General features: G+C 64.4%; 60 protein-coding genes and 1 pseudogene (2 of these 61 cut by a window edge). 39 read left to right on the top strand and 22 right to left on the bottom strand.

What is annotated here, in order from left to right:
* Both ACRCUN_RS10910 and ACRCUN_RS10905 read right to left on the bottom strand, forming a co-directional pair.
* On the bottom strand, window positions 1-359 hold the 5' portion of the coding sequence (locus ACRCUN_RS10910; protein ID WP_462141635.1) for an SRPBCC domain-containing protein. The gene continues 157 nt to the left of window position 1, outside the view; the window shows 359 of its 516 coding nt (coding positions 1-359); its start codon is at window positions 357-359; the stop codon falls past the left edge of the window.
* Entirely contained in the window at window positions 356-697 is a 342-nt protein-coding gene (locus ACRCUN_RS10905; protein ID WP_462141634.1) for an ArsR/SmtB family transcription factor, read from the bottom strand. The genes ACRCUN_RS10910 and ACRCUN_RS10905 overlap by 4 nt, the downstream gene beginning before the upstream one ends.
* A 638-nt stretch (window positions 698-1,335) precedes the next feature.
* On the opposite strand from ACRCUN_RS10905, the gene ACRCUN_RS10900 reads away from it, so the two are divergent.
* Window positions 1,336-1,899 (top strand): hypothetical protein, encoded by a 564-nt coding sequence (locus ACRCUN_RS10900; RefSeq protein ID WP_462141633.1) that lies wholly within the window; start codon window positions 1,336-1,338, stop codon window positions 1,897-1,899.
* Between the two features lie 230 nt (window positions 1,900-2,129).
* On the opposite strand, the pseudogene ACRCUN_RS10895 reads toward ACRCUN_RS10900, so the two are convergent.
* Window positions 2,130-2,384: pseudogene (locus ACRCUN_RS10895) on the bottom strand (DUF222 domain-containing protein); the annotation flags it as partial.
* Between the two features lie 231 nt (window positions 2,385-2,615).
* Between ACRCUN_RS10895 and ACRCUN_RS10890 the strand changes: the two are divergent.
* Entirely contained in the window at window positions 2,616-3,221 is a 606-nt protein-coding gene (locus ACRCUN_RS10890; RefSeq protein ID WP_462141632.1) for an LGFP repeat-containing protein, read from the top strand.
* Between the two features lie 26 nt (window positions 3,222-3,247).
* Here the strand turns inward: ACRCUN_RS10890 and ACRCUN_RS10885 are convergent, their stop codons facing one another.
* Window positions 3,248-3,979 carry an alpha/beta fold hydrolase gene (locus tag ACRCUN_RS10885; RefSeq protein WP_462141631.1) on the bottom strand — a complete coding sequence of 244 codons (732 nt, stop codon included), beginning with the start codon at window positions 3,977-3,979 and terminating at the stop codon, window positions 3,248-3,250.
* Between the two features lie 89 nt (window positions 3,980-4,068).
* Here ACRCUN_RS10885 and ACRCUN_RS10880 point away from each other — a divergent pair, with 89 nt between their 5' ends.
* Together ACRCUN_RS10880 and ACRCUN_RS10875 are read left to right on the top strand one after the other, a co-directional pair.
* Window positions 4,069-4,983, top strand: coding sequence for a redoxin domain-containing protein (locus ACRCUN_RS10880; RefSeq protein WP_462141630.1), 915 nt, complete (start codon window positions 4,069-4,071; stop codon window positions 4,981-4,983).
* A gap of 75 nt (window positions 4,984-5,058) precedes the next feature.
* A complete protein-coding gene (locus ACRCUN_RS10875; protein WP_462141629.1) occupies window positions 5,059-5,190 on the top strand; it encodes a hypothetical protein in 132 nt (43 codons plus the stop codon).
* Window positions 5,191-5,677: 487 nt separating this feature from the next.
* Here ACRCUN_RS10875 and ACRCUN_RS10870 read toward each other — a convergent pair whose 3' ends face one another.
* The gene (locus tag ACRCUN_RS10870) at window positions 5,678-6,532 is read right to left on the bottom strand and encodes an alpha/beta hydrolase (RefSeq protein WP_462141628.1); all 855 of its coding nucleotides are present in this window, start codon (window positions 6,530-6,532) and stop codon (window positions 5,678-5,680) included.
* 87 nt (window positions 6,533-6,619) lie between these two features.
* Between ACRCUN_RS10870 and ACRCUN_RS10865 the strand changes: the two genes are divergently transcribed.
* A complete protein-coding gene (locus ACRCUN_RS10865; protein WP_462141627.1) occupies window positions 6,620-7,189 on the top strand; it encodes a TetR/AcrR family transcriptional regulator in 570 nt (189 codons plus the stop codon).
* Between the two features lie 54 nt (window positions 7,190-7,243).
* On the opposite strand, the gene ACRCUN_RS10860 is transcribed toward ACRCUN_RS10865, so the two are convergent.
* The 3 genes from ACRCUN_RS10860 to ACRCUN_RS10850 form a co-directional block, all read right to left on the bottom strand.
* Entirely contained in the window at window positions 7,244-8,929 is a 1,686-nt protein-coding gene (locus ACRCUN_RS10860; RefSeq protein ID WP_462141626.1) for a GMC family oxidoreductase, read from the bottom strand.
* A 117-nt stretch (window positions 8,930-9,046) separates the two neighbouring features.
* Window positions 9,047-9,856 (bottom strand): LLM class F420-dependent oxidoreductase, encoded by an 810-nt coding sequence (locus tag ACRCUN_RS10855; protein WP_462141625.1) that lies wholly within the window; start codon window positions 9,854-9,856, stop codon window positions 9,047-9,049.
* Window positions 9,857-9,975: 119 nt separating this feature from the next.
* Window positions 9,976-10,437 (bottom strand): hypothetical protein, encoded by a 462-nt coding sequence (locus ACRCUN_RS10850; protein WP_462141624.1) that lies wholly within the window; start codon window positions 10,435-10,437, stop codon window positions 9,976-9,978.
* 123 nt (window positions 10,438-10,560) lie between these two features.
* On the opposite strand from ACRCUN_RS10850, the gene ACRCUN_RS10845 reads away from it, so the two are divergent.
* A complete protein-coding gene (locus ACRCUN_RS10845; protein WP_462141623.1) occupies window positions 10,561-11,205 on the top strand; it encodes a TetR/AcrR family transcriptional regulator in 645 nt (214 codons plus the stop codon).
* A gap of 143 nt (window positions 11,206-11,348) precedes the next feature.
* Here the strand turns inward: ACRCUN_RS10845 and ACRCUN_RS10840 are convergent, their stop codons facing one another.
* Window positions 11,349-11,645, bottom strand: a complete 297-nt coding sequence (locus ACRCUN_RS10840; protein ID WP_462141622.1) for a hypothetical protein — start codon at window positions 11,643-11,645, stop codon at window positions 11,349-11,351.
* Between the two features lie 42 nt (window positions 11,646-11,687).
* Between ACRCUN_RS10840 and ACRCUN_RS10835 the strand changes: the two genes are divergently transcribed.
* The gene (locus ACRCUN_RS10835) at window positions 11,688-12,002 is read left to right on the top strand and encodes a hypothetical protein (protein ID WP_462141621.1); all 315 of its coding nucleotides are present in this window, start codon (window positions 11,688-11,690) and stop codon (window positions 12,000-12,002) included.
* 268 nt (window positions 12,003-12,270) lie between these two features.
* Entirely contained in the window at window positions 12,271-12,429 is a 159-nt protein-coding gene (locus ACRCUN_RS10830; protein WP_462141620.1) for a hypothetical protein, read from the top strand.
* A gap of 189 nt (window positions 12,430-12,618) precedes the next feature.
* Here ACRCUN_RS10830 and ACRCUN_RS10825 read toward each other — a convergent pair whose 3' ends face one another.
* Window positions 12,619-13,107 carry a DoxX family protein gene (locus ACRCUN_RS10825; protein ID WP_462141619.1) on the bottom strand — a complete coding sequence of 163 codons (489 nt, stop codon included), beginning with the start codon at window positions 13,105-13,107 and terminating at the stop codon, window positions 12,619-12,621.
* A gap of 80 nt (window positions 13,108-13,187) precedes the next feature.
* On the opposite strand from ACRCUN_RS10825, the gene ACRCUN_RS10820 reads away from it, so the two are divergent.
* The 8 genes from ACRCUN_RS10820 (at window position 13,188) to ACRCUN_RS10785 (ending at window position 20,361) form a co-directional block, all read left to right on the top strand.
* A complete protein-coding gene (locus ACRCUN_RS10820) occupies window positions 13,188-13,670 on the top strand; it encodes a MarR family winged helix-turn-helix transcriptional regulator (protein ID WP_462141618.1) in 483 nt (160 codons plus the stop codon).
* Window positions 13,671-14,780: 1,110 nt separating this feature from the next.
* Entirely contained in the window at window positions 14,781-15,254 is a 474-nt protein-coding gene (locus tag ACRCUN_RS10815; protein WP_462141617.1) for an SRPBCC family protein, read from the top strand.
* A gap of 147 nt (window positions 15,255-15,401) precedes the next feature.
* Window positions 15,402-16,124, top strand: coding sequence for a cutinase family protein (locus ACRCUN_RS10810; RefSeq protein ID WP_462141616.1), 723 nt, complete (start codon window positions 15,402-15,404; stop codon window positions 16,122-16,124).
* Between the two features lie 297 nt (window positions 16,125-16,421).
* Window positions 16,422-17,357, top strand: coding sequence for an AraC family transcriptional regulator (locus ACRCUN_RS10805; protein ID WP_462141615.1), 936 nt, complete (start codon window positions 16,422-16,424; stop codon window positions 17,355-17,357).
* A gap of 365 nt (window positions 17,358-17,722) precedes the next feature.
* Window positions 17,723-17,866 (top strand): hypothetical protein, encoded by a 144-nt coding sequence (locus ACRCUN_RS10800; RefSeq protein WP_462141614.1) that lies wholly within the window; start codon window positions 17,723-17,725, stop codon window positions 17,864-17,866.
* Window positions 17,867-17,944: 78 nt separating this feature from the next.
* A complete protein-coding gene (locus ACRCUN_RS10795) occupies window positions 17,945-18,376 on the top strand; it encodes a Clp protease N-terminal domain-containing protein (RefSeq protein WP_462141613.1) in 432 nt (143 codons plus the stop codon).
* A 195-nt stretch (window positions 18,377-18,571) separates the two neighbouring features.
* Complete coding sequence (locus ACRCUN_RS10790) at window positions 18,572-19,297, top strand: bestrophin-like domain (protein WP_462141612.1); 726 nt, start codon at window positions 18,572-18,574, stop codon at window positions 19,295-19,297.
* A 20-nt stretch (window positions 19,298-19,317) separates the two neighbouring features.
* Complete coding sequence (locus ACRCUN_RS10785) at window positions 19,318-20,361, top strand: Gfo/Idh/MocA family protein (protein WP_462141611.1); 1,044 nt, start codon at window positions 19,318-19,320, stop codon at window positions 20,359-20,361.
* 18 nt (window positions 20,362-20,379) lie between these two features.
* Here the strand turns inward: ACRCUN_RS10785 and ACRCUN_RS10780 are convergent, their stop codons facing one another.
* Complete coding sequence (locus ACRCUN_RS10780) at window positions 20,380-20,958, bottom strand: ATPase (protein WP_462141610.1); 579 nt, start codon at window positions 20,956-20,958, stop codon at window positions 20,380-20,382.
* A 34-nt stretch (window positions 20,959-20,992) separates the two neighbouring features.
* Window positions 20,993-21,379, bottom strand: a complete 387-nt coding sequence (locus ACRCUN_RS10775; protein WP_462141609.1) for a TA system antitoxin ParD family protein — start codon at window positions 21,377-21,379, stop codon at window positions 20,993-20,995.
* A 129-nt stretch (window positions 21,380-21,508) separates the two neighbouring features.
* On the opposite strand from ACRCUN_RS10775, the gene ACRCUN_RS10770 reads away from it, so the two are divergent.
* Window positions 21,509-22,441 (top strand): NAD(P)/FAD-dependent oxidoreductase, encoded by a 933-nt coding sequence (locus ACRCUN_RS10770; RefSeq protein ID WP_462141608.1) that lies wholly within the window; start codon window positions 21,509-21,511, stop codon window positions 22,439-22,441.
* A 9-nt stretch (window positions 22,442-22,450) separates the two neighbouring features.
* Here ACRCUN_RS10770 and ACRCUN_RS10765 read toward each other — a convergent pair whose 3' ends face one another.
* Both ACRCUN_RS10765 and ACRCUN_RS10760 read right to left on the bottom strand, forming a co-directional pair.
* Window positions 22,451-23,359 carry an alpha/beta fold hydrolase gene (locus ACRCUN_RS10765; RefSeq protein ID WP_462141607.1) on the bottom strand — a complete coding sequence of 303 codons (909 nt, stop codon included), beginning with the start codon at window positions 23,357-23,359 and terminating at the stop codon, window positions 22,451-22,453.
* 86 nt (window positions 23,360-23,445) lie between these two features.
* Entirely contained in the window at window positions 23,446-24,804 is a 1,359-nt protein-coding gene (locus ACRCUN_RS10760; RefSeq protein WP_462141606.1) for an aldehyde dehydrogenase family protein, read from the bottom strand.
* A gap of 92 nt (window positions 24,805-24,896) precedes the next feature.
* On the opposite strand from ACRCUN_RS10760, the gene ACRCUN_RS10755 reads away from it, so the two are divergent.
* The 5 genes from ACRCUN_RS10755 (at window position 24,897) to ACRCUN_RS10735 (ending at window position 30,470) form a co-directional block, all read left to right on the top strand.
* Entirely contained in the window at window positions 24,897-25,811 is a 915-nt protein-coding gene (locus ACRCUN_RS10755) for a DMT family transporter (protein WP_462141605.1), read from the top strand.
* Between the two features lie 46 nt (window positions 25,812-25,857).
* Window positions 25,858-26,199: a hypothetical protein gene (locus ACRCUN_RS10750; RefSeq protein ID WP_462141604.1), complete on the top strand. Its 342-nt coding sequence runs from the start codon at window positions 25,858-25,860 to the stop codon at window positions 26,197-26,199.
* 49 nt (window positions 26,200-26,248) lie between these two features.
* On the top strand, window positions 26,249-27,232 hold the full coding sequence (locus ACRCUN_RS10745) for a TIGR03885 family FMN-dependent LLM class oxidoreductase (RefSeq protein WP_462141603.1): 984 nt from the start codon (window positions 26,249-26,251) through the stop codon (window positions 27,230-27,232).
* Window positions 27,229-28,908 carry an alpha-amylase family protein gene (locus tag ACRCUN_RS10740; protein WP_462141602.1) on the top strand — a complete coding sequence of 560 codons (1,680 nt, stop codon included), beginning with the start codon at window positions 27,229-27,231 and terminating at the stop codon, window positions 28,906-28,908. Before ACRCUN_RS10745 ends, ACRCUN_RS10740 begins: the two co-directional genes overlap by 4 nt.
* A 104-nt stretch (window positions 28,909-29,012) precedes the next feature.
* Entirely contained in the window at window positions 29,013-30,470 is a 1,458-nt protein-coding gene (locus tag ACRCUN_RS10735) for an FAD-binding oxidoreductase (RefSeq protein ID WP_462141601.1), read from the top strand.
* Here ACRCUN_RS10735 and ACRCUN_RS10730 read toward each other — a convergent pair.
* Window positions 30,455-31,279 carry a DUF1206 domain-containing protein gene (locus tag ACRCUN_RS10730; RefSeq protein WP_462141600.1) on the bottom strand — a complete coding sequence of 275 codons (825 nt, stop codon included), beginning with the start codon at window positions 31,277-31,279 and terminating at the stop codon, window positions 30,455-30,457. The two genes, ACRCUN_RS10735 and ACRCUN_RS10730, sit on opposite strands and share 16 nt — an antisense overlap.
* Window positions 31,280-31,486: 207 nt before the next feature.
* Here ACRCUN_RS10730 and ACRCUN_RS10725 point away from each other — a divergent pair, with 207 nt between their 5' ends.
* A complete protein-coding gene (locus ACRCUN_RS10725) occupies window positions 31,487-32,413 on the top strand; it encodes an acyl-ACP desaturase (protein WP_462141599.1) in 927 nt (308 codons plus the stop codon).
* Window positions 32,414-32,456: 43 nt separating this feature from the next.
* On the opposite strand, the gene ACRCUN_RS10720 is transcribed toward ACRCUN_RS10725, so the two are convergent.
* Entirely contained in the window at window positions 32,457-32,792 is a 336-nt protein-coding gene (locus ACRCUN_RS10720; RefSeq protein WP_462141598.1) for a DUF6766 family protein, read from the bottom strand.
* A gap of 135 nt (window positions 32,793-32,927) precedes the next feature.
* Here ACRCUN_RS10720 and ACRCUN_RS10715 point away from each other — a divergent pair, with 135 nt between their 5' ends.
* The 3 genes from ACRCUN_RS10715 (at window position 32,928) to ACRCUN_RS10705 (ending at window position 36,942) form a co-directional block, all read left to right on the top strand.
* Window positions 32,928-34,205 (top strand): hypothetical protein, encoded by a 1,278-nt coding sequence (locus tag ACRCUN_RS10715; protein WP_462141704.1) that lies wholly within the window; start codon window positions 32,928-32,930, stop codon window positions 34,203-34,205.
* An 80-nt stretch (window positions 34,206-34,285) separates the two neighbouring features.
* The gene (locus ACRCUN_RS10710; protein ID WP_462141597.1) at window positions 34,286-35,890 is read left to right on the top strand and encodes an SLC13 family permease; all 1,605 of its coding nucleotides are present in this window, start codon (window positions 34,286-34,288) and stop codon (window positions 35,888-35,890) included.
* Entirely contained in the window at window positions 35,890-36,942 is a 1,053-nt protein-coding gene (locus ACRCUN_RS10705; RefSeq protein ID WP_462141596.1) for a tartrate dehydrogenase, read from the top strand. Before ACRCUN_RS10710 ends, ACRCUN_RS10705 begins: the two co-directional genes overlap by 1 nt.
* Before the next feature lie 3 nt (window positions 36,943-36,945).
* Here the strand turns inward: ACRCUN_RS10705 and ACRCUN_RS10700 are convergent, their stop codons facing one another.
* The 3 genes from ACRCUN_RS10700 to ACRCUN_RS10690 all read right to left on the bottom strand — a co-directional run bounded on the left by ACRCUN_RS10700 (window position 36,946) and on the right by ACRCUN_RS10690 (window position 39,898).
* A complete protein-coding gene (locus ACRCUN_RS10700; protein WP_462141595.1) occupies window positions 36,946-37,854 on the bottom strand; it encodes an alpha/beta fold hydrolase in 909 nt (302 codons plus the stop codon).
* Window positions 37,855-38,031: 177 nt separating this feature from the next.
* Window positions 38,032-38,865, bottom strand: coding sequence for an ESX-1 system-associated protein (locus ACRCUN_RS10695; RefSeq protein WP_462141594.1), 834 nt, complete (start codon window positions 38,863-38,865; stop codon window positions 38,032-38,034).
* Between the two features lie 253 nt (window positions 38,866-39,118).
* Complete coding sequence (locus ACRCUN_RS10690; RefSeq protein WP_462141593.1) at window positions 39,119-39,898, bottom strand: ESX secretion-associated protein EspG; 780 nt, start codon at window positions 39,896-39,898, stop codon at window positions 39,119-39,121.
* Between the two features lie 124 nt (window positions 39,899-40,022).
* On the opposite strand from ACRCUN_RS10690, the gene ACRCUN_RS10685 reads away from it, so the two are divergent.
* The 6 genes from ACRCUN_RS10685 to ACRCUN_RS10660 all read left to right on the top strand — a co-directional run bounded on the left by ACRCUN_RS10685 (window position 40,023) and on the right by ACRCUN_RS10660 (window position 44,433).
* Entirely contained in the window at window positions 40,023-40,346 is a 324-nt protein-coding gene (locus tag ACRCUN_RS10685) for a hypothetical protein (protein ID WP_462141592.1), read from the top strand.
* A gap of 27 nt (window positions 40,347-40,373) precedes the next feature.
* The gene (locus ACRCUN_RS10680) at window positions 40,374-41,699 is read left to right on the top strand and encodes a hypothetical protein (protein WP_462141591.1); all 1,326 of its coding nucleotides are present in this window, start codon (window positions 40,374-40,376) and stop codon (window positions 41,697-41,699) included.
* Window positions 41,696-42,244, top strand: a complete 549-nt coding sequence (locus ACRCUN_RS10675; RefSeq protein ID WP_462141590.1) for a hypothetical protein — start codon at window positions 41,696-41,698, stop codon at window positions 42,242-42,244. The genes ACRCUN_RS10680 and ACRCUN_RS10675 overlap by 4 nt, the downstream gene beginning before the upstream one ends.
* Before the next feature lie 162 nt (window positions 42,245-42,406).
* Complete coding sequence (locus ACRCUN_RS10670) at window positions 42,407-42,730, top strand: hypothetical protein (RefSeq protein WP_462141589.1); 324 nt, start codon at window positions 42,407-42,409, stop codon at window positions 42,728-42,730.
* A 129-nt stretch (window positions 42,731-42,859) separates the two neighbouring features.
* Window positions 42,860-43,711 carry an alpha/beta fold hydrolase gene (locus ACRCUN_RS10665; protein ID WP_462141588.1) on the top strand — a complete coding sequence of 284 codons (852 nt, stop codon included), beginning with the start codon at window positions 42,860-42,862 and terminating at the stop codon, window positions 43,709-43,711.
* Between the two features lie 17 nt (window positions 43,712-43,728).
* Entirely contained in the window at window positions 43,729-44,433 is a 705-nt protein-coding gene (locus tag ACRCUN_RS10660) for a class I SAM-dependent methyltransferase (protein ID WP_462141587.1), read from the top strand.
* 118 nt (window positions 44,434-44,551) lie between these two features.
* Here ACRCUN_RS10660 and ACRCUN_RS10655 read toward each other — a convergent pair whose 3' ends face one another.
* Window positions 44,552-45,943, bottom strand: a complete 1,392-nt coding sequence (locus ACRCUN_RS10655; RefSeq protein ID WP_462141586.1) for a purine-cytosine permease family protein — start codon at window positions 45,941-45,943, stop codon at window positions 44,552-44,554.
* 139 nt (window positions 45,944-46,082) lie between these two features.
* Here ACRCUN_RS10655 and ACRCUN_RS10650 point away from each other — a divergent pair, with 139 nt between their 5' ends.
* From ACRCUN_RS10650 to ACRCUN_RS10630, 5 genes are all read left to right on the top strand, one after another.
* Window positions 46,083-47,558 carry an MFS transporter gene (locus tag ACRCUN_RS10650; RefSeq protein WP_462141585.1) on the top strand — a complete coding sequence of 492 codons (1,476 nt, stop codon included), beginning with the start codon at window positions 46,083-46,085 and terminating at the stop codon, window positions 47,556-47,558.
* Window positions 47,559-47,898: 340 nt separating this feature from the next.
* The gene (locus ACRCUN_RS10645; RefSeq protein WP_462141703.1) at window positions 47,899-49,017 is read left to right on the top strand and encodes an ABC transporter ATP-binding protein; all 1,119 of its coding nucleotides are present in this window, start codon (window positions 47,899-47,901) and stop codon (window positions 49,015-49,017) included.
* A gap of 64 nt (window positions 49,018-49,081) precedes the next feature.
* A complete protein-coding gene (locus tag ACRCUN_RS10640; RefSeq protein WP_462141584.1) occupies window positions 49,082-50,275 on the top strand; it encodes a polyamine ABC transporter substrate-binding protein in 1,194 nt (397 codons plus the stop codon).
* Window positions 50,276-50,279: 4 nt separating this feature from the next.
* On the top strand, window positions 50,280-51,155 hold the full coding sequence (locus ACRCUN_RS10635; RefSeq protein ID WP_462141583.1) for an ABC transporter permease: 876 nt from the start codon (window positions 50,280-50,282) through the stop codon (window positions 51,153-51,155).
* On the top strand, window positions 51,152-52,000 hold the full coding sequence (locus ACRCUN_RS10630) for an ABC transporter permease (protein ID WP_462141582.1): 849 nt from the start codon (window positions 51,152-51,154) through the stop codon (window positions 51,998-52,000). Before ACRCUN_RS10635 ends, ACRCUN_RS10630 begins: the two co-directional genes overlap by 4 nt.
* Before the next feature lie 70 nt (window positions 52,001-52,070).
* On the opposite strand, the gene ACRCUN_RS10625 is transcribed toward ACRCUN_RS10630, so the two are convergent.
* Window positions 52,071-52,427, bottom strand: coding sequence for a nitroreductase/quinone reductase family protein (locus tag ACRCUN_RS10625; RefSeq protein WP_462141581.1), 357 nt, complete (start codon window positions 52,425-52,427; stop codon window positions 52,071-52,073).
* Window positions 52,428-52,447: 20 nt separating this feature from the next.
* Window positions 52,448-53,314, bottom strand: coding sequence for an EamA family transporter (locus ACRCUN_RS10620; protein WP_462141580.1), 867 nt, complete (start codon window positions 53,312-53,314; stop codon window positions 52,448-52,450).
* Between the two features lie 237 nt (window positions 53,315-53,551).
* Between ACRCUN_RS10620 and ACRCUN_RS10615 the strand changes: the two genes are divergently transcribed.
* Window positions 53,552-54,529: an NAD(P)H-dependent flavin oxidoreductase gene (locus tag ACRCUN_RS10615; protein ID WP_462141579.1), complete on the top strand. Its 978-nt coding sequence runs from the start codon at window positions 53,552-53,554 to the stop codon at window positions 54,527-54,529.
* A gap of 30 nt (window positions 54,530-54,559) precedes the next feature.
* Window positions 54,560-55,020, top strand: partial view of an MFS transporter gene (locus ACRCUN_RS10610; RefSeq protein WP_462141578.1) — the 5' portion only. 922 nt of this gene lie beyond the right edge of the window; only the first 461 of its 1,383 coding nucleotides appear in the window; it begins with the start codon at window positions 54,560-54,562; its stop codon lies beyond the right edge, outside the window.

Genomic DNA, 55,020 nt, shown 5'->3' with positions numbered 1-55,020 from the left:
ACGACGCGGTAGTCAGTGCCACTCGGATGGTCGTACATGGTGATTTCGGCCGTCATCGAGATGGGCGCGGGATTCGCGGGGCGCCATTCGCTGTCAACGGCGTTGGTGAACACCAAGCGCTCGAATTCGTCGACCAGTAAGAAGCACGCATCCAAGTGCGGCACAAAATCCAAGCCGTCATCGCTCATCTGCGTCACGAACGCGCCACCGGGACGAACATCCAAACGGTCGACGCGGCACATCGTCGGCGCGGGTATCCACCACTGCGCCAAGCTGTCTGGGTTGGTCCAGGCTTCCCACACCGCCTTGCGGGGTGCGCGAATGATTCGTTCGACACTGAGGTCGAGTTCAGGGTTCATGTCGTGTCCTTTTGGTTGGGGCGGGTGACGAACTGCTCGAGCCGGTCGGTGCGTTCCTCCCAAATGCGCCGCTGTTGCGCCAGCCAGTCATCGACGACCGCTAGTCGTTTCCGGTCGAGAGTGCAGGTGCGTACGCGGCCGGCTTTCGCCGTGTGGATCAGCCCGGTCGACTCGAGCATCCGCACGTGCTTCATGAACGAGGGGAGTGTCATCGTGGCCTCACGGGCAAGATCTCCAACGCTGGCCGGTCCACGCCCGAGTTGGTGAATGACGGCCCGCCGGGTCGGGTCCGCCAGAGCCAGGAAGACCTCGTCGAGTCCGGCCAAATACTGTGCCACGAGGCTAAGTATTCCTCGCCGTAATAGTTAGCGCAAGGGCTAAGTATTGTCTGGTCGAGCGCGCGGCGAGGCCTCGATGTGCCGACCGACGGATGCAGACCGGGTGCGTCTGGTCCTGCGTGCATAAACGAACGCTCTCAGCAAATGCTCAGCTGGTGATGGATTACGCAGGGACACGCCGCTCGTTACGTCCCCCGCCCTGGCGTTTTGCTAGATCCTCGATGTTCTAATACAGTTCTCCGCTAACTATGACTGCCCAGTAGTGCCAGGCAAAGTGACATAAATCACTTCAAAGCAAACGGGGTGGTTGTAGCGGCGAGCGTGATGCGTCAGCCGCGGGCTGACTGCTGTGTCACCGCAACCACAGCATGCAGCAAACTTCGGCTGGTACAGATTCGTCGGCTCGGCGCGTTCAAGCGCCACCCGGCGAACCAGTACGCAGTCCAACCGGCTTCTCAGCGCCGAGAGGCGGGATTCCAGGGGGGCCGGTCCGACGCGGATCCACAAGTTCAAACCCCACAGAAGAGAGCTAAACCATGCCGAGATTCGGCCGGCCGACCGGGACGTTCGGAGACCAGAAACAAATAAAGAACGCCATCGCCACCGTCCTAATCGTTACTGGCCTCGGCGGTGCCGCTGTGCTTGTTCCGCCGATGAAGGGCAATCCAGCGGTCGCAATCCAGCAACCGTCGGCGGGCGACGCCGAAACCGGCACTCCCGCGGAGGTCCCGCACCCACCGGTGGCCGTGACCAAAGACTCCGGCCCGCAAGACATCGTCAGAGCCATCGTGGCCCAGGGCAAGGCGGCCGGGTTGAGCGAAGCCCAGATCAAGACCGTCATCGCGACCGCGAAAATCGAGTCCAGTTTCCGGCCCGCCGCGTCCGGTGGTGTGCAGGCCTATGGCGGGCCGGGGACCGCGGCGGATGAGGTCATCGGACTGTTCCAGGAGAAAGCCAGTTTCGGAACCGTCGCCGAACGCCAAGACCCCAACAAGGCGATCGCCCGGTTCATCGTCCGATTTACTGAGGCGTTCAAGAAATACGGCATCACGAGCGACACTGTGCTCGCGGCCACGCTCGCGCAAAACCCGCAACTGCTTAAACACCACGGCGGCGTCGGAACTCACTACTACAACACCGTCAAGGGTGCGATGAGCGCGGCGGCAGACTTGTACAGCCAGGCCGTCGGCACCGCGCTCTAACTGGCGACCAATCGCCCAGGGCAGCAAGCAGGCTCATCAAACCCGCTGCTGATGGCCGACTTAATTGGTCGACGGTGGTGGTTGTGGTTGGAACCGTTGGTACCACCACCAGTCGGCGCGTTCGCCGGTGGGCCCAGGGCAGGGTGGTACTGCGGGTGGGGGTGTGGTTGGGCTACTGAGCCGCCGTTTAGAGGTTGGCCGGTGTGGTCGGTGACGGTGAGTTGGTGGGCGAGCCGACGCGCGACCGCCATCATCGTGTCGGCGTTGCGGGGTGTGGTTCCGGTCTTCCAGGCCACCAATACCAACGTCGACCGTGCCCCAGTGGCACCCCACAACTCGTCACGCTCGATCTCGGCCACGATCTCCACCAGGAGCCCATCGATCGCATTGCGCTGACCACACAACTGCGCGACTTCGCCGAACAACACCTCCAGTCGGTCAACAGGACGCGCCTCAGCCGTGAAAGACGCTGGCTCCGAGGAGATGACCCGATTGTCGCAGCGGGGTACGACAAGTTCGGACGCTCGCGTCGTGGAGAACTCCGCGGATGGGCGGAAACGTCTGGGACGCAGGCCAAAAGCGGTGGCCGACAGGTCTGGCAGGAGGCGGAGAGGACTGCGATCGCCTGCGGTACCCGAGTGGTTCGGTTATAGTCCCGGCCGGGCGAGATTCAGACGTAACTTGACTCACACCGCAGGACGACGCAAAGGAAACTGATGAGGACGATCGAATACCGCCGCACGGCAGTCGTCGGCCTGGCCGCCGTTGCATTGATGACCGTCGGCTGCAGCAATGGCCAGAGCATCGACTCGTCTCAGTCACCTCAGGTCGGGTTGATCGCCACCTCCACTGAAGCTCCGGCGCCGCCCAACGAAGTGAAGCTCATCGGGGAGAGAGACGTCGAGGTCACGCTGACCGGCCCGATCGCCGCCAAGTACTCGTCGGCAACCGAGAGCCAGAAGGCGGCTCTCGGCAAGCCACTTACGGGAGACTTCAACGCAGGAGCACGCGAGAGCGGCGTCTTGTTCCAGCAGTTCCAGGGCGGCGTGATCACTGCCAAGAGCGGCGAGGTGGGTACGCCTGCATACATCACTTGGGGAAAGATTCGGGAGGCCTGGAATATCCCACGGGACCCGGACGGCGTGCCTGCGGTCACCGGGGAGAACGGTTCGGTGGGTCCGCTTGGCGCACCGACCAGCGACGAGAATGCCGTCGGCGATCTGCTCGTGGAGACCTTCGATCACGGCCAGGTCGCGTACAACACGAAGACCGGCGCGGTCGAGGTGACGATCAACGGCAAGGTCGTACCGTCCGGGCTGTAGACGCCGTTGCGGATTCGAGCTTCTGGTTACCCACCCATGCCGTGCTCGAGCACGAAGTCACGGATGCGCGCGTTCACTTCGTCAGCGGCCTCAGCGGGCAGCGAGTGAGACGCATCAGGCCACAGATGGTGTCGCCAGGCTGGTAGGACCGATCGCATCCGCGCGATTGCCCTGTCAGAGTCATGAATACTGTTGCCCGCCAATAGAACTTGGACCGGGATGTGCACGGATCGCAATAGGCGATCGGGCGCGAAAAGCAGCGGAGCGGTTCGACGAGGCGGTCCGAACGTAGCGAATCCGGCGAGAAAGAGCCGAGTCAGCGTATCGATGGAACTGCCTGGCGTTGGGTGTCCCGTCACCCATGCCGCTGCACGCTCAGCCCCTATGGAACGCGGGCGCGTCAGGAGCATCGCGAGACTTCCCCAGAACCGAGGGAAGAGTCGTACCACCGTATTCGCGGGATCGATGAGGGTAAGCGTTCTCAGTCGGCTCGGCGTCGTCGCTGCGGTATGGGCGGCGAGCCAACCGCCGTACGAATGTCCCACCAGATGCACGTCCCGGAGGTTCAGGTTCTGCAGAACCGCGTCAATGCTGCGTGCGCAATCTTCGGGTCTGGTCATGGCTTTCGTTTGGGCGCTCACTCCGGGCTGGCCCAGCATGTCCAGCGTGTAGACGGTGAAATCTCCTGTTAAACCGGCGACTTGCGCCCACCACATGGCTGAGGTCAAAAAGAATCCGTGTATCAGGACGACGGGCACACCTCAACGGGCAGGCGGGGCGCTTGTGGTAACCGGCCGAGTTCTCCGAGTCGTGTGTCGCGCAGAGCTCCCCGCGTTAGTCTTTGCCGATGATCACGGGCGAGAGGGCGCCTGACTTCACTCTGTGTGACCACACGGGTTGGCCTCGGTCGCTCTCCGCGCTCCTCGCCGAGGGACCTGTGGTGCTCTTCTTCTTCCCGCTGGCGTCTTCACCGATCTGCACCGCCCAGGCCTGTCATTTTCGAGACCTGAGCAACGAATTCGCCGAGGTGGGCGCGCAGAGGGTGGGTATCAGCACCGACACCGTCGACAAACAGGCCCACTTCGCCCAGCAGCGTTCGTTCGATTACCCGCTGCTCTCGGATGCGGACGGCGTTGTGTGCGAGCTGTTCGGGATACGGCGAGGCCGGCTCGCCAAGTTGCGTAGACCCGCCGTGGCGGCTGGAAAGTCCCGGCGTGGCCGGCACGCTCGGCGCCGCGGATTGCTGTCCCGGCTGCTGCCGGTCAGACGGACCACATTCGTGATTGATACCGACCGCACCGTACTCAAGGTCGTCTCCAGCGAACTGCGCGCATCGGTACATGCCGACGAGGCCTTAAGGTTTTTGAGGAACCGCAAGCCGCCGCGTAGCTCGCCAGATGTCCCGGACAACGCCGACGAATCGACTTCGCTCCGGGCCAACGCACTGACAGCCGACCGAATCGACTCCAGTGCGGAACTGGCCCTCGAGGCCCCGGTGGAAGCGTTGAATGTCACCGGTAAGCCGCGGCGATGGCCGAAAAACGATGTGCGGGAACAGATTCTGATGTGGTGCGCACGCGGTACCACAGTCGCAGAGATCGCCGCTCGCCTGTCGTTGCCGCTCGGTGCGACGCGCTATCTCGTCGACGACTTGGTGACACAGGGTTACTTGCGTGTGCATGCTTCCCTTGGTGACTCGATGACAATCGACGAACGACGTGAACTGATAGCGAGGACATTGCGTGGCCTACGAGCCCTCTGACATGTAGGTCGGGCAGCCTTCAAGGAAACCGGCGGAGGTTTCCACTACTTCTGTGCTGGGCGTGCAGTAGCGAGGATGGTCCGCGCGAAGCAAAGCCTCGTCGAGCATCGGCACATGGCCAACGTCGGGTCGCTCGGCAGGGTTGATTCGCTGTCGCAGGCGATCGTCGTGGTGGGCCCCGCGCCCGATCTGGCTCTGGCACAGTAGGAACATGGTGGTCCCGGGTGCGGTGCACGAGTGGCGGGTTCCGTTGGTAGGCAAGGTTCCAGATGAAGTGCCAGGCGAATGGGTCGCAGCGTTAGCAGCGGTCACACGTGATCTTCGGTGTCGGCGACAGGGGAGAGCCGTCACCCTTGATGGGGTCGAATGGGTGCTGAGCCGGTTCCCAAACCACTCAGTGGCGATCGGAATGACGGCGTTGACCGATGGCGCAGACCTTGGCTCGTTTTCAGTGAGTCGAGGTTTCGCACTAGAGACGACTCCCGCGCAGGCCATGGTATGGGTGGCGTCGGTGGTGCAGGACGAACTGGCTGGTTATGAGTTCGTGCAGTGGCCCTCGGACGGCTGGCGGTTGCTTACCCCTGACCTCAGGGCCGAGAAAGCTGTTTGGGTGGACCGCGTTGGCCGTATGGTGTCGCCGATCGGTGCATTGTGCGACGGATCTGAAATGCGTGGAGATCGGCGACCTCCGCGCTTACATAGGACGGCAGCTCCTGAGATAACTGAGGAACGAGGCCTGTAGGCCAGTGAGGTGCGTTTCGTGCAGGATCTCGCTTGTGACCGGTTCGCCCCGTGAGATGAGGCGATGAAGGACCGTGGCCGTGTTCTTCGCGAGGTTTTGGTAGACGGCCAAGCCCCCGAGAAGCTCACGGTCGTTGAAGGTCACGTGAAGCTTGGCGGCACGCCGGCTGCCATCCATCTCGTCGAGCTGGGCGAAGATCTGACTGTCTTCTGCGACGACGCCGGGGCTGCCGGCTCCGATGCTCTCGAAGAGGGTGGCGCCGGTGAGCCATGCGTACAGGGTGAAAAGTCCGCCGTAGGAGTATCCGAAAAGGCCGTGACCGCTTGTGGCCGTGCCATAGTCATGTTCGATCCGCGGGTGCAGTTCCGCGGTAAGGAAACTCAGGAATACATCGGCGTGGGTGTCGCGTAGTTCGGCGAGGTAGGCATCGGCTTCCGCGCGTGTCCTCGCGCCCGCTTGCACTCCCATCTCCACGGCATCGACGAGCTCCTTGGCGATAGGTTCCCCGGGGGGCACGAAATCTCTATTGCGCAGCCGATCCCAGTGCGGTGCTTCCTCGCCCGCGTAGCCGACGCTCACTTGGATGTAGGGCTGGATTCGTTCCATGGGGTCCATCTGGGTGACGATGAGCGGAGCCGTCAGGCCCACCGCCCAATTGCCGTCGAGCACATACACGACAGGCGCTTTCGCCGCAGCGCGGTTGTAGCCCGGTGGCGTGGTAACCCAGATGCCGTAGTCATGCCCGCCGCTGGAACGCACCTCGAAATAGTCGGTGTCGGCAAGACAGCCTTGCCACATAGAGCTCATTGGAAGTCCTTCACACTCGGCCGGCGCGGCACGGCGCCCCTTGACTTATCCATTGGATAAGTCTTATCCAATGGATAAACTGTGGGAATGATCCTGTCAAGCGCGGAACGGAGGGGCGACGCACGCGACCGTCTTCTGACACGGCTTCTCGACGCGTTCGGGGACGACCTTCCCTCGCCGGAGCTGTCGTTGCGCGAGGTCGCCGCCCGGGCCGAGACCAGCCACGCCCTACTGCGGTACCACTTCGGGTCACTCTCTGGCGTCTTGGCGGCCATGCTCACGGTGCAGCGATCTCGTGACAACGAGACGCTTTTGAAGACCGCACAGAAGGGCACCTTTGACGATCTTGTGGTGGCTATCTGGCGGACCTATACCCGCCCGGAGCAGCTGTCGCGCGTCCGCGGCTTCTTTCACGTCGTAGGGCTCGCCGCGTGCAGCCCAGGGGAGTTTCGTGAATTCATCGACTCGCTCGACGACCTGACCACGATGCTGGCCTCGCTCGCGGAACGCGAAGGGCGCGACACCAAGGAATCGTTGAGCATGGCCACCGTCGCCATTGCCGCGATTCGTGGCCTGCTCTTGCAAGAGGTTCTGACTCCTGAAGCCCATTCGGAGGATGCGGTCGCCCTGATCCTGCGCATGATCAAAGGCCCATGAGGACGGAAGCACCTGAAAGGCGTTGAGCCGACGCCTAAGTCGGCTGGAAACGACTTATCCCAGGATCGCTCGCGCTGCGCGCTCAGCGATGAGCATGACCGGCGCATTGGTGTTGCCGGACGTGATGGAGGGCATCACCGAAGCATCGGCTACTCGAAGGCCGGCGACGCCGTACACGCGGCAGTCCGTGTCGACCACGGTGCTGGCCGACCGCGGAAGACCTTGTGCGTCAAAGGCTCCCATGGCGCAGGTGCCCACCGGGTGGAAGATTGTTGTTCCGAGTTCAGCAGCGGCCTGCTGCAGGTCTTCGTCGCTCGTCAGTTGCGGGCCCGGCAGCAACTCTTGCGGGCCATAGGGGGCCAGCGCCGGCGCCGCCATGATCTGCCGGGTCATCCGGAGACCGCGCACCGCGATTTGACGATCGGCGTCACTGGACAGGTAGTTGCAGGAGATCTTCGGGTAGCTCAGCGGATCGGCACTGGCCATGCGTACGTTGCCGCGCGAGCTGGGTCGCAAATTGCAGACCGAGGGAGTGATGGCCCCGAAGGGATGCAGCGGGTCGCCGAACTTGGGCAGGGACAACGGCTGCACATGCCACTCCAAATCGGGGCTGGCCAGTGCCGGGTCGCTTTTCGCGAAAGCCCCCAGCGTGGAGGGCGGCATGGTCATCGGGCCCGATCGCAGCGTCAGGTATTGAAGTCCCATGCCGCCACGAGTGATCCAATTCCGGTACAGCGTGTTGACGGTCCGGGCGCCCTGGACGCGGTAGACCGTTCGCAGCTGCAGATGGTCCTGGAGATTTTCACCCACTCCCGGCAGATCGACGGTCACCGGCACTTGATGTCGGGTGAGCAACTCGGCCGGGCCCAGACCCGAGACCTGCATGAGATGCGGCGAGCCAATCGCTCCGGCGCTCAGTACCACCTCCCGGCGGGCTTGAACCTCGATGATTTGGCCGTCTTTGAGAAGCCGCACGCCGGTGGCCCGGCGCTGAGCCGTGGTCCAGGCACCGCGACGCTGATGGTCGTGGACCTGGTTGTCCATCAGCAGCCCCACGGCCTGGGTCTGGGTGTAGACGGTGAGATTGGGTCGGTGGGCAATGGGATGCAGGAAAGCATCGGCCATCGACCAGCGACGGCCACGCCGTTGGTTGACATGAAAGTAGGCGCTGCCGGCGTTGTCGCCCCGGTTGAACTCGTCGATCGGGGCAATGCCCACCTGGGCAGCGGCGGCCTGCCACGCGTCCAAGATCTTCCAACGCACCCGCGGCCGCTCGACGCGGATCTCGCCACCGGCGCCGTGCCAGTCGTCGGCTCCGCCGAAGTAGTCCTCTAACTCTTTGTAGATTGTCAGCGTTTCGCCGGGGGAGTCCGGGCCACCCCAGAGCCATCGCTCGTCACCGGTGGCCTGTGCCCACAGCTCGTAATCGCTTGCCTGTCCGCGCATGTGGATCATGGCGTTGATCGATGAGCAGCCGCCGATCACCCGTCCCCGCGCGTAGATAATGCTGCGCCCGGCGAGACCTGGATCGGGCTCAGTCGTGAAGCACCAGTCGGTGCGGGGATTGGCAATGGTGTACAGATAGCCCACCGGCACCTTGATCCAGAACCAGTTGTCTTTTCCGCCGGCCTCAATCAGGAGAACCCGGTGGTCAGGGTTGGCGCTGAGCCGATTGGCGAGCAGGCAGCCCGCACTGCCTGCTCCCACGATGATGAAGTCGAATTCGGCGGCGGGGCTCATTCCGAGATCGTTCCTCCATGGCGTCGGGTGCGACACCTAGTGTGCGTGATGGGGTATTCGATTACTGCGTAATCGGTCCCGTGTCAGCACCAGGAGGAGTGGCGGGTGCCTAGTCCGTCACCCGTTGTCTCGCCATGTAAGCACCTGCTTGAGGGACGTGAGGTCGTATCCGTTGTCAGAGGTGAGCTCGGTCTGGAACAACGTGACGCCGGCTTCGCGAAAGGCATCGGCGCTTTCGGCGTTCTCCCACAACGTCGAGCGTTCGATATCGGCCCCGTTGCGGCCGAACGTCGCTGCCAGCTCGTCGACGCGTTCGCTCGACTTTCGGAACGCGTCGAGGTCTTGGAACGCGTGCCAGATGTCGGCGTGTCGGGCAACGGCGGGCAGCGAGCGCTTGGGCCCCGTGCCGCCGATGAGGATCGGCAGCTTGCGCACGGGCGGCGGGATAAGTGCAGCCAGCCGGTTCTCGATGCGGATCAGGCTCTCGTCGAACAAATCGAAGCGGGAGCTGAAGGTGCCGAATTCGTAACCGTAGGTGGTGTAGTCCTTTTCGTACCAACCTGCGCCGAGGCCCAGGATGAGCCGGCCGCCGCTGATGTGATCGACGGTGCGCGCCATGTCGGCGAGGAGGTCCGGGTTGCGGTAACCGACGCCGGTGACCAGCAGCCCGATCTCGGCATGCGAGGTGATCTCACCCCACGACGCGAGTGCGGTCCAGCCCTCGAAGTTGGCAACGTCGGGCTGCTCGTCGAACAGGACGGGCTTGCCGTCGACGATGGCGTCCATCGCCGGGCGGTGGAAATGGTCGTAACCGAAGATCACGTCAACGCCGAGGTCATCGGCGGCCAGGACGGCGTCGCGCCACGTGCGGTAATCGGGCGCTCCGCCGGGCTGGATCTGCACGGCGACGCGAACGGGACGGGTCATGAGTGCTCCTGTGTCGGAGGAAGGGGCGACTCTTGACCCAAGTTCTCTGGGTGCGGGTTTATTCCGGACGCGCACGTCGACCCGATCGCTCCGCTGTCAGGATCGCTGAAGTCGTAAAGCTACTGGAGCTGCGGTGAAGTGGTGAGCGTGTCTTCACAGCGCCGCTGCCGGCGACGTCGGCAGGCGACCGCAGCCACACCCACAAATCCGACCGATGTCGCGAAGTTGGCTACGACGGCCGCGGTTCGGAAGGTGGTACGGGATTCGAGTTCGGGTTTGAAGGCGAGGGGCAGGAAGGCGCTGGGGCTGGACCAGGCGCCGATAGCAAGCGAGATGGCAACCAAACGAGGTGCCCCGGGGACCGCCAGACCGCAGGCGACGGTGTACGCCCCCTGCATCATCAGCTCGAGATGCCATTGACGAATGCGATCCGGTGACTGGACGCCCAGTGATCGCATCTTCTCGGGCGCCGCCTTGGCGGCCCCGTAAATCCACCCGGTGAGCACCCCGACCGCCAATTCGACAAGGCCGTTGACGACAAGCGGCGACGGCGCGGACCTGAGCTCCGACGGTCCTTTCACGAGCGCCCCCCAAATCTGAGTGCACTCGCACTCAGAAATCGCACACTACGGCGAGGGCCGATTGATGTCAATGATGATCGAACGAAAGTGCTTCGCTCGCTCTGGCTGGCAGACTGATTCAGCATGTCCGACGCCTCGAATGCTGCTCGCAATCGCCCTTACGGCGGGGTTGCGAATGACGCACGCGTGGCGGAACGTCGTCAGCGACTGTTGGAAGTAGGTCTGGACATCCTGGGTGGCCGACTGGGTGCCGAGGGCTTGACGCTGCGCACGATCTGCGGGCGGGCATCGCTGGCGCAACGCTATTTCTACGAAAGCTTCAGCGACAAGGACGATTTCGCCGCGGCCGTGTACGACTGGGCGTTGGCGAACTTGGTCGGCACCGTACACGCGGCACTTCAATCAAGCACGTATGCAGATGGTGCACGTACTGGTATGACGGCGCTGGTCCAAGCCTTGGCGGCAGACTCCAGAATTGGCCACCTCTTGTTCAGCCCGAACCAGACGAACCCTGTGGTCGTTGTGAAGCGCTTCGAATCGACGGCCGTCTTCGTCTCGCTGTTCAGTGCCCGGGTGAGTCGCCAGTTCCGCCCCGAGGGTGACGACCACCCGCCCTTGGCCGCACACTTCCTCGTGGGCGGTGTCGCGCAATGCCTTGCGGCATGGTTGAACGGCGACGTCAGTGTCTCGCAGGCGAAGGTGATCGATGAGATCGTGCAAATGCTCGCCATGCACGGAGTCGACGTGGAGCCGGCGGTCCAGGGCTGAAGCGGATCAGATAACGCAAAGGGTCAGAACGAGCGGAGCTTCTCAGAATTGGCGCAATGCTCAAAGCGCCATGGATCGACTCATCAGCGTGCGCCAGTAGCTAGTCTCCAAGGCCTGGCGGGGAGTGGAAATGGTTGCGGTAGCTAGCCGTAGCTGCCGCTTCCCAGAATTGCGATGCCCAAAGCGCCTCCAAGCTCAAGCCGCTCTCCAACAACAGGGGGCACCAGCGGATCCTGGGAGGCGTACAGCAGCATCAGCGGTATCGGAAAGGGCTGCTGCTGCATCCTGCGTTGTTCGAGCACGGCGATGAATTCCGCGAAGTGCCGCGGTTGCATGACATCACGGAGGTAACCGATGAAAGCGCTGGGACGATCTACAACAACTTCGGATCGAAGGCCGGCCTGCATGCTGCAGTGATCGAACGCGCGCTGGATATCCATTGGCAGTTCACCGACCTGGCGTTCGCCCCAGGGTCAGATCCAGTGGAGCAGATGTACGCCGCGGCCGAACAGTACCTACAGTTCTACCTTCAATACCCGGAATACTTCCGCATGCTGGCCTACCCGGCCGATCCAGGCCGATGGCGATATCGCAGCGCATCGCCCAGGAGATCGACGAACAGAACAGCCGCGTCGTGGAGTAGGGCGACGTGGAACGGCATCATCCGTCTCGCCTGGCGGCCCGACGAATTGCGCTGTAGCGAAGCCGAATTGCGCGATCTGTTCCGCGCCGCCACCGATGTCATCGCCAACGGCTTACTCCGTACGCCTCCCGACGAAGAGACGGCATCGACGTAGATTGCGCGGCCACCGGCATCTTGACCTGCAGGCACCGCCCTGCCAGGGCGGTGAATGCGTCCGCGGTAACGGCGTCGACCACGCCGGCATCTTTTCATGATCTTTGCGCCATCGGCGGCGTGTTCAGGCCAGCGACGCAGCACGGGCACGGCCGCTTCCGGGTCAAGCTCCACGAGACGGGTGCGCTCCGTTGTGCCGTTCACTGACGGCGGTCCAGGGGTCCACTCGCCACGACGACAACTCGCGGTGCACCGCGTAGCCATGCGCCGTGGTCGTCAAGGTCGGCGGCCAGTTCGTCCATACGGTGGGCCCGCCGGTAGGTACCAATTCTGATCAGCCTGCCAAGGAGCTGTTCGACGACTTTGTGGCACTGGCGAAATCGGGCAGGCGGCTCATAATGGATGATTTGCTCATTGGCCGCCGCTAGATCAACGGGACGACGAAGCAACTCCAATGTCCATCAGTTACGTTGCCTTGACGCCGATTTCATCGAGACTGGACATCAACAAGAGTTCGCTTTCATTGCGATCGGCCTCGCGATATGGGAACCGCCATCTCGAATGAGGAGGAGCGAATCATGTGGTCTCATAGGCGTTGGCGGACTTGAGCCAGCGTGTTAGACGACTTTACTTGGCGTGGTGTGCATTTCCCCTCCTCTCCACCCGGCGAAACGTGTCGCAAGGAGTGCGTCCAGGCTGAAACGCCCCGGTCCCAGAAGTAGCAGGGCCGCCGAAGCGATCCCCATGATGAACGCGAATCCTGAACCGCTGCCATCCTGATTCAGCACCAGGGGCTCGCCCCAGTGTACGAAGATCAAGGCTCCGACCATGATGAACGTCAGACACGCAGCCCACACACGTGTGAGGAAGCCGACCACTAACAGCGCACCGCCGATGAGCTGGACGAGCGCCGTGAACGGTGCCGACACGGCGGCCAGCGGAATGCCGGCGTCGCGATAATTGGCGACATTGGCCGTGATCCCGGCGCCGAAGACGTCGCCATAACCGTGAGCCAGGAACACGACACCCGCGCCCGCGCGTAACACCAACAGGCTCGCATCGTTCACAGCTGGCTTGCTGGCGGAGAGTAATTGCGTGACAGTCACCTGAGTGCTCCAATCCTGCATCTAGTGGATAGCCACAACAGTAGCAGGCCGCCACTATATGTGCGGGCTAAGATTGCGAGATGCCACATTCTCGTCCTCCCTCGCTCACTGCACTCCCGTCGTACCTGGCGTCGTACGTCGCGGGTTATGGACGACGACATCTCGAGGAGGAGCTTGCCTCCCGCAACCTCAAGTTGGCGCACAACGCGGTGCTGACCGCGTTGGTCGATTTCGGGCCGGCCGCTCAACAGGATCTCGCCGAGAGTTTGCGGATTGACAAGAGTCACTTGGTTAAACACATTGACCTGCTTGAGGCTCGCGGGTGGTTACGCCGCGAATCAGATCCCGAGGACCGGCGCCGTCACCGTATTAATCTGACGGCGAGTGGACGCCGGCAGGCCCGCGACTTGCTACGAGTCGCGCAGCAATCTCAACGCGACTTTCTGAAATGTTTGGATCCTGCCGAGCAGGCGACGCTGGTCGACTTGCTGACTCGGGTGCTCAATGACAACGATGCGCGCGCATACTCTGGCCGAGAGCAACCGGCCCGAGGGAATCCCTAGGCAGGTTGCGGCGATCGTCGTTCGCGATGCGCCGATCGTCGCGGCGTCGACGGCAAGCACGAATAGTGTTGTCTGCCCGCTTGTCATGGATGGCGGACGTGCAGCGCGGTCGCAATTCCTGCAACCAGATTTGTCATGGGGTGGCACGAGCTCATCGTTGCTTGCGGGAGCGCCGGGGGAAGTATTCGATTCCCGCATTCGCCGCCATGGGTCTGCGCGCGGTCAGGGTAGTAAACCGCGTGGGAGTGCTTAAGTTGACATAATGTAGGTTATCGGCAAAGGTTGTTGCCCTGCTGCATTTCGTACGCCGACGTAGTCGCGGATGTCGTCGCCTTTGCCTCGGCCTGAAGGCGCCTAAAAGCACGCCCCGCTAAACCGTCACTCGTATACCGCGCCGAAGCGTCGCGCCGACGGTAGGTGATCCTCGGGTCTCTCGTGCAACCCGACGCCATTTCGGACGCAGTACGCCGGATGGTTAGCCGTCGCTTCGGCTTGACCTTCGACCCTGGCCATCTACAAGCCGCCAGCGCTAAACCGTCACAGTGACGATTCACCTTGCTGCCCACGGGGATGCGACTATAGCTGCGATGCAGCCGCTTTCGGCCACAGTCAACTGTGACGAGATTCCAAGCGGGCCGGTCGGCCGCATCGGACCATCCGTGTGATGCCGCGCTTCTAGATGTCGGGGTGTCATTGGTTCACCTTCCATCCGGTAACCCATATGTTGAGCCTCCCGTGGTTGTATCCCCCGCGCGCAAACCGCTCTGCTATCGAAGTCGCTAGCCTCGACACTATTGTCACTGTGACGAAAACTGCTGCGCTGCCTGGCATCTCGGGGCGTCGCGTAACGAAAATTCTGCGATGTATGAGATCGGCCCTCCGCAAGTTTCGACCACTCGTTGCGTTAATTCAGAACCCGTTAGGTGAAGCAATGCGGGCTCGATTGGCGCCCTAAGATGTGCGGCCGACGTGGGCCATCCGTTCCCCGTAGACGACGTCTTGCTTGGGAAAAGTCTGGGCGGGATCGATGTAGTCGGACAGCATGGCCAAACGACCGTGCGGATGCGTATCCCACGTAGCCCGGAGAGCCGTTCGTCTAATCTGTGCGACATGCCGCCGCCCTTGGACCTAGAGCAGTCACGTGCGATACCGATCGGGCGGGATGCGGCATTCAACGGCACGCTTGACATGCAACTACCGGTGGTATGCCGGCGTAGATACGGAATCCTCCCGCCGATCAGCCGTGTGACGGGCCAGGAAGGCAAATGGGGCGCCGTCGGACAGACCCGCACCCTCGCCTTCCGCGGTGGCGGAAGTCTTCGCGAAACGCTCACCGCCGTCGACCGACCGCGGTCGTGGAGCTACACCCTCTCGGACTTCGCCGGCCCGCTCGCAGCGCTGCTGTCGCAAATTGAGGGTGAGTTCATGTTCTCGCCCGCTGGCACAGGAACTCGGATTACCTGGCGGTACATTGTGCATGTGCGCTCCAGCCTTGCCGGACCAGTGCGCCCACTAATCGCGTGGTCCTGGCGTGGCTATGCCCGCCAAACGCTGGAGGAACTCTCCGATTTGCTCGTTGTCTGATACGGGCCTCCGCCCGGACTTGTAATCCGCTGCGCCACAATCATTGTCACGTCCTTCACCCGAAGTTGGATCGACAGCGCCTAGTGTTACGCCTCGGGGGCACGGGTCGTTCGGCGCCGTGCAAGGCCGTGGTTTGGGGAGGCGTGAATGGGCAGTGGCCTGTTGAACCGGTGGCGCTCCTGGGGTGCGATTGTCATAACGTTGGCGGGTTTGTGGACCGGCATGCCCGCCGCGACGGCAGAGCCGTGTCCCGACATCGGCGTGGCGTTCGCCAGAGGCACCGGCGAGTGGCCTGGCGTCGGAAACGTCGGACAGAGTTTCGTCGACAATTTGCGGTCGCAGGCCGTCCCGCGCACCGTCGGCGTATACGGCGTGAACTATCCGGCCAGCAGCAATTTCGCCAATAGTCTTGAATTCGAACTCAACGTCGCCGACGGCGTCCGGGATCTCGCCAACCATGTACGGGGCGTACTGTCTGTGTGCCCGAATACCAGGATGGTTCTCGGTGGGTACTCACAAGGGGCCGCCGTCACGGCGCTCACCACATCGGGTGTCGTACCCCAAGGCGTGCCTCCCGCGGCAGCGCCCGTGCCGATCGCGCCCGATCTCGCCGATCATGTCGATGCCGTCGTACTGTTCGGAAAGCCTTCGGGTCAAGCGCAGATCAAGTACGGCGTACCGGCCATCGATGTCGGTCCGCTGTATGCCGGCAAGTCGTTGGTGCTCTGCGCCCCCGGCGACACCGTGTGCAGTGGCGATGGTGCAAACGGGTCGAGCATCGCCCACGGCCAATACGGCATGAACGGAATGGCAGCTCAAGCGGCGGCGTTTGTCGTCGGCCGGCTCGCGCCACCTGCACCGGTTCTCTGACGGTCCTCCTGGGCTGAGTTACCCTGTTCGTATTCGGACTGCGGTAATTCGTCACCGCGACTAATAATGCTCGGGCGCAATGCCTTTCGTGCAACGTCGGGTTATCGACGATGGCAGGCATGTCTCGGTTGCCTCGGAAGTAGGCTGTGTCCGTATACGGCGCGTCGCCGTATGTACTACGCATGCGGCATTCCTCGGCGTGCGCTACATTTACCCCGGCGTTAGGGGGCACCGCTGCTCGTTCGCCCTGATTCGCGCAGAGCACGCAGGGAGATGCGCAGACTAGGTGGAGGTCTTATGCCACTTGCCGAATCGTATGTAGTGGAAAAACACGACACCACTGCCTTGGCGAAGGGTGACGCGACGGAGTTCTGGGCGGAGAATGTCGCTCGCCACCACGGCACCATGCGGTTTCGGTTTGCCGATGCGACCACGTTCCACGGCGGCTTCGCTCAACAGCGAGCCAGAACGCACCTCCTGGTCGACTTCTGGTCCGAGGGCATGGGCTACTCGCGCCGTGCCGCTGACGTCCGCAGAGACAGCGACGAGAGTTTGCGATTATTCGTGCCGATCGCTGGCACGACTCTCCTGACCCAGGACGGGGTCACTGCTGCGGTTGAACCGAAATTCGCCGGGGTGGTGACGAAGGCGCGCGCGTTCGACATCGCACACAGCCAGCGGGTGCGGACATGGCTGATGACGCTACCCCCCAACGTCGTACCTATGAACGCGTGCACTGGGCCTGCGTTGTTTGACGTATCCCAAGGCCTCGGGTCGGTGGTCGGCAACATGATCGCCGAACTCGGAGCTCAGCGCGAGGCATTGGATGGGAGTACATTTTCCGCTGCCTGCGACACGCTCACCGAGCTTCTCCCCCTGTGCGTGCGCCCGGGTCCCGAATTGCCCAGCACCCTGGCAACCGTGGACGCCGCAGCGCGCGAATACGTCCGCCGCCACGCTGCGGACCCCGAACTGACCCCGGCAGGGATCGCGCGGGCGTTGGGCTGGTCTTTGCGGCAGGTCCAGCTCGCTCTGCATGAGACCGGCACGTCGCCCGCGGCGCTGCTGCGCGATGAGCGACTCGACCTTGCGCGCTCGCTGCTTCGCACCGCGCCGCGCCAGCGCACTGTAGCCGACATTGCTCACTCCAGTGGCTTCCGTTCGCTAAGCGCATTCCAGGCAGGTTTCCGAGCGCGGTTCGGGATGACACCGCAGGACGCCCGAGGTTCATAGGCGGGTTTAGCCGCCTCACTCGATCGGGAGCAGGCCGCGGCGATGGCCCAGCTTTCCCCGCTGCTGTCCACATTCGACCACCCCGACAACCCGGGCAAGGCGATCTTCGAAGCAGCGGCTCATCAGCTTCGCCCGCACCGTCATCACAGAACAATCCGAACCAGTTCCCGGATCAGCGGGTGCGTTTCTTGTCACCGTACTGTTCGAACAGTCCGACGACGGCGCAGGTAGTCGACCTGAGGTGCTCCGTGGCGACCTGCGCCGGCTCCTGCTGGCGTCGCTGCCCGGCGGCACCGTGTCGTGGGGTTGCAAGCTCGCCGGCGTGCGCACGCTTCGCAGAGGTCGCCACGAATTGACGTTCGCAGATGGGCGCACCGTCACCACCGGTCTGTTGGTCGGCGCCGACGGCGCTTGGTCGCGGGTTCGCCGACTGGTTTCCGCCCGCGAGACTCTGGATCTGTGCCTCGGTGCGGGCGCCCTACGGGCTCGTCGACTACTTCACCGGCTGAATCGCGCGAAGTCCGATCAAAACGTGCTATCGCAGGCGATATCAGTCCATCAGGCGCAGAATGTGCGACGCTTGCCGCATGTTCGAGCGTTTCACCAATAGCGCGCGGCTGGCAGTCATCGGCGCCCAGAGCGAAGCTCGGTCGCTCAATCACGCCTGGATCGGGACTGAGCACATTCTGCTAGGCGTGATGGGTCGGGGCCGGGACGACTCTGTCGCTCAACTGCTCGACGCTGCGGGACTTGAGATCGACGCGGTGCGTGAACGGGTCAAGCAGATATTCGGCGTCGGCGATGAGGAGCCGCCGGGCCACATCCCATTTACCGGCCAAGCCAAGGAAGGGCTCGAGTCGTCGTTACGGGAGTCGATGCAGCTCGGCCACCCTCACATCGGGCCTGACCATATGTTGCTCGGCATATTGCTTGTCAGCGACGGCGGAGCGACGGAAGTCTTGACTCAACTAGGCGCCGACGTCGACGGACTGGTGCAAGAGATCCGGCGGCCGAAGTAGGGCGCTGCATCCGTTCACGATCGGGGCTGGCGGCTCCGCTTGCGGCGATGAGATCCATCGCGGCGCCGAAAGTCCTTACCTGGGAACACGCAATGCGCCGCCGCGCCGCCGCATTCGCTGGCATCCTTGTGCAACATGGGCGACTTTGGGCTGATCGGCGCGTGGCTCCTGCTGGGTGCCGTGATCATCGGCGGAGTGGTCATCGCGGTCGGCAGTGTGCTCATCGCCAGCCGCATCATCGCTCGTGACGCGCGGCCGGAACACAACTCGATCCTGTCGCCGTTTCTCACCGTCGTCGGGCTCATTTACGGTGCGGTGCTTGGGTTTACCGTCGTGGTCGGCTGGCAGCAGTATCTCTCGGCCGAGACAAACGTTGCGACAGAGGCGTCAATATTGAAGACGATGTACCGCCAGACCGTCGCCATGCCCCAGCCCGAGCAATCCAAGGTCCGCGAGCAGATCCGGAAATACGCCGCCGCGATGCAAGGGCCCGAATGGGGCAAGAATGAGTTCGGCAATATCAACAACGACGGCCGAGCGGCGCTCACCGCGATGTACCGCATTGTCGGCAGTGGCAAGCCCAGCGATGCGCGCAGTGCGATCAACCAGCCGTTCCTCAGCCAACTGACGGAGCTGTCGACGATTCGCAGCGCCAGAATCTTGGACGCGAAACCGCGCATCCCACCACTGTTGTGGTGCGCCTTGGTCTTCGGCGGGCTTGTCCTCATCGCGCTCACGAGCTTCATGCGGTTGGCTGACAACCGTGCTCACATCATCCTCGTCAGCGCCGTCACCATGCTGCTCGCCTTGCTGCTGTACCTCATCTTCGTACTCGACCACCCGTTCGGCCCGATGGGCGTTACGCCCCAACCATTTTCCGAGGCCTTCGTGGTGTTCGACCTGGTCGACCAGGGAACCTAGCGACGGCAGGGAGGAGAACAGTGACTGACCAACTGCGTGCAGGAATCATCGGGGCCGGTTTCATCGGCACCGTGCACGCCAATGCGGTGCGGGCTGCCGGCGGGTTGGTGACGCGGGTGGCGGCGTCCACTGCCGAGCGCTCCGCCGAGGCCGCTCGCCGACTGGGAGCCATCGGCTCAGCCGCCACCGCCGAGGAGCTGATCGATTCGGACGACGTCCAGGTCGTGCACATCTGCACCCCGAACTCGCTGCACGTGCCACTGGCCCGGCGTGCGCTTGCCGCGGGCAAGCCGCTGGTCTGCGAGAAGCCGCTCGCCACAACGCTTTCCGATGCACGATCGTTGGCCGCCGCCGCGGAGGGCGAGGTGGCCACGGTCCCCTTCGTCTACCGGTTCTACCCGGCGATCCGCGAAGCCCGGGCGCGCGTCGCGGCCGGAGAGGCCGGTCCCCTGCACCTGCTGCACGGCGCCTATCTGCAGGACTGGCAGGCCGGGGGCGCGTCGGCCGGCTGGCGGGGTGAGGACGCGGAAGGGGGCGCTTACCGGACGTTCGCCGACATCGGCGTGCACTGGTGCGATCTTGTCGAGTTCACCACTGGGCATCGGATCACCCGACTGCTGGCGCGCACCACCGGCGACGGCACGGTGACCACCGTGCTGTTCGACACCGATGCCGGTGCCTCGGGCTCGATGCTCGCCAGCCAGACGGCCATCGGCCGGCGCAACTCTTTGCGGGTGTTCCTCGAAGGTGCCGATGCGGCATACGGTTTCGACCAGGAAAATCCGGAGAACCTGTTTGTCGGCGGAATCGAGAGCAACCTCACGCTGCACCGTGGATCGCCCGCGACGTCCGCCGCTGCCTCTCGCTATTCGCTGCTTCCTCCCGGGCATCCGCAGGGCTATCAGGACTGTTTCAACGCGTTCGTCGCCGACACCTACGCCGCGATCGGCGGATCCGCTCCGGACGGTTTGCCCACGTTTGCCGACGGCGTACGCGCGGCCACGCTCGTGGATGCGGTGATCAGGTCGTCGCAGTCCTGCGCCTGGGTGGACGTGCCCGCGTGATGACGTTTGGTTCCGGCCTCAGCCCGGCCATTGGGCAACTAATGCGGCCGGCGTCCACGCCGGCCAGGTGGGCGCGCCGACGATGAATCCGCCGGCGATCTGAGCGACGATGCGCGGGCCTTTCACCGTGCTGTTGTCATAGAACGTCGCGGAATCCGAGCGCACCGCCGCGATCGCCACGAGGTCCCAAAGCCGTTGATAGCGTTCGCGAATCTTCTGCTCGGGCACGTCATGGCCACCGGCCTCGACGCGGTGTCGCACGCGCAGCACGGCAAGGTCCTCAGGGATCATGACGACGTGCAGGATGACGGTGTACCCGTCCGCGCGTGCGGCGTCGATGAGGTCCAGCTTCGACGGGTGGGAAAACACCGTTTCGGCGATGAAGGAGTCGCCGCGCTGGATGAGTTTGGTTCTGGTCTCAGCGGCAACGGCGGCCGCCTCATAGGAATGTGCGGCAGGCGAATCCGGCCAGCGGCGCTTGGCGATCTCGTCAGCGTTGACGACGGGACTGCCTGGTAACAGCGGAGCCAGAGTCAGTTCGATGAAAGTCGACTTGCCTGCGCCGTTGGATCCGACGATGAGGTCGAGGCGCTTCACCGCACGACGTACGGATGTGAACGGGCGACGATCATCACTGGTGCGTCAGTGCCGTCGTGCTGCCGTCGGGGCGATACTGCACGATCTCACCGTCGTCGTCGATCGCAACCGTCGTGATTCCGCGGGCGGCCAGGGTCTTGCCGTAGTCGGCACGACCCAGGCTCTCCTCGATGGCCGCCGAGATCTCGGCGTTGAACACGACGCCCTCCTCCACCGTCAAGGAACGCAGCGGCATCTCCCCGGTTAGGGCTGCCTCAACCCGGCGGCGCGCGGCGCTGTGCTGACTTGACACGGCCCGCCCGACGCGGGCCCAGTGGTCGAGTTGCTGTTTTGCCGACCGGCTCTGACGAGCGCCTTCGGCCGCCGCGCTGTCCATCAGATCCGCGGCGAACCGCGTCACCCGGTCTGGTGCCTCAGTCATGACAGCCTCCCGCTGTAGCAGTATGAAACGAGTGTAGCAGTCTGCTACACCCAACCGGCTGGCCGCTGATGGCCAGGAGCTCAGGATGCATGCGTTTCGATCGGCGTGTCCGAGGCAACGTATGCGGGCATGGACGACTGGGAGTGCGTCGTTGTGGGTGGCGGTGCGGCCGGACTGAGCGCCGCGTTGGTGCTCGGCCGCGCGCGTCGTCGAACCCTTGTGGTCGACGCCGGAGAACCGAGCAACCAGTCGGCACGAGGGATCGGTGGGCTGCTGGGCCACGATCGACAACCGCCGGCCGAGCTGTATGCCACGGGGCGCCGGGAGCTGGCCGAATACCCGAGCGTGCGCTATCTCTCGGGCGAGGTGGTCGATGGCAGGGCTGTGGGCGACCAGGTTGAGCTCGAGCTGGACAGCGGCGACGCGCTAACCGCACGACGCGTACTGCTGGCCACCGGCATGCAGTACTGTCCGCCGGAGCTGCCCGGGCTTGACGAGCTATGGGGCAAATCGGTCTTCCAGTGCCCGTTCTGTCACGGGTGGGAGATGCGCGACAAACGGCTCGCTGCGCTCGCTGCCGGTCACGATGCCGTCCACGCGGCGTTGATGCTGCGGGGGTGGAGCGACGACGTCGTGCTCCTCACCGACGGAGCGCCGAATCTGCCTGCGGACGAGAGGCGACGGCTGGAAACGGCCAAGGTCGACATCGACGAGCGCCGGGTCGTCGAACTGATCGGCCACGGCGGCGAGTTGACCGCAATCGCCTTCGCCGACGGCAGCCGCCTGGAACGCGACGGATTGCTCGTCGAGGCGCCGCTACGCCAGCGGTCGGGACTTGTCACGCAACTCGGTGCCGCGTGCAGTCAGGGGCCGACCGCACCGGATTCGGTCGACGTGGATGCACTGCACCGCACCACCGTGCACACCGTCTTCGCCGCTGGCGACCCGTGCACAGACCAGCCCTACCTTGCCGGCGCCATCGCGGCGGGGGCCGAGGCGGCGATGATCATCGTGCAGAGCTTGCTGGCCGACGAGTTCGGGCTCCCGTACCCCCCGGAATGACGATGCCGATCAGGGGCCGGCGGTGGTGAGAAACTCGACGGCGGCATTGATCGCGGGACGGTGCCGCAGTATTCGATAGTGCGCGAGGCGTCCGAGGCCGCGCGTGGTCACCAGGCTCGCGTGCGGCCACATCTCGCGGATCCGCTGACTCGTCTCATAGGCGCTGTCCGGGTCATCAGGGTCATGGACGAGCAGAAGCGGCGGGTTGCCGCTACGGGCGGCCACCGCGGATATGTCGGTGTCGAACAACGGCATGCCGAGTCGACGGTCGAGCCGACGATGCAGTCGGTCACGAATCCGCGGACCGAAACCGTGACGATCGGCGAAGAGGTCCAGATAGAGCGAGAAGTCGCCCATCGGCGCCAGAAACACCAGACGGTCGGCCGGCATGCCCTGAGCCACCGCAAGCGCGGCGGCCTTGGCGCCCAGCGAGTGCGCGACGATGGCGGCCGCGGACCCGTGCTCACGCACCATGGCGCGTACCGCCTCGGCGCACTCCACAATCGTGGTGCGGCCCGGCGCGAGGTCGCCCTGCTCGGACTCGTTGTGACCGGGCAGGTCGAACGCAATGACCCGGTGTCCGGCGTCGACGAGTGGCTTGACGAACACCGCCAGGTGAGCACGACATCCGCCCCATCCGTGCACCAGATAAACCGGCGCCCCCTCTCCCCATGCCTCGCCGGCGACGCGGTGCCCATTCCATGCGGCTTCTACGGGCTCCCCCGGCGATACGCCCGGCGGCATCCGCAAGCTCATCTCCACCGCGGGTGGAGTGCACCAAAGCTCGATCGCCCACCTCGCCCCGACCGCAGGCGCGAATCGCTCCAGTAGCCCGAATGCCTTGCGGACCTTCGGTTCGACCGGCGGTTCTACGCCAGAGCCGATCTCGGCGCGGTCGAGTTCGGTGTTGTGAGCCATCAGCCCCCCACGTCAGTGCACCGCGCAAGCGCCGGCCACAGTCGGTCAAAGCCCCCGGGCGATCATTTGACACGTGAGCGCATATGTCAACGAGGAGGCGACCAATGCACGACCTTCACCGCGGTCATCTCGTCCAGTAGTTCTGGACCGAATCCAAACCCACTGCCGCTCGCTCGCCGCGGTTGAGATGCACCGCCGGGCGCGCCGCCGAACACGTCGTTGATTTTCACGGTGCCAACCGGAAGGCTGCGCCACGCTTCCTGGGCATGGGCCATGTCGGGCGTCAGCACGGCCGCCGACAGCCCGTAACGGTCGTCCGCCGCCTCCGCGACAGCCGCATCGAAATTCGGCACGGTGCGAATGGGTGCGATCGGGCCGAACGTCTCTTCCTGGAACACCAGCATGTCTTTGGTGCAGTCGGCCAACACCGTCGGCGGGTAGAAGGTGCCCGGTCCATTGCCGGGCGCTCCCCCGGCCAGCACCCGCGCTCCGCGGGTGACCGCATCGTCGACGTGCCGGCTCACCTGCTGGCGCTGGCGTTCGTCGACGAGCGGACCGATGCGATCTGACCAATCGCGGGCCTCGCCGACCAAAGCATCGGTGAACGCGTCCGCCATGTCCGCCACCACGAAGATGCGCTCTATGGCGACGCAGATCTGACCCGCGTTGGCGAACGCGCCCAAGGCGGCCTGCTGGGCGGCCCACGCCGGGTCGACACCCGAATCGACGATCAGCGCATCATTGCCGCCGTTCTCCAACAGTGCTTTGGCGCCGCGCCGCGCGCACGCTTGCGCGATGGCACGCCCGGTAGCGCTGCTGCCCACATGCGCGACGACATCGACCTCATCTGCCTCGGCCAGCCGGGCGCCGACGCTGCCGTCACCGTCGACGATCTCCAGAACACCATCGGGAAGGTGTTCGGCCAACAGCTCGGCGAACCGGCGACCGGTCTTCGGGCAGCGCTCACTTGGCTTGTGCACCACGGTGTTTCCGGTAACCAGGGCGGCACCGAGTAATCCAGCTGCCACTGCCACCGGGTCATTCCATGGCGTCAGCACCGCCACCACACCGCGAGGCTCGGAGATCATGAGATCGGTCGCAGACCAACCGCCGTGCAGGCTCTTACCGCGGTGCAGCGGTCCGAGTTCGGCGTACTGGACCAATGTTCCGGCGCCGGCTTCGACACCGCCAAGCGCGTCTTGTCTCAACTTGCCGGTCTCGCGTTGGTTGAGCTCGGCCAGCTCGTCCGCGGCAGCTTTGACCGATGCCGCGGCTGCGGTGAGCGCGGCCGCGCGTTCGGCGGCCGGTGTGCGGGCCCAACCGCTCGATGCGGCGCCGGCTCGCGCAATCGCCGCTGCGCATTCGGAAGGCCCGGCTATCGGTAATTGCGCGACGAGATCACCGGTGCGCGGGTCATGAATCGTCAGTTCGAGTGTCTGAGGCACAACTTCGAGTACCCCGCCGACGCGGACATATATCTTGCCGTCTCCCGTTTATTCGGATGCGTGCTCGGCGACGTGGTTTCTACGATCGGCCGATGGTCACACACGGCGGATCGTGGTCGCGAGCGATCGCGGAAAGACCTGCGCTGATCACCGCGCTGGGCGCCCTAGGGGTGTCCGCATCGGGCCTGTTCGTTGCGCTGTCCGCTGCATCTCCGGGCACCGCGTCGTTCTTCCGGTGCGTTTTCGCTCTGCCCCTGCTGGCTCTGCCGGCCATCGCGGAACGGCGCCGCCGCGGCGCACCGACAGCACGTCATCACCGCTGTGCAGCGGCCGCAGGCATCCTGTTCGCGGCCGATGCACTTCTGTGGACGAAGGCGATTTACGAAGTGGGCGTGGGTATTACCGCAGTACTGGTCAACACCCAGGTTGTCATCGTGCCATTGCTCGCCCGGTTCATCGACGGCGAATCGCTGAGCCGTCAATTCGTCGCACTGTTGCCGGTTGTCGTCGTCGGCACGGTACTCACCGGCGGCATCCTCGAGGCAGAAGTGAAAGGCACCGCGCCTGTCGCCGGCACGGTGCACGCGGCATTGGCCGCCCTGTGCTATTCGGTTTTTCTGTTCCTGCTTCGGCGCGGAGGTGCGGACCGTCCGCCTGTCCAGTCGTACGTGACGATCATGGCGTCCGCCGCACTAGCGGCGCTTGCCGGTGGCGCACTCTGGGGCGGCGTCACACTGATGCCAGGCTGGCAAGCCACGGGATGGCTTGTGCTGACTGCGATCACCGGTCAGGTGCTGGGCTGGTTGCTCGTGGCGTTGGGCAGCCCGCTGCTGCGTGCCGTGGTCAGCTCGGCCCTGCTCCTGTTGACACCGATCGGCGCTCTGGCGCTTGCGGCCGTGTTCCTCCGGCAAGTGCCATCGACGGGGCAATGGGTCGGCTGCATCTTGATTCTGGGCAGCGCCTACCTCATCACCGTAAGGAGCTCTGCAGTCAGGTCGGGCGCCTGACGCCACGGTGTTACGTTTGAAGTGCATCAGTGAAGGGGCTGTCGACGTGGAACGCAGGACGCGGGCCCGGCCTGCCAAGCGATGCGGCGCAGCGGTAACCGCAGCGCTTGTCGCCGTGTCCATGACGACCGCGTGCGGTGCCGCGTCGGATGAGCTCTCCGCGCCGCGGAATTCCGTGACGACGCTGCCGGTGCCACCCAATCTGCCGCCTTTCCCGCTGCCGAGTGACATTCCGGCGGTTCCGTTGCCGAGCGATGTTCCGAATGTGCAGCTCCCGAACGACGTCCCACGCGTGCAGCTACCTGGCGACATTCCCCGCGTCGAGCTGCCCGCGGACATCCCGCCGGTGCAGCTGCCGTCGGCCATACCCCCGATCCCGTTTCCCTGACGCCGGCCGCGTTTGCGACACGCGGGTCAATAACGGGTACACCGACCTCATGACCGTCATCGGCTTCCACTGCTCGCACGAGCAGATCAGTCCCGCTCAGTTGCTTCACGACGTGCAGCACGCCGAGCAGGCCGGCTTCACCGCGGCAATGTCGTCCGACCACTTCAGCCCGTGGAGCGAGCGGCAAGGCGAATCGGGTTTCGCCTGGTCTTTCCTCGGCGCCGCGCTGGCCACCACAAACTTGCCTTTCGGTGTCGTCAACGCGCCCGGGCAGCGCTATCACCCCGCGATCATCGCTCAGGCGATCGCGACGCTGGCCCAGATGTTCCCGGGCAGATTTTGGGCAGCCCTCGGTTCGGGAGAGGCGTCGAACGAGCGCGTCACTGGCGAGGCCTGGCCGCGCAAGGACGTGCGCGACCAACGCCTCGTCGAGTGCGTCGACGTCATCCGGCGTCTACTCGGCGGCGACGAGGTCAGCCACGACGGCCTCGTGCACGTCAACCGGGCGAAACTGTGGACACTGCCCGACACGGTCCCCGACCTCGTCGGTCCGGCCGTCACACCCGAGACGGCGGCACGTCACGCCGTGTGGGCCGACGGGTTGGTGACCGTCAACCAGTCGAAGGATGCGCTGCGAAAGGTCCTCGACGCGTATCGCGTGGCAGGCGGCCGAGGTCCGGCCCGCCTGCAAATCCACCTCAGTTGGGCGCCCACCGACGAGCAAGCCCTCGCCATTGCCCACGACCAATGGCGCAGCAATGTTTTCAGCCCCCCGATCTGCTGGGACCTGGAATCGGTCGACGCGTTCGACGTCGTCAGTGCGTATGTCACCCCCGATCAGGTGATGAAGTCCGTGAATGTGTCCGGAGACCTGGGCCGCCACTGCCAGTGGCTCCACGAGTACATCGAGCAAGGGTGGGACGAGTTGTATCTGCACTTCGTCGGCCAACAGCAGCGCGGCTTCATCGACGCATTCGGCGAAAACGTCCTGCCTCAGCTCTCCCCCACCGCGCCGCAGGAGGTCAGCGCATGAGACGGGCCGACACCGGTGACCTGTGGTGGAAGAACGCGGTGTTCTACTGCGCCGACATCGAGACCTTCTACGACTGGAACGGCGACGGCACCGGCGACATCCGCGGCATGACCGAGCGCATCGAGTACCTGTTCGACCTCGGCGTGACGTGCCTGTGGCTCATGCCCTTCTACCCGACCGCCCGCAAAGACGACGGCTACGACATCACTGACTTCTTCGGTGTCGATCCGCGCCTGGGAACCCTGGGTGACTTCGTTGAGTTGGTGCGCACCGCGAAGGCGAGCGGTATCCGGGTGATCATCGATTTCGTCATGAACCACACATCGGACCATCACCCGTGGTTCAAGTCCGCCCGCCGCAGTAAGGACGATCCCTATCGGGATTACTTCGTGTGGAGCGCTACCGAGCCCAAGTCGAGCCGCAAAGACGTTGTCTTCCCGGACCAGGAGGACAGCCTCTGGGAGCTCGATCCGAAGACCGACGAGTGGTACCTACACCATTTCTACAAACATCAGCCAGACCTCAATGTCGAGAATCCACAGGTGCAGGAAGAGATTTCACGCACCCTGGGCTTCTGGCTGGAACTCGGTGTATCGGGTTTCCGGGTCGATGCGGTGCCTTTCCTCTTCGCGAAGGACACCGTCCCGGGCGGCCCAGGAACGTTCGATCCCAACCAATACCTCGGCGACGTACGCAATTTCGTCACCCGCCGGCTCGGGGATGCCGTTCTGCTCGGCGAGGTCAATGTTCCCTACAAAGACCAGCAGACGTTCTTCGGCGGGCCCGACGGTGACGGCCTCAACATGCAGTTCGACTTCATCGGCATGCAGAACTTCTACCTCTCGCTCGCCCGCGGTGACGCCGGTCCGCTGGCCAAGACGCTGCAGCAGCGGCCGCACCTCGACATCACCAGTCAATGGGCCAATTTCGTGCGCAACCATGACGAGCTGACGCTCGACAAACTGAGCGACGATGAGCGCCAAGAGGTTTTCGACGCGTTCGGCCCGGACGAGGACATGCAGCTCTACGGTCGCGGGCTTCGCCGCAGGCTGCCCGCCATGCTCGGTGGCGACACTCAGCGCATGAAGATGGCCTACTCGCTGGCGTTCTCGCTGCCGGGCACACCCGTGCTGTTCTACGGCGAAGAGATCGGCATGGCCGAAAACCTCGATGTACCAGGCCGGTTCGCAGTACGCACGCCGATGCAATGGACCGGAGACGTGAACGGCGGATTTTCGAAGGCGGACAAACGCCGGCTCTGTCGTCGGCTGCCGGACGGCCTGTACGGCCCGGAACGCATCAACGCCGCGGATCAGCGCCACGATCACGAATCGTTCTGGTGGTTCATGCGCAACCTCATCTACACCTACCGCCAGCAGCCGGAGATCGGCTGGTCAACTCTGGAAATTCTCGAGCAGTCGAATCCAGCGGTGCTGGCCCACGTGTGCCGTGAGGAGTCGGGCTGGACGATGGTGGCGTTACACAATTTCGGCGCGGACGGCTGTCTGGTGCCCGTCCAGCTCGATGACGTACCGCCGGGCTCGATGCTGGTGGATCTGCTCGACGGGCTCGCAGAACACCAACTCGATTCCGGTTGCCGAGCCGAGTTGAGCCTGCCACCGTACGGGTATCGGTGGTTGAGGCTGCGCAGACCCGAAGAACCGCCGATCATCTGAACCGGACCGGCTTGACGCCGGCAGCCATCGATACTCGAATGGTATTGACGCATGCCCGAATCGACTTAGACACGAATCTTTCGAAGCTCTTACGATCACGTGTCGTGACCGATTCTCGCTTGGATGCCGCAGTGAGTGCCATAGCCGGACGCTTGCACGATGTCGTCGGGCCGTCGGGGATCATCACCGACCCCGCCGAGATGGCCGGCTATCTCACCGATTGGCGCAAGGCGTACGCCGGCAACGCCGTGGCCGTCGTCCGGCCTGGCAACACCGAGGAAGTCGCCGGGGTCGTGCGGCTGTGTCATGAAGCCGGCATCGTGGTCGTTCCGCAGGGCGGCAACACGGGAATGTGCGGAGGGGCCGTCCCCGACTCGTCGGGACGCCAAGTAGTGGTGTCGCTGACTCGCATGCGCCGCATTCGCGATGTCGACATTGCGAATCAGACCATCACCGCAGACGCCGGCACGATACTGCAGACGGTTCAGGAGGCCGCAGCCGGTGTCGGCAAGTTGTTTCCGCTTTCCCTTGGCGCTCAGGGAAGTTGCACGATCGGTGGCAACCTCGCCACCAACGCGGGCGGAACAGCAGTGCTGCGCTACGGCACCATGCGCGATCTGACCCTCGGGTTGGAAGTGGTACTGCCAGACGGTCGAATCTGGAACGGACTGCGTGGACTTCGCAAGGACAACACGGGCTACGACCTCAAGCAGCTTTTCATCGGCGCCGAAGGAACGCTGGGAATCATCACGGCCGCCGTACTCAAACTGTTCCCCGCGGTGCGCAGTCGCGCGACCGCATGGGTGGCGATGGACACGGCGCGCGCCGCGGTTGACCTGATCGGTGTCTTCCGCGATGTCGCAGGCGACCGATTGACCGGGTTCGAACTCATGTCCGGCCAGAGCGTGGACTTCGTCTTGCGCCACTCGCCGGGCGCACGGAACCCGGTCGACGGGCAGTACCCGTGGTACGCGTTGGTGGAACTGAGCGATTCCTTGCCGGGTGCCGGCCTCGACGAGGTCGTCGAACTGGCATTGCAGCGTGCTGTCGAGCACGACCTCGCCGCCGAAGCCGTGGTCGCGTCGTCGGCGGCTCAGGCCGCTGCGCTATGGGGGCTGCGCGAAGGGATTTCCGAGGCCCAGAACCACGAGGGCCCCAGCCTCAAACACGACGTGACCGTTCCGGTCGGCAGCATCCCGGAATTCATCGCACGCACCGACCGCGAGCTCGACAAGGTTGTCCCCGGCATCCGGATCGTGACGTACGGTCACGTCGGCGACGGCAATCTGCACTACAACCTCAGCAAGCCGCCGGGTTCTGACGACGACGCGTTTCGCGCGCGGGCGGCCGAGCTCGCCGGTGTCATCTACGACCAGACGGCGGCCTTCAGCGGCAGCATCAGCGCCGAACACGGGCTGGGTCAGTCCAAGGTCGGCATCATCGCCGACTATAAGGAGAGCACCGAACTCGCCCTGATGCGTGACATCAAGCAGCTGTTTGATCCCCGCGGGCTGATGAATCCCGGGAAGGTCGTGCCCAGTTCCACCTACATCCGCCCGTAGCGGCTGCGGACAAAGCTGTACACGCCGAACGCTGCGATGCCGACTGCGGCAACGACGAGGAGGATCTTGCCGAACGGTGCCTGGCCCAGCGTCTTGACGGCCGCATCCAGACCGGAGGCTTTGGCCGGATCGGCCTGCAGCGTCGCGATGATCACGAGCAAGCCTGCGCCGGCGAGCACCACGCCCTTGGCCGCGTAGCCCGTGACCCCGACGGTCGTGATCCCGGTACCGCCCGAGACGCGGAGGTCTTTGAGGAACTTCTTCGAGACGCCCTTGTAGACGTGGTAACCGCCGACGGCGGCCACTCCGAGCCCGGCGGCGATCAGCACGAATTTGCCCCAGCCGGACTGCATCAGCTGCGCTGAGATTCCCGAGTTCTGCTGGCCGCTGGACTGGCCACTCCCTGTCGCGAAGCGGGCCGCCGAGAAGGCGATCGCGAAGTTGACGATCGCGAGACCGATGGCCTTCGCCCGCTTCCACGCCGGGTTGTCACCCTGACCTTCGCCGTGGCTCTCGCCAGGCTTCGATCCGATAACGGCTTCGGCGACGCGCCAGAGGCCCAACGCGAGCAAGCCGACCGCCGTCACCCACAGCATGACCGCGCCGCCGGTCTGGCCGGCCAACGTCGCAAGCGCGCCGGACTGGTCGGCGTTGCCGCCGGAACCAAAGGCGATGCGCAGAATGATGTAGGCGACAAGCAGATGCAGCACGCCGCTCGCGGCGAAGCCTGCGCGGGCGGTGTATTCGAAAGCGCTGCTGTCCGTTGCTCTGTCGACCGCGCCGTGTACCGGCCTGGCACTCATACTCATCGTTCATCCTCCTGCGGCGTGGGAGATTCCCCGTGGGCGATGGCTGGGTATACCCCCTTATTGACGTCGATGAAACGCGAGGCGGCCGGGACGGCGACAGCATGCGGGCGAACGGAATGCGGCTCAGGGGTCGACCCGGCAGAGAACCTACGGTACCGTAACCTACGGTGGCGTAAGTAGGACTTCTGACTACGTGGGAGATCGAACATGGTCACGATTCAGGACGCGGTTTTGACGGAGCTGGAACCGGTGGTGGAGGCCAACCTCAACCGGCACCTTGGACAAGCGAAAGCGTGGAATCCGCACGACTACGTGCCGTGGAGTCGTGGGCGTGACTTCGCGCTGTTGGGTGGCCAGGATTGGACGCCCGAGGATTCGCGGCTCGATGAGGTCGCCAAGGCCGCGTTGGTCGTCAATCTTCTGACCGAGGACAACCTGCCCGCCTACCACCGCGAAATCGCTGTTCGGTTCGGGCTCGACGGGCCGTGGGGCCAATGGGTCGGCCAGTGGACCGCCGAAGAGGGGCGGCACAGCATCGCGATTCGCGATTACCTCGTTGTCACCCGCGGCGTCGATCCCGACGCCCTCGAGCGTCTTCGTATGCAGCACACTGTCGCCGGCTACGACTCAGGCGACAAAACCGTGCTCGAGGCGCTTGCCTATGTTTCGTTTCAGGAGCTGGCCACCCGGATCAGCCATCGCAACACCGGCCGGGCGGCCGGCTGCCCGATCGCCGAGCAGATGCTGTCGCGCATCGCGGCCGACGAGAACCTTCACATGGTCTTCTATCGGAATCTCGTCGCGGCCGCGCTCGAAATCGCACCGAACGCCACCATGGAGGCGATCGCCAATGAGGTGATCAATTTCCAGATGCCGGGAAACACCATGCCCGGATTCGCGGAGAACGCACTCATCATCGCCAAAGCCGGAATCTATGACCTCCGATCGCATCTGGACGACGTGCTGCGTCCGGTGCTGCGATTCTGGAAGGTCTTCGAACGCGAGGATCTCAGCGACGAGGGCGCCCGAGCGCGAGACCAGTTGGGGCAGTTCTTGGACTTGGTCGATTCGAGGGCGGCGTATTACGAGCAGCGCCGTCACGAACGCGAAGCCGTCGCCGCCGCGCGGACGTGACATGCGGCGAATCGTCTACCGCACAAGAGTTTCCGTACTCTCGTCACCTGGGCGGTGGGGTCGGTAGGCCCGCAGCGTCCTTGAGCTCGTCGATCTTGGACTCGATGCGTTCGAGGTCTTCGGCATCCACGCGGAAAATCCAATGTTTGGCGCCCAGCAGCAGAATCGCTTGGAATACCAGCTGGAGCCACTCGCTCTGCCAGTTCTCGAAGGTGCTTGCGAAGAACTCGGGCCAGTAGCCGGACCATTCGAACGGCTGGCCGTGGGCTTGCTGCGTGCTGGTGTATTCGGCCATCTGGGTGAAGAACTGCCCGATCCACGAGCCGGCGAAGAGTATGAGGAGCAGGTAGACCGCTCCCCATCGTCTGATGTGCGACACATCGGGAGAAGTACCCCCTACATGCCCGAGAAACACTTCAACGCCTCATCGCTACCGTAAGCGACCGGTACAAACGGTCCGCGACGCGGCAGCGGCTGCGAGACTCGGCGGGTGCAGACATCGGAAACCGAACGAGTGATCGGCGATCACCACGGCATCCCCTTCCCGACGCACCCTGACGCATTGCTCCGTGCGGGAGCCGAATTCCTGACGCGCGCGTTCCGGGCATATGGCACGTTGAATGCGGCCAACGCCGTCACCCGGATCACCGGCTTCCACGAGATTCGCGGCGGCAGCACAGGCCGTAAGGCGGCTTTCCGGGTCGAGTACGCCTACCCGAGACCCGATCTCGTCAGCGACGTATTCGTGAAGTTCTCCCGCGATTTCGACGTGCCGCAACGCGACCGCGGACGATTCCAGATGGAACCCGAGGTCCGATTCGCCGAGCTGTCCCGGGCACAGGGGTTTCCCATCGCCGTTCCGGCGACGCTGTTCGCCGACTACCGCACCGATACGGGTACCGGCGTCCTCATCACCGAGCGGGTCCCGTTCGGCAGCAATGGTGTCGAACCGCAGCACCACAAGGCTCTCGATTACCAGATGAGTGAACCGGCCGAGCATTACCGAGCGCTGCTGTCCGCACTCGGCCGGCTGGCGGGATGGCATCGGTCGGGGTGTCTTCCGTCGGCGCTGCTCGATCGCTTCCCGGTCGACTTACAGGCCGGCACAGTCGGCGATCGGCCACCGCTGCGGGTGGACAAGGTCGAGCGGCAGCTGTACCGCCTGACCGAGTTCATCCGAACCCATCCGAACCTGTTTCCCGCCAATGTCGCATCGCAGCGGTTTCTCTCCGGGCTGGCCGAGCAGGGCTGCGAGTTCGTTCGGCGTGAGGGCGACGTGTGGCGTTACCTCGTCGCGGATCCCGATTACCTGGCCTTGTGCCATTGGAACGCCAACGTCGACAACGCCTGGTTCTGGCGCGGTCCGCATGGCGCCTTGCAGTGCGGGCTGATGGACTGGGGGCGCGTCAGCCAGATGAATGTCGCGATGGCGTTGTGGGGGTGCCTCTGCGCGGCCGAAATCACGTTGTGGGATGAGCATTTCGACGGCGATCTGCTGCCCCGGTTCGTCGCCGAGGTCACGCGATTCGGTGGTCCCGAGCTGGCAGCGGATGAGTTGAGCCGATACGTCGTGCTTTACGCAGTCATGATGGGAATCACGTGGTTACTCGACGTTCCCGTCCGTTTGGACTCCCGATTGACTCCGCCGCCTTCGCACCTGTCACGTGCCGACCCGCGGATCCGCGACGACGAGAGTCTGCGTGCGCCACTCCAGATGCTCACCAATGTGCTCAATCTCTGGGAACGGCGCGACGCGGCGCGATTGCTGGGCGGTATCCGAACCGAGGATTAGACCGGCGTTCCGACGGGAACCCCGCATACACCGGTGTGACCCGGACCACACCGTGTGTTCGTTCTGCGGCAGGGGGCGTCATGACCACGAAAGAACCGGTGACCAGAACCGATGTCGACAAGGCACTGCTCGGTAGTGCGACGTATCGCAGCCTCGGCGAGCAGCGGCTGACTCCCGCCGAAGAGCGGTTCGAGAAGGCTCGCCGCACGATCGGCTTGTTCCTCGCCCCAGTCGTGACGATCGTATTTCTGCTACTCCCCCTGGACATTCCGCCTCAGCAGCAGACGCTCGCCGGAGTGCTCCTCGGCGTGATCGTGCTGTGGGTGACCGAAGCGGTGCCGATACCGATCGGCGGATTGCTCGGTGTGGCCGTGGTCGTGTTCCTCGGCGTCGCCCCGGTCGACGACGTGCTCGGGCCCTTCGGTTCGTCGACCATCTTCACGTTCATCGGCGCGTTCATCCTGGCCCAGGCCATGCTCAAACATGGTCTCGCACGCCGGTTTGCGTTCCGGATCCTGGCGCTCCCCCGCGCAGGCAGTTCCACCACCGGCGTCATCATCGCCTTCGGGGCGATCACCTGCCTGCTGTCGGCATTCGTATCGAACACGGCCACGGTGGCGATGCTGTTGCCCACCGCGCTCGGCATCCTCGGGGTCATCGCAAAACTGCTCCAGAAGCAAGGCAAGGTCGCACCCGACTTCGATCCGCTTCGGCTCAAGGTCGGTGCCGCGATCATGCTCATGCTCGCCTACGCGGCGAGCGTCGGAGGCCTCCTGACACCCGTTGGGAGTCCGCCGAACCTGATCGGCCGCGGCTTGATCGAGGAGGCCACGGGTGAGCGCATCAGCTTCGCGCAATGGTCGATCATGGCCGCTCCGATCTGCCTCCTGATGTTCCTGGTTCTCGCATTCGTTCTGATCAAGTTGAACAAGCCAGAGATCAAGCACATCGACGGCGTCGCCGACTACGTCGCACGGGAACGCGAAGAAATGGGTCGGTTCTCCCGAGCGGAGAAGAACACCCTGATCGCGTTCGGGGTCACCGTGACCCTGTGGATATTCCCCGGCGTGATCGCGTTGATCTTCGGCAACGATTCGGACATCTACGGCACGATCAGCGACCGCCTCGACGAGGGCACCGTAGCGGTATTCGGTGCCGCACTGCTGTTCCTGCTGCCGACCGATTGGCAGAACCGCGAATTCACGCTGCGGTGGCGGGATGCCGCTGCGATCGACTGGGGCACAATCGTTCTGTTCGGCACGGGCATCATCTTCGGCTCGCTTCTGGCCGACACCGGTCTCGCGGAGACGATCGGCACCTCGGTCGCCGACGCACTCGGGCTGTCGAGCATCATCGCGATCACCGTTTTCGCCGTGTTGCTGGCGATCGTGGTCTCGGAGACGACCAGCAACACCGCATCTGCGGCGGTCGTCGTGCCGATCGTCATCCCGGTGGCGATCGCGGCAGGCGTAAACCCGTTCGTTCCGGCACTTGCGGCCACGTTCGCGGCGTCGTTCGGCTTCATGCTGCCGGTGTCAACGCCACAGAACGCCATCGCCTACGGGTCGGGAGCCGTGCCGATCACGACCATGATCCGCTCGGGTGTCACCTTCGACATCGCCGGCGCTATCCTCATCATCGTGTTCCTTCCCATGATGATCGCACTGATCGGTCTGGGCGGCTGATGGCGGCTCAACGAATCGCGGTCATCCCCGGCGATGGGATCGGCGGGGAAGTCATCGCATCGGCACGCGCGGTCCTCGATGCCGTATCCGACCGTCACTCAATAGATCTCGCGTTCACCGAGTTCGACTGGTCATGTCAGCGCTATGAGCGAACCGGTGCGATGATGCCTGCGGACGCCATCGACACACTGCGCGAATTCGATGCGATCCTGCTGGGGGCGGTCGGGTGGCCCGGCGTACCCGATCACGTATCGCTGTGGGGCCTGCTGATTCCCATCCGTCGCGCCTTCCGCCAGTATGTCAACCTCCGGCCCATTCGGGTGTTCGACGGGGTGAGCAGTCCCCTGCGAAACGCGACCGGCGTCGATTTCGTCGTGGTGCGCGAGAACGTCGAAGGCGAATACAGCGAGATCGGTGGACGCCTCAACCGTGGCTTCCCCGAGGAGATGGCCGTCCAGGAAACGGTGTTCACCCGCGCAGGTGTGAGCCGGATCGCCGATTACGCACTGGAACTGGCCAAGACCCGGCGCGGATACGTCACCTCCGCCACCAAATCGAACGGCATTGTCCACACCCTGCCGTTCTGGGATGAGGTCATCGCAGAGCGAGCCGCCCTTCATCCCGACGTCCGGGTCGACAGCGAACATATCGACGCCCTTGCCGCGAAATTCGTCCTGCAACCCGAGCGGTTCGATGTCGTTGTCGGCTCGAATCTGTTCGGCGACATCCTCTCTGATCTCGCCGCGGCGGTGGCCGGGTCGATCGGAATCGCACCGTCAGCCAACCTCGACCCGACAAAGCAATATCCGTCGATGTTCGAACCGGTGCACGGCTCGGCACCCGACATTGCCGGCAAGGGCATCGCCAACCCGGTCGGTGCTGTGTGGTCGGCGGCGATGATGCTCGAACATCTGGGCCACACATCGGCGGCTGACGATGTTCTCGTGGCGATGGAAGCCACCTTGGCCAACGCCGAAACAAGAACATCGGACCTCGGCGGTCGCGCGGTCACCGCCGACGTCACCGAGGCTCTCGTCGCCGCACTACCCTGACGCTCATGCCGGACGAGCATGCCCGAGCGCGCGCGGCGCAGGTGCGGCAACTTCCACTACGGCGCGACGCACAAGGTTCATCTCGACTGGCTCGCGTTCGACGTATCGGAGAACGGTTCGCCGGTCACTCAGCTCGCGCTCTCGCGCATCGGGCTTGAACAGCGCCTCATCCCACGCACGCGCATCGCGCCAATCTTCGACGCCGAACGTCGGTGCGAGGTCGCGAAGTGCCTCGCCGAGCGCGCCGTCGAGTAGCTGCCGCACCGCGTCGGCACCATGAGCTGGTTTGGCGATCAGCCAGTAGTGGCACGCTCCGCGTACCCGATACAGCGTGGCGTTCGCGTCTTCGGCGATGTCACAGGCATTTTCGAACGGCACGATCGCGTCGTCCTCCCCGTGCAACACGATCGTCGGGATCGCGCGATCGCGGAGTGTGTGCAGGAGCGTGGTGCAAGCACCGGACCGCAGCAGCGACCGCGCCGCACCAGTGAAGCCTGTCGGCGCGAGTGCGTTTCCCATGGTGACCGCCGTGGCCATCCGCAGATATCTGGCGATCGCACCGACTTTCATCAAGAAGGGATCGCGGTACATGTCGTATGCGGCGCCGACCATGGCCCGCAGCATCTGCCTCGGCGAATGCAGGACCGACGAGATAGCCGCATCGAACGCCGAGCCCGCGGCAGGATTGAACAGGATCGCGGCGAGCACCCGATCGGGTGCGACGGCGGCGAGTTGAATCGCCATGCGGCCGCCCATCGAATGGCCCGCGAAGATCGCCTTTCCGATACCGAGGCAGTCCAGGGTGCGCAGCACCAGCTCGGTTCCATTGATGAAATCATCTGCGGCACAAGGCATATCCTCGGTTTCACCATGTCCGGTGACATCGATCGCCACCACGCGGCCGACTGACACAGCGACCTTGTGCCCGTCGGCTAGCTCGATCACATGGTGGGCCAGGCGTACTCTCCGAGCGGCACGGTCAGATGCCAGTTCGTTCACGGGGCCTCGCCTCTGCATGTCGCAGGCGAATACCCCAACCTGGCCGGTTCAAACGCCCGACCGCTCACCGACCACCGGCGCGCGGTTTGCTCACTTCACCGCAGAGCAAATTGCCTTCACGGAGCCGCTCAGAGAACTCGCGGCCTTCCACAGCGCATGGTCACTCGGTTGAAAATGCGGCAGCCGATCCGCATACGCACTTTCGTACATCGCCTGGCCCCGTAGCAGATCGGCGAGCAACGGGTCTCGAGCCTTGTCGGCCAACTGCCGCAAGCCGGCCGCCTCGTCCCGCATGACCGGAATGACAGCCAAGGTGACCGACCGCTGTTTCGGTGACCAGCGTGACGCGGGTACGCGCGGATCGGTCCTGACCCATGCCTGTAGCTTCGCGCCGTACGAGGCGGACGCCCGCTCCCACTGGCCGCACACCGGGTCTGCCTTTGCCGGAATCGCCGCGAAGTGCATGACGGTCGGTGCAACGGGCTCTGCCGGAACGGGTTTGGTTTCGGCGGCAGGAGCGGCGCTCGGCGACTCGGCGTCGTCCCGTAGGAGAAATGTGGTCATGACACCACCCACGAGTACCGCCGCGATCACGACCGCCCCTACCGAAGTCCAGATCCGGCGCTTGCCGACATCGAAGGATGCGCGGTGTCGACCTGTTCCGAGCGCGATCTTGAACGCGGCATCAGGTCGTGCGCGGAGCTCTGCGACGGCGACCTCGATGGCCGCCGCGGGGGTGCCGAGATCGGTGAGTTGCTTGACGAATCGCGCGACAGAGACGAGGTCGCCGCTGTAGAGCGCCTCAGGCGGCTCCATCGCCGGCAGAAACCGCTCGACGAGGTCTTCCCTCAGATTGGATGCGCGTGCGACCTCGGCGGCAGTCAACCAGCGCCCCGTAGTTACGTCGGGCGCGAAGCTACTCATAGTCGTCCTTCCCCCAAGTGCCCTGATGATTGGTACAACAATGATGTGCCGCGTGCAACCGGCGTTGCGGGATAGCAACATTCCCGCAGTAATCCGTCGTTAGCCCGCCAGTGCCACCGACGTCCGTTCCCGCGATCTGGATGTGATCGTCTGGCAAACACTGCTTTTCGCAGATGCGCGACTTCGCGCAACCTCGTCGCCATTCCGGCCGGGATCAGTCGGTGCGCTCGATTCGGCTCGGATCCAATGTCATTCAGAAGTCGATGCCGCGCTGGTACGCGAGATCGGCGAGGCTGTCGGCGATGAGCCGATCGATCCGGTCCGCGAGTGCCGGTACCACCACCGGGACGGCGTAACTGAAATCCGGTACGTACACGTAGCTGCCGTCGCCCTCGATGTAGAGGCAGGCGATGATGGGTTTGGTCCAGTCGACGCCCCAGTCGCGGGCCGGTTGGCAGCGAGATTGGATGATCGCAATGGCGGCCACATCATCGTCGGCAACCTTTTGATGTTTGGGCGAAGCGGGCCGGTTGACGGCCGTGAGAACAGACGCCACACCCGCATCTTCGTCTTCGGTGATCTGCGCATCGGTCGACGGGGCGAAATATCCGACGTAACCGCGCACCACTATCCGTGGATGGGTTCCGGGCGCGGCCGGTTCGACCAGATCTGCGCATTCGGCGCCGAGGTCGTCGGCGGGGAGCGAGAAGATCTCGACGACATCATCAGAGCGTTGACACGCGAGGTAGCCGTTGTCGCCACATCGAAAGCCGAGTATCCGGCCGTCGGCAATCCGTGGATCGCTGTGATGGATCCGGCCGGCCAGCCAAATATCAGCGGCGACGTACGCGTCCGCCCAGTCGCGGAACTCGGCGAGGTCGCCGTTCTGCACGCGTTCGGCGACCGACGACCGGCGTTCGCTGCTGTCGTCAAGTGCCCCACTGCGGGCGAACGGATAGGGCAAGCCGTCGTGGCCGGCGAGACGGCAGAGCGCAGCGAGGTCGGTGAGTTCGATCTCCCCCACCGGACGCATTCGCGAACCAAACAACTGAAGTGGCCCCCTTTTCGTTGCTCACCATAACGCTGACCCGACCGTTTCTGTATTGCCACAACGGTTTACGATTCCGTTGACGGCATTTGCTTGTTACGGTGGACCGGTGGCTAAGCCGGATCCACTGGAAATAGAGTTGGCCGCGTTGGGCCGCCTGTCGGTTGATCTCAACCGTTTGGGTGGCTCACTCAAACGGATCAGCGAGATCCCTTCGATGTCGGCGACGCCAGATCCCGACTCCGATATGCCGTCTTTGGTCGCGGCCAGGCCGGTGAGCACCCAGACCATCCGCGACTTGCAGGCCACGGTGGCCGATCGATTCACCGAAGTCGGATATCTGGTGGATCAAGCCCGAACCCTGTTCCGGGATGCCGACGACGATCGCGCATGGGTCATCATCCGCACCGGAAGCCTGCTCCCACCGGACTGAAATCCCTAGCGACAAGGAGTCGGCGCCGTGGTGACACGCAGACAGATCGACGCTGCCAGGCCCGAGACGGTGCTCGGCATGATGCGCTCGTGGAAGCAGTCGGCGGCCGATCTGGTCACCGCAGCCGAGACCTATCAAGGCAACATCCGAAACCCTGGTGGTGAAAGCTGGTCAGGAGCCACGGCGACGGCGGCCATCTCGATGGCGGCCAACGACCGTCAGGCCATCGACAACCTGCGGCAGGCCATCGACGGAATGGCGGATACCGCCACCAACTCGATGAACGACCCCGTCATTCCCAACCTGAACGATGTCCGCTCGAAGATCTCGTCGGCCGAGGCAGCGGGATTCACCGTCAACGACGATCTGAGCGTCACCTACCCCGCGACCAATCCGCCGGATCCGAAGAAGAAGGAAGACGCCGAGAACCGCGCGACCGCGATACAGTCGGCCGCGACCAGGTGGTGGAATTCCGACCAGGCGGTCGCCGATCAGATCAATCGTGACAAGCAAGGTCTTTCGGTCAAGCTCAACTCCACCAGAGAGCCCAACTCGGCGGAGTACGAACGGCTGCTGCGCGAGGCGGGCCTGCTCACCGGCCCGAGCCCGACGGGTTATTACGCCCAATGGTTGGCGAACGCCGAACGTCAGGGCATCGCACCCGAAGTGCTCGTCGAGATCGCCCGGCGCCACGGCATCACGCCCGAGGACTTCGAGATCTTCAACGGTATGAAGGAAATCAAGGACAAGGACGGCAAGTCGTTCTTCCTGCTTCCCGACGACATCAGCGGCGACGACGCACGCAAAGCGGTGCTGATGACCTACATCCTCAACGCGGGCACCGACTACGGTGCGGCGGGCCGGAAACCGGGCGTCAAGAACGACTTCGCGGAGACCCCGTATTCTGCCGACGAAGTGCAGCGAATCATCGACCGCCAGAACGAGAACGACTGGAGCTATGACGACGACGTCGGCTTCGTTCACGGCAACGGCGGCCGTCTGGTCACGACGCCCAACGGCATGATGATGGGTCTCGGCGGAAACTGGGTGCAGGACATGTACAGCCAGAAGGGCGGCACCGCCTGGGGCGACACCTTCATGGTGAACATCGATGATCCGGCCAATCCCGAGGCTCAACTCGAAGACATCGTCGAGTCCGGGAACGCCTGGTACACCGACGACAGCGGCAAAGCGTACGAGGGTTCGCTCGACCTGGACCGCCTGTTGCACCACGAGGAGCGCCATTCGCAGCAGTGGGCGGACAAGGGCTACGCCGGCATGATCTGGGACGTGATCTGGGACAGCGACGGCATCGAAGAGGAGGCCGGCCTGTCGGACGGCGGCTACCGGTGATTCACCGGTGCTTCGTGCTGGCCGCTGCGGTGGTCGTGTTGTTGACCGGCTGCAACAGCCAAGACGACTGGAGTCCCAGTGCCCAGTTCGCACCCTCGCTGCAGCCGGCGTTCGGGGCGCGTGTCACCGACGGTCAACTCCGGATCTGGACCGGCTCGCCGTGCACGGGTGTGACGAGGCTGGCACTCACCTTCAACCCCGATCAGGATGATCGCGCCGACCTGGTGCTGACTTCCTCCACGCGGGAGGGAGCCCAGGTCGAGCACCTCACCCTCGGCGGACCGTATCCGGGGCTCGCGATATCCGAACCGCTGCCCGCGGGCTTCGACTGGCATAGCGCCCGGTCATTGCGGATGGTGATCTCGGCCAGTCGCGATGGCTGGGGCTCGACTTCGGATCTCACGCAAGTTGTCGCGGGCTCGACCGAGCACGGCGCCGACGCTTACTGGTTTCAGGACGTCGGCTGGCTCACCCCAGCGGACGTCGCGGCCGAGGACGGCAAAACGTTCCTTGCGACCTGCACGTCCGACCCGGCGAAGGACTGATCGCGCGAGACTGCTCAATCATGCTGAGAGCAGACGGTTTTCCATCCGTTATCGGTTGCACAGCCAGGGCACATAACCTCCACAGGGCTGACCCATCGCGCCTGCCTAACTTCATTTGCCATGTGGCTGCAGTCGCCGCATGGACAGAAACGGAGTGGAGCAATGACTTTCAAACGCACGATCGGTGTGTCAACGCTGGCCGCTGGAATCGGTCTTGCCGGATTACTCGGCCTCGGCCTGCAAACGGCAAGCGCAGAGCCCGGACCGGACTGCAACCGACCGGGCAACCAGCAGTGCGGCAACCAGCACAACGACAATCGCAATGATCGCGGCCCGGCACCGGTCGACTGGAATCACCGGGGAATCGACCAGGGCCGGGCCGACCATCAGCCGTTCAACTGGAATGGTCATCAGGTGACGCCGATGCCCGCCGCAGACGGGCACGGGTGGGGCTTCTGGTTCCTGGGAACCTGGATTCCGCTGTAACGGCTTTCGGGGTGGGGCGTCAACGAGCCGCCCCACCCCGTTTCCTCGCGACGTCCGATCCATGGGCCGTTTCCGGCGGTACGCTGCCGACACACCGTCGAGACGTCTTGCCGAGTGAAGGGGCCACACATGGAGCAGTATCGCCGCGGTGACCTGGTGTTCGACCTGATCGACGCAGGACCGGCCGATGGCCCCGTAGTCGTACTGCTGCACGGCTTTCCGCAGCCGAACAGTAGTTGGGACGCCATCATCGAACGGTTGACCGCCGAAGGCTTCCGTTGCCTGGCGCCGAATCAGCGCGGTTACTCCGCGGGAGCGCGTCCGACGCGGCGACGCGACTACCGGATGGCCGAACTCGTCCAGGACGTGCTCGCACTCGTCGACACCAGCGGCGCCGACCGGGTCCACCTCGTCGGCCACGATTGGGGCGCGGCGGTGGCCTGGGGTGTCGCCGCACAGGCGCCGGCCCGGCTCGCGTCATTGTCGGCGCTGTCGGTCCCCCACCCACTTGCTTTCCTTCGCTCGATGCCGACGAGCCGACAAGGCCTGGCCTCCTGGTACATGTACCTCAACCAGTTGCCGCGGCTGCCCGAGCGGATGATGCTGGGCCGCGATGGCAGCGGCGCTCCGATGAGAAGATCGTTGCGGCGCAGCGGACAGTCGCGCGAAGTCGCCATCCGTGACAGCCGTGCGATGACGGAGCCAGGTGCGCTGACCGCAGCACTCAACTGGTACCGGGCCATGCCGCTGTCCATGACCGACCCACGTGGCGCCCGGCGGAAGATCACGGTGCCGACGTTGTACGTATGGAGCGACCGCGACATCGCGGTGACCGCCAAGCCCGCCCACGATACCGCCAAGTACGTCGTCGGGCCGTACCGCTTCGAAACCCTGCACGGGGCATCTCACTGGTTGCCCGAGGAGAAGCCGGGCGAGATCGCCGATCTACTCGTGGAGTGGTTCACGGCCCACCCGATCTGAGAGGGCACACTGGGCAGGTGCCCGACACGGTAGGACCCCACCCTCAATACGACGTATTCGCCGACGAATTCCTCGACCACGCGCGCGACGGGCTCTACAACGCCCACTACGACCGACCTGCCTGCCTGGCGATGCTGGGAGATGTCGAGGGCCGTACCGTCCTGGACGCGGCGTGCGGACCCGGCCTCTACGCCGAGGAACTCGTATCTCGAGGCGCGGACGTCATCGGTCTGGACATCAGCCCGCGCATGGTCGAACTGGCCGGCCACCGAGTCCCCGCCGGCGAGTTTCGGGTGCACGATCTGAGCGCACCGCTCGACTGGCTGCCCGATCGCTCCGTGGATCTCGTCCTCTTCGCACTCGCGCTCGAGTACCTCGACGACCGACCCGCGGTGTTGCGGGAGTTTCACCGGGTTCTGCGGCCCGGCGGCGCGCTCGTATTGTCGCGGCAGCATCCGACCGGGGACTGGCTGAGGCACGGCGGCAATTACTTCGAGGCCAGGGTCATCGAAGAGACGTGGAGCAAAGGCTGGCAGGTGCGGTACTGGCTGTCGCCGCTTGAGCAGACCTGCGAGGAACTGCGACAGGCCGGCTTTCTGATCGAGCAGCTGCGTGAACCCCGGCCCACGCGGAAGGCGAGCGAGTTCGATCCTGAGAGATACCAACGCCTTTCGACGCAGCCCATCGGATTTCTCGCGATCCGGGCGGTTCCGCGGTGCTGAGGCTCGGTGTCCTTTGCGGTCACGGCATGAGCACCCGTGACATCGGCGGCAACGCAACCACCACGTCGTTCACCGAGCACGTCCTGTCTGCGATCCCCACCGCCAGGGCTGCCGACGGTTAAGGCTGACCAATCCGAGGTCGCGTCAACCACCGGTAGCCGCCGTAGAACGCAAGCGCGGCAACGAAATTGACGAAGTAGGCGATGTCGGCGCCATGCCATGCGACGGCGACCGGTCCCTGGATCAGCGTGGTGTTCATGAACGGCATGGCGATCAGGTAGGCCACGACGAAGGCGACGACCGCCGCCACCGCGTCGCGCCGCCCCGTGGGTTCGCTCGCCGGATCGACGGTTGCGCGGCCCCCGACTCGAATCGCCCAGTCGACGACGACCACGGCGACGAACGCGGGGATCCAGTAGCTGACCAACAGCAGCACATCGGTGAACCGGGTCGCGGTGTCGGCCGCATGCAGCCACAGGATCAAGAAGAACGCGAGTACGGTCACGATCACCGCCGACACCGGCCGACGAACCCGGATGCCGATGGTCTGCAGCGCAAGCGAGCCGCTGTAGTCGTTCATCACGCCTGAACCGATCGCGGCGAGTGCGATCACCAGCAACGCGAGGCCGCCGAGCAGGCCGCCGCCCATCACGGTCTGCACCCCGGCCGCCGTGTGCTCCCCGATGGCCGCGGCTGCTGCGATCCCGATGCCCTGAACGAAGGTGTAGGCCAACACGATTCCGGCGAACGTATAGCCGAACACCTGTACCCGGGGCGAGTTCGCCGGCAGGTAACGGCTGAAATCCGCGGCATAGCTCGCCCACGAGATCGCGAGGCTGAGCGCGATGGTGACCTCGAAGACGAACGCGCCAATGAGGTCGGGGCCATGCACGGTCGCCGGTGTGACGATGTCGTGCCCGCTGACGAGCTTTGCCGCGAACACCACGAAGGTGACGAACAGAATGACCGTGAGAACTGCCTGCAGCCGGTGAATCAACTCGTAACCGAAGAAGCCCACCACACCCTGAACCCCGAGAACCACGAGGACCGCGACCCAGAACGGGATGCCCAGCAGCGTGGCCAGGGCCTCACCGCCGAACAGCCCCACGAGTGCGTCCCAGGCAATCGACGATCCCCACTGCAGAATCCCCGGCACCACGACGAAGCCGCCGAACGCCATGCGGGAGTTGGGAAGCTGGCCCGTTCCGGTCCGAGGACCCCACGTCGACAGGTAGGCGACCACGAGAGATCCCAGCACCGTACCGATGACCATGGCCAGCAGGCCAAGCCAGAATCCGAGCCCGAGCGCGATCGCCAGCGTCCCGGTGAAAACCCCCGTCATGTTGACTTGCGGAGCGAACCAGACGGTGAACAATCGGGCCGGGTGCCCGTAGCGCTCGTTTTCACCGACCGGCGCGATGCCATGGGTCTCGACCGCCAGGTCGCCTGCTCCGGACGGGCGGCGCCCGCTGAATGTGGACGCGTTCAGCGCGCTGGATCCCAAAGACATGGAGACATTCGATCACGGCGGCGGTGGCCACCGGTTGCTCACCGCTGATTGGCCACGTCCTGGTTCATAGGTCCATAATCGAGAAACACCAAGGTGAGCTAACGATCGGAGGGTACGTGGCTGGGGCCATGAGAAGGCCATGACGGGGACAGAAGCCAGCCCGTCCAGCCCGTCCACCCCGGCCACCGCCGCCCCCCACCCGCGCCCCGCGCTTCTGGTCGCCGGGCTCAGCCTGGTTGTTCTCACGGTCGCCGTACTGCAGACCGCGGTAGTTCCCGTCCTCGGCGTCATCGCCGCGCAGCTGCACACCTCGTCGGTCGCGGTGAGCTGGGCTGTCACGGCCAACCTGCTTGCGGCGGCCGCCGCGACCCCGCTGATCGGTCGGCTGGCCGACCTGTACAGCAAGAAGCGCGTGCTTCTCGCCGTTCTGATCGTGGTGCTGGCCGGCTCGGTTCTCGCCGCGGCAACCGCGTCGGTGCCGATGCTGATTCTCGGCCGTGTACTGCAAGGCGCGTCGTATGCCCTCTATCCGATCAGCATCGCGATCTTGCGCGAGGAACTGGCCGAGGACCGGCTCGTGAGTGCGATGTCGGTGCTGTCCGGCACGCTCGGCTTCGGCGGGGGTACCGGTCTCGTCGTCACCGGTCTGTTGATGGCCGGCGACGCCGGCTATCACCGGGTGTTCTGGTTGACGACCGCATTCACGGCCGTCGTCATCGTCGTCACCGTGCTGACGGTGCCTGCCCGCAGACCCACGGTCCGCGGCACGATCGATTGGCTCGGCGCCGTCGGGCTGGCCTGCGGACTCTCCGCGGTACTCCTCGCGGTCACCCAGGGCAACTCGTGGGGCTGGCTGGCGCCGATGACCGTGGGATTCCTGGTCGGCGGCGTGGTGGTGCTGGTGGCTTGGTGGTTCTGGGAGCGGCGGGCCGCCCATCCGCTGGTGTCCACCGGAATGCTGGCAAAGCGGGCGATACTGCTGACGAACCTGGCCACCGTGTTCGTCGGGATGGGGCTGTACTTCGCATTCCTCGGGCTCACGCAGTTCGTGCAGATGTCACGCGAGGCCGCGGGATACGGGTTCGGCGCCAACGTGCTGCAGGCCAGCGTGTACTTCCTCCTGCCAGGCGCCCTCGCCGGGTTCCTCGTCGCACTGATCAGCGGCCGTTTCATCGACCGGTTCGGCGCCCGACGGGTTCTGGTGGTCGCAGCACTCGCCGGCATAGCCGGGTTTGTCATGCTCGCGGTGGCGCACGACCGCGCGTGGCAGGTCATCGTCGCCGGTGTGCTGGCCAATGCCTACATCAGCTTGGGTTACGGAGCATTGCCCGCGCTCGTGGTCAGCGAGGTCGATGCCGGCCAAACCGGCGTGGCCACGAGCATGAACGCGATCGCCCGCACGATCGGCAGCTCGAGCGCGGCCGCAGTGGTCGCGGTGCTCCTCGGTCACAGCGCGATCCCTACGGAGGCCAGCTTCGTGACGATCTTCGTCGCGGGTGCCGTCACCGCCGGACTCGCGATGGCGCTCATCGCGGTGTCACGCGCACCGGATCGGCATCGCGACTCGATGCGGAACTTGTCGGAATCGCGTGCCATGAACCACGAGTGGGGCTGAGCTACCCGACGGTTTCCCGCCGTCCCAGGCCGGCGGCCTGCGAAACTGATACAGCAAGTCAACCCATTCCGTAGCCCGCAGGCTGGTCAACGTCTGCCGTAGGTGTTCGCGTCCTTCACAGCGGATTCTCGTGCCCAAACCCCTGCCAAACGAAGGATTCCATTGTAGAAATGTTAAATCGTTGCGGAATCGCTTGCGAAGGTCGACTGAATCCGCGATTGTTTACGCACAGCCACCACGGCTGCACCTGAGGAGGACCACGCTGACCGGCCCAGACACCACTGCCGTCGAACACCCGACTGGACAGGATGGCGCACCACATACCAGCGGCAAAGCCGTCATCGAGATCGACCACGTCACGAAGCGGTTCGCCGACTACGTGGCGGTGGCGGACGCCGACTTTTCCATCGCATCGGGCGAGTTTTTCTCCATGCTCGGCCCGTCCGGGTGCGGAAAGACCACCACGTTACGCATGATCGCCGGCTTCGAGAGCCCCACCGAGGGCGCGATCCGGCTCGAAGGTGTGGACGTGTCCCGCGTCCCGCCGCACAAGCGCAACGTCAACACCGTGTTTCAGCACTATGCGCTGTTCCCGCACATGACCGTGTGGGACAACGTCGCGTATGGGCCGCGCAGCATGAAAAAGGACAAGGCGGAGATCAAACGCAGTGTCGATGAGCTGCTGGAGATCGTGCGGCTGACCGATTTCGCCAAGCGCAAGCCCGGCCAGTTGTCCGGCGGTCAGCAGCAGCGCGTCGCGTTGGCTCGCGCCCTGGTGAACTACCCGAGCGCGCTGCTGCTCGACGAGCCCCTCGGCGCGCTCGATCTCAAGCTGCGCCACGCGATGCAGTTCGAGCTCAAACGCATCCAGCGCGAGGTCGGCATCACGTTCATCTACGTCACGCACGACCAGGAAGAGGCGCTCACCATGAGCGACCGGATCGCGGTCATGAATGCGGGCAATGTGGAGCAGATCGGAAGCCCGACCGAGATCTACGACCGCCCCGCGACGGTCTTTGTCGCCAGCTTCATCGGCCAGGCCAACCTGTGGCCCGGCAGGCAGACCGGACGGATCAACCGCGACTACGTCGAAGTCGAGGTTCTCGGCACCAAGTTGAAGGCCAAACCGGGTGACACCACGATCGAGTCCGGGGGCCATGCCACGCTGATGATCCGTCCGGAACGGGTTCGGGTTTCGATGGACGCGCCCACCGGTGATGTGGCCACCGTCCCGGCGACGGTGACCGACTTGACCTTCCAAGGCCCGGTTGTGCGGCTTTCCCTTGCCGCGCCCGATGATTCGGCGATCATCGCCCACGTCGGAGCCGAACAGGATCTGCCGCTGTTGCGGCCGGGCGATCGGGTCCATGTCAGTTGGGCCCCTGACGCGTCGCGGGTTCTGCCTGCGGCCGATATCCCCTCGACCGAAGATCTCGAAGAGATGCTGGACGACTCGTAGCGATTGCCGATCGCTGACCCCTCCCCTTAACGACGCACGCGCCCGAATCCAAGAAAGGTCGCCCATGCCCAACAACACCGATCCCCGCCTGCTCGCCCGACTTGCCGCGAACCGCACGACGCGGCGGCGATTCCTCGGCGGAGGTGCCGCGGCCGCCGCAGCGCTGGCCCTCGGCCCCACCGTGCTGGCAGCCTGCGGTTCCGGCGGTGAAAGCAGCTCACCGACGACCTCGGCCGCGCCCGACGACGGATCGCCCGCGAGCGGCACGCTGCGGATCTCGAACTGGCCCCTGTACATGGCCGACGGATTCGTCGCGGCGTTCCAGACCGCGTCCGGCCTGACCGTCGACTACAAAGAGGACTTCAACGACAACGAGCAGTGGTTCGCCAAGGTCAAGGAACCGCTGTCGCGTAAGCAGGACATCGGCGCGGACCTCGTGGTACCCACCGAGTTCATGGCCGCCCGGCTCAAGGGACTCAACTGGCTCAACGAGATCAGCGAATCGCGCGTGCCCAACAAGAAGAACCTCCGCCAGGACCTGCTGAACTCGAAGGTCGACCCCGGCCGAAAGGTGACCGCGCCCTACATGACCGGCATGGTGGGCCTCGCCTACAACCGGGCCGCCACCGGACGCGACATCACGAAGATCGACGACCTGTGGGATCCCGCGTTGAAGGGCCGGGTCAGCCTGTTCTCCGACGTCCAGGACGGCCTCGGCATGATCATGCAGTGGCAGGGCAATTCCATCGAGGATCCCACCACCGAATCCGTGCAGAAGGCCGTCGACTTCGTGCGCGAGCAGAAGGACAAGGGCCAGATCCGGCGGTTCACCGGCAACGACTACGCCGACGACCTGGCAGCAGGCAACATTGCTGTGGCACAAGCCTATTCGGGAGATGTGGTGCAGCTGCAGGCCGACAATCCGGACCTGAAGTTCGTGGTGCCCGAGTCCGGCGGCGACTGGTTCATCGACACCATGGTCATCCCCTACACCACGCAGAACCAGAAGGCCGCCGAGGCGTGGATCGACTACGTCTACGACCGGGCCAACTACGCCAAGCTCGTGGCCTTCACGCAGTACGTGCCGGTGCTCTCGGACATGACCGACGAGCTCAACAAGATCGACCCGGCTCTCGCATCCAACCCGCTGATCAACCCGCCCGCCGAGATGGCCGACAACCTGAAGTCGTGGGCCGCGCTGACCGACGAGCAGACCCAGGAATTCAACAACCTCTACGCCGCAGTGACCGGGGGCTGACCGGGTGGCGGGCGTAGCCACCAGCAGCAGGCAGCGGAGCAAGATCGCTCCATATCTGATGATCCTGCCGGCGCTGGTGTACCTCGGGATCTTCTTCGTGGTGCCGTTTTTCTCGCTGGCACGCACGTCGCTGTCGTCGTCGGGCGGCTCGGTGTTCCTGCCGACGCTGACCTTCGACTGGAATTTCGGCAACTACCTGCACGCGTTCACCGAATACCAGGACCAGATCCTGAGGACGTTCGGCTACGCACTGGTGGCCACGGTTTTGTGCGCGATCTTGGCGTTCCCGCTGGCGTACGTGATCGCGTTCAAGGCAGGCCGCTTCAAGAACCTGATCCTCGGCCTGGTGATCCTGCCGTTCTTCGTCACGTTCCTGATTCGTACCATCGCGTGGAAGACGATTCTGGCCGACGACGGTTGGGTGGTCAGCGCACTTGGCGCGATCGGTCTGCTGCCCGACGAGGGCAGGTTGCTGTCGACCAGCTGGGCGGTCATCGGTGGCCTGACCTACAACTGGATCATCTTCATGATCCTGCCGCTCTACGTCAGCCTGGAGAAGATCGATCCCCGGTTGATCGAGGCATCCAAGGACCTGTACTCGTCGAACACCCGCAGTTTCACCAAAGTCATTCTGCCGCTTTCGATGCCAGGCGTCCTGGCCGGAAGCATGCTCGTGTTCATCCCGGCCGCCGGTGATTTCATCAACGCCGACTATCTGGGCAGTACGCAGACCACGATGATCGGCAATGTGATCCAGAAACAGTTCCTGGTCGTCAAGGACTATCCGGCGGCGGCCGCGCTGAGCATGGTGCTGATGGCGATCATCCTGGTTGGGGTGTTGCTCTACACGCGGGCCCTTGGTACGGAGGATCTCGTATGACCGCGACCGCGATGGCAGAGGCCACGGGAGAGGCCACCCCACCCAAGACCGTCAAAGGGTCGCCGAAATGGGGCGATCTGTCCCTGCGGATCGTTGCCGGCCTGGTGCTGCTGTACCTGTTCCTGCCGATCTTCGTGATCGTGCTGTTCTCGTTCAACAAACCCGCGGGCAAGTTCAACTACACGTGGCAGGGCTTCACGTTCGAGAACTGGGCCAACCCGTTCAAGTACCCGGCGTTGACCGAGGCGCTCAAGTTGAGTCTGAACGTGGCAGCGGTCTCGACCGCGGTCGCCCTCGTGCTCGGAACGTTGGTGGCTATTGCCTTGGTCCGCCAGCGATTTCGGGGACAGAGAGCTGTCGACACCTTCCTGGTGCTGCCGCTGACGGCACCCGAGGTGGTCATGGGCGCCTCGCTGCTGACGCTGTTTCTCGACCTCGGTTGGGCCGCGGGTTACACCACGATCCTCATCGCACACATCGCCTTCGAGGTGAGCTTCATCGCGATGACGGTGCGGGCCCGGGTGCGCGGCTTCGACTGGACCCTCGAGGACGCATCGATGGATCTCGGTGCGAGCCCCACCCGCACGTTCTTCAGAGTCACACTGCCGCTGATCGTTCCGGGTATCGTCGCCGCCGCCATGCTGTCGTTCGCGCTCTCGCTCGACGACTTCATCATCACGTATTTCGTGAGCGGTTCGACGGTGACCTACCCGCTGTATGTGAACGCGGCCGTCAAGGCCGCGGTGCCGCCACAGATCAACGTGCTCGCGACGGCGATACTCGTGGTCAGCTTGTTGCTCCTGGTCGCGGGAACGCTCTACCGGCGCAAGCGCATCGACGTCTGAACCCTGCCGCGCGCAGCCTCCCGCGTACCCGGGAACCCGCGTTCTCGGGTACGCGGGAGGCTGCTCGGGATCAGGGGGCGTCGAGCGCGACGGTGACCGCGACCTTGCCCGCCGCGTCGCGATTTGCGACCGCATGGCCCGTGCGTTCCCGGCCATCGAAGTTGAGCAAGGTGATCGGACCACCTTCGCCCAGGAAGTTGCGCCACCAGTTCTTGTTGTCGGGCGCCATCACGTTGATGGTCACCCGATCGCCGTCGCGCCTGACCGAGACCGGAGTCTCGAACGTCTGGCCCGAACGGCGGCCCTGATACCGGATGACCACAACGGTATCCCCCACCAACCGGCCCAAAACGGGGACTCGGGTGAGGCCGACGGCCGCCGCGTTGACCCAGCGCACGACCGGTGAATTGAAGATTCCACGTGCCATTTGCGCCAGAGTAGCCAAAATCAGCCCACCTCGGCCGGTACGTGCAGGTTGCGCGCCCCGGTGCGGGCCGCGCCTATACCCGCGGCCACCACGAAGCAGATCCCGACCACCGCGGCGGGCCCAGGCACCTGATGCAGCATCACCAAACCGACGACCATCGCGAAGGCTGGTTCGAGGCTCATCAACGTGCCGAACGCCGCGGTCGTCAACTGCCGCAGCGCGAGCATTTCCAGGGCGAACGGGACTACCGGCAGGAGGATGGCCAGACCTATTCCGATGAGCAATATCTCGGGAGTCAGCCGGCCGAAGACCGATGGCCCGACCGTCACGGTGGCAACGATTCCGGCAACGGGCATCGACACGGCCAGACCGTTTATCCCGGCGACTTCGTCGCCCACCCGCTGGGTCAGCAGGATGTAGCAGGCCCAGCACACCGCGGCTCCCAGCGCGTACAGCACGCCGATGGGATCGACTGTGCCAGACCAGGGTTGCGTGAGCAGCACGACACCCGCGGCCGCGAAGCCGGGCCACACGAGGCGACTGCGGCCTTTTCCGTGCGCCACCGCGACGGCGAGTGGGCCGAGGAATTCCAGGGCCGCAGCCGTGCCGAGCGGTATGCGGGACAGCGCTGCCATGAACAACAACGTGACGCCTGCGGTGACGACGCCGAGAACCACGCACGCCGAGAACGTCGACCTGGTGAATGCAGCGCGTCGCGGTCGCACGATTGCGAGCATCAGAATTCCCGCCCAGACCAGCCGCAACCAAGCCGCGCCTTCGGCGCCGATGTCATCGATCAGCGAGACCGCGAGTGCCAGGCCGACCTGCACGCACGCCATGGATCCCATCGCCATGAGTGCGCCACTACGGGCCGGGGTTGAAGTCACTTCTGCATTGAAAGACACCCAGACCGTTCACGTCCACATGATTTTCGTTGATATACCGTTCGAGAATCCCGAACGGTCCGCGAATCCTGCGCTACGTAACCGTGATCCCGAATGAGCGTTCTGTTTCCGAGAACTCAGCGTTCCCGATAAACCGTTGGTGCTGCGGTCGCAAACGGTCCTACCGTAATTCAACAGCGCAATTGTGATTCGTGACACCGCAGAAACAGTGGAGGACAAATGCGACTCAAAAATAGGTTCACCGAGAAATTCGGGATCATTCATCCCGTTGTGCTCGCCCCGATGGACTATGTCGCCGACTGGCGGTTGGCCAGTGCCGTCTCCCGGGCGGGCGGACTCGGCATGCTCGGCGGCGGCTACGGCGACGACATCTGGCTCAAAGAGCAGTTCGACCATGTGTCGGGCGCCGAGGTCGGCGTCGGCTTCATCACGTGGTCGATGGAGCAGCAGCCAGGGCTGCTCGACGTGGTCATTCGGCAGCGGCCGGCCGCCGTGTTCCTGTCGTTCAGCGACCCCGCACCACACGCCCCTGCCGTCAGCGCGGCGGGAATTCCGCTGATGTGTCAGGTCCACGACATCGAGCAGGTACGGCACGCGATCGCGGTAGGGGCGGACGTCATCGTCGCGCAGGGTGGCGAGGCCGGCGGTCACGGGACGGCCGCTCGGTCGACATTCACCCTGATCCCTGAGGTGGCTGACCTCCTGGCCCGCGAGTCGCCCGAGGTGATGCTCCTTGCCGCGGGCGGAATCGGTGACGGCCGTGGCCTCGCCGCCGCCCTCGCGCTCGGCGCCGACGGCGCGGTGGTCGGTACCCGCTTCTGGGCAGCCGCGGAGGCGGCGATCCCGCAGGCCGCACAGAAGCACGCGCTGCGGGCCACCGGTGACGAGACGATCCGGCAGAGCGCGTTCGACATCGTCCGCGGCAAGTCGTGGCCGGCGCCCTACACCGGTCGCGTGCTGCGCAACGACTTCCTCCGTCGCTGGCACGGCGACGAGCCGGGCCTGCGTGACGACCTCGAGCTTCGCCGCGAAGAATTTCGCGCGGCGGTCGAAGCGCAGGACTACGACATCGCGAATGTCATCGTCGGCGAAGTCATCGGCCAAATCACCGCCGTCGAATCCGCCGAATCGATCATCGACGACATGGTCAGCACAGCAGCCGACATCCTCGGCCGTCCTCTTTCTTTCCAGCAATGACGAATAGGCGTATGTCCCGATAGGAAATCAATGGCAGACAATTCCCCTCCCGGCCGGCCGACCTCCGCGCGGGACCTCCGCAAGATCGTCACGGCCTCAAGCCTCGGCACGCTCATCGAGTGGTACGACTTCTACATCTACGGCAGCCTCGCCGTGGTGTTCTCCGGGATGTTCTTCCCCGAGGGAAACACCGCGGCGGCACTTTTGGTGACCGTCGCGGCCTTCGGGACCGGATTCGTCGTGCGACCGATCGGCGCGATCCTTTTCGGCCGCATGGGAGATCGCGTCGGGCGGAAGAAGACGTTCCTGACAACGCTGCTCATCATGGGCGGCGCCACCACTCTGCTGGGGTTGGTGCCCGCCTACGAGCAGATCGGTCTTGCCGCCCCGCTGCTGCTGGTCCTGCTGCGGTTGCTGCAAGGCCTGGCCATCGGTGGCGAGTACGGGGGCGCGGCGATCTACATCGCCGAGCATGCCCCCGAACGGCGGCG

This window comes from Mycobacterium venezuelense, from assembly GCF_054919535.1.
This window is presented reverse-complemented; position numbering and strand designations above follow the sequence as displayed.

What these genes read in the sequence shown, in the direction of transcription:
- ACRCUN_RS10615 (WP_462141579.1), top strand. Translation starts at nt 53,552, where the DNA reads ATGCGACTCAAAAATAGGTTCACCGAGAAATTCGGGATCATTCATCCC.
- ACRCUN_RS10695 (WP_462141594.1), bottom strand. Translation starts at nt 38,865, where the DNA reads ATGAGTAGCTTCGCGCCCGACGTAACTACGGGGCGCTGGTTGACTGCC.
- ACRCUN_RS10800 (WP_462141614.1), top strand. Translation starts at nt 17,723, where the DNA reads ATGGGCGCACCGTCACCACCGGTCTGTTGGTCGGCGCCGACGGCGCTT.
- ACRCUN_RS10765 (WP_462141607.1), bottom strand. Translation starts at nt 23,359, where the DNA reads ATGGCTCACAACACCGAACTCGACCGCGCCGAGATCGGCTCTGGCGTA.
- ACRCUN_RS10795 (WP_462141613.1), top strand. Translation starts at nt 17,945, where the DNA reads ATGTTCGAGCGTTTCACCAATAGCGCGCGGCTGGCAGTCATCGGCGCC.
- ACRCUN_RS10665 (WP_462141588.1), top strand. Translation starts at nt 42,860, where the DNA reads ATGGAGCAGTATCGCCGCGGTGACCTGGTGTTCGACCTGATCGACGCA.
- ACRCUN_RS10880 (WP_462141630.1), top strand. Translation starts at nt 4,069, where the DNA reads ATGATCACGGGCGAGAGGGCGCCTGACTTCACTCTGTGTGACCACACG.
- ACRCUN_RS10805 (WP_462141615.1), top strand. Translation starts at nt 16,422, where the DNA reads ATGCCACTTGCCGAATCGTATGTAGTGGAAAAACACGACACCACTGCC.
- ACRCUN_RS10860 (WP_462141626.1), bottom strand. Translation starts at nt 8,929, where the DNA reads ATGAGCCCCGCCGCCGAATTCGACTTCATCATCGTGGGAGCAGGCAGT.
- ACRCUN_RS10705 (WP_462141596.1), top strand. Translation starts at nt 35,890, where the DNA reads ATGGCGGCTCAACGAATCGCGGTCATCCCCGGCGATGGGATCGGCGGG.
- ACRCUN_RS10870 (WP_462141628.1), bottom strand. Translation starts at nt 6,532, where the DNA reads ATGAGCTCTATGTGGCAAGGCTGTCTTGCCGACACCGACTATTTCGAG.
- ACRCUN_RS10810 (WP_462141616.1), top strand. Translation starts at nt 15,402, where the DNA reads ATGGGCAGTGGCCTGTTGAACCGGTGGCGCTCCTGGGGTGCGATTGTC.
- ACRCUN_RS10865 (WP_462141627.1), top strand. Translation starts at nt 6,620, where the DNA reads ATGATCCTGTCAAGCGCGGAACGGAGGGGCGACGCACGCGACCGTCTT.
- ACRCUN_RS10690 (WP_462141593.1), bottom strand. Translation starts at nt 39,898, where the DNA reads ATGCGTCCGGTGGGGGAGATCGAACTCACCGACCTCGCTGCGCTCTGC.
- ACRCUN_RS10855 (WP_462141625.1), bottom strand. Translation starts at nt 9,856, where the DNA reads ATGACCCGTCCCGTTCGCGTCGCCGTGCAGATCCAGCCCGGCGGAGCG.
- ACRCUN_RS10725 (WP_462141599.1), top strand. Translation starts at nt 31,487, where the DNA reads ATGGTCACGATTCAGGACGCGGTTTTGACGGAGCTGGAACCGGTGGTG.
- ACRCUN_RS10710 (WP_462141597.1), top strand. Translation starts at nt 34,286, where the DNA reads ATGACCACGAAAGAACCGGTGACCAGAACCGATGTCGACAAGGCACTG.
- ACRCUN_RS10670 (WP_462141589.1), top strand. Translation starts at nt 42,407, where the DNA reads ATGACTTTCAAACGCACGATCGGTGTGTCAACGCTGGCCGCTGGAATC.
- ACRCUN_RS10625 (WP_462141581.1), bottom strand. Translation starts at nt 52,427, where the DNA reads ATGGCACGTGGAATCTTCAATTCACCGGTCGTGCGCTGGGTCAACGCG.
- ACRCUN_RS10745 (WP_462141603.1), top strand. Translation starts at nt 26,249, where the DNA reads ATGACCGTCATCGGCTTCCACTGCTCGCACGAGCAGATCAGTCCCGCT.
- ACRCUN_RS10815 (WP_462141617.1), top strand. Translation starts at nt 14,781, where the DNA reads ATGCCGCCGCCCTTGGACCTAGAGCAGTCACGTGCGATACCGATCGGG.
- ACRCUN_RS10640 (WP_462141584.1), top strand. Translation starts at nt 49,082, where the DNA reads ATGCCCAACAACACCGATCCCCGCCTGCTCGCCCGACTTGCCGCGAAC.
- ACRCUN_RS10890 (WP_462141632.1), top strand. Translation starts at nt 2,616, where the DNA reads ATGAGGACGATCGAATACCGCCGCACGGCAGTCGTCGGCCTGGCCGCC.
- ACRCUN_RS10655 (WP_462141586.1), bottom strand. Translation starts at nt 45,943, where the DNA reads ATGTCTTTGGGATCCAGCGCGCTGAACGCGTCCACATTCAGCGGGCGC.
- ACRCUN_RS10755 (WP_462141605.1), top strand. Translation starts at nt 24,897, where the DNA reads ATGGTCACACACGGCGGATCGTGGTCGCGAGCGATCGCGGAAAGACCT.
- ACRCUN_RS10730 (WP_462141600.1), bottom strand. Translation starts at nt 31,279, where the DNA reads ATGAGTATGAGTGCCAGGCCGGTACACGGCGCGGTCGACAGAGCAACG.
- ACRCUN_RS10650 (WP_462141585.1), top strand. Translation starts at nt 46,083, where the DNA reads ATGACGGGGACAGAAGCCAGCCCGTCCAGCCCGTCCACCCCGGCCACC.
- ACRCUN_RS10820 (WP_462141618.1), top strand. Translation starts at nt 13,188, where the DNA reads ATGCCACATTCTCGTCCTCCCTCGCTCACTGCACTCCCGTCGTACCTG.
- ACRCUN_RS10840 (WP_462141622.1), bottom strand. Translation starts at nt 11,645, where the DNA reads ATGGATATCCAGCGCGCGTTCGATCACTGCAGCATGCAGGCCGGCCTT.
- ACRCUN_RS10845 (WP_462141623.1), top strand. Translation starts at nt 10,561, where the DNA reads ATGTCCGACGCCTCGAATGCTGCTCGCAATCGCCCTTACGGCGGGGTT.
- ACRCUN_RS10770 (WP_462141608.1), top strand. Translation starts at nt 21,509, where the DNA reads ATGGACGACTGGGAGTGCGTCGTTGTGGGTGGCGGTGCGGCCGGACTG.
- ACRCUN_RS10740 (WP_462141602.1), top strand. Translation starts at nt 27,229, where the DNA reads ATGAGACGGGCCGACACCGGTGACCTGTGGTGGAAGAACGCGGTGTTC.
- ACRCUN_RS10875 (WP_462141629.1), top strand. Translation starts at nt 5,059, where the DNA reads ATGGTCCGCGCGAAGCAAAGCCTCGTCGAGCATCGGCACATGGCCAAC.
- ACRCUN_RS10630 (WP_462141582.1), top strand. Translation starts at nt 51,152, where the DNA reads ATGACCGCGACCGCGATGGCAGAGGCCACGGGAGAGGCCACCCCACCC.
- ACRCUN_RS10775 (WP_462141609.1), bottom strand. Translation starts at nt 21,379, where the DNA reads ATGACTGAGGCACCAGACCGGGTGACGCGGTTCGCCGCGGATCTGATG.